The following is a 55023-nucleotide window of genomic DNA, read 5'->3' as shown; positions in this document are numbered from 1 at the left end:
TTGTTCAGCTATTTCGCAAGCACATAGAGAAAAATCTATTTAAGAAAGCAGACTCAAAAAAAACAAAAAAAGACTAGACGCAAAATTCATCCACGAATACTGTCTTTGCCATCTCAGAGACGAGTATTTAACGATACCAGAGCCAAGGTTTCGGTGCCTCGTAAGTCTTCCTTGTCCGATTTCTCAACGCATCTAATAATGGCACTCCGCGCTCCACAGCAAGATCAATAGAATGCAAAGCCAAGCGCAACTGTCCAAGTAATACTACGTCTGTCATGACAGCATGCCCTTGCCCTACTATCTTGACAGATACACGAAATGCTCGAATTTGCTGGTATGTATATACCATGTCCTCTACCATTTCACTTTCGAGCAATCCCAACTTATCGACAATGGAGTCGAATAAAGGATCTGTCGGGGTATCTATCTCAGGAAATGGGAAACGCTCTGCCTTATCCTCAATACGCTTTATTCTCCCCTGCAATCCCTCACGCAGCGCCGGAACTGCTTTAAAATGCGAGCTCAACTCTCCGGCCAAGGATGCCGCAACCGCAGTTCCATCCCGAAAACGACGAAAATCTTCTGCTACAAAATTCGTGATGTATCCAACTATCAATGCACCTGAAACAGCGATCAATGCCGCAAGAATAGCGCCCATGATTTCCCCTGTTTTAAACGTTATATGCCGCGCGTCATTCCTCAACATCGCCATGTCTTATCTTCTCCATACTTTGAAGATACGATTTCAGTATTCCGGCACTTTCGTAGACTCGATAGGGATTACGAGTAGCAGCCTCCTGTTGATGAGATTCATTGATTAGGCACCACGAACACGCGTCGGTCCCCATCTTGATTGGCTCATTACATCTCTGGCAGAACGCCGAACTTTTAACCAATCTCTCGTCGTCGAATAGATAAGGAATTTTCTGAATATTAGAGAAATATGGTGTCGCAGAACTTCTACCTACCTTCATTTCATAGTAGTCACACCCAATTTTTTCCGCGCGCGCTCGCAAGGTTTCAATCGTCTGTTTAGAAGCGCGCGGACCGCAAATAAGTGCAGTGATGCAGTTATGTGGGACTTCAATCAGGATAAGGTCATCAGATTGCTGTGTCTCTGCCGGATTAGCAATCATCCTCCGCTCGACTTCATAGCTCCAGCACGAATTCTTCGTAAAGTACGCTGCGCTAAACAGTGCTTGGTGGAAGAAATACATATGCCGACCCTTGCCAGTACCAAAAGCGTGAAGCAGGTGGTCAATTACCGACTCTTTCGCGCTATCTCTATAGTCCATGTCCCCAAACGAACTATCGGGAAAACACTCCGCAAGTTTTTCCTCATCTAGCTCTATGGCAAATCCCTGCAGGCTCTGAGCGTAATGTGCCCACATTGGAATCACTGACGGTGAACGGGAAAAGCAAGTCGTTGGCCATTGCGGAACTTCGTCCACTGCCTCAGCATAAAAGGCGAGAACGTCCGGCTCCTGGTCGAAGTCGATGGTCATGAAGAGTTCGTATGGGTCATTAAAATCCCGTGGATATGAACACTTCAATGAAATCTTGTCGCCGCTCGAGAATATCTTGTCGATATAACTTGATCCAACGTATTTATAAAGTTTTTTCGTCATGACCTCGAATTTTCCACGTTGCCATTCAAAGAGCCGACGTTATAGCCATGTGGTTGCCAAACTGGCTGTTGACCTACTTGTGGAACTCCCTCCAATATCTGAGCAGCGTATAAATGCCTTAAGCTGCCTCAACAGCCTCATCCCACCTGCGTACAAGTCTGGCTAAGTGCTTGAAATAAAACTGAGATTGCCGCAAATATTGCGGCTCTACTATTCCACTTAGACTGCAATCTAATAGACAAGATCAAATTGTGCATATCTACATCACCTTCGCCCGTACCCATCGTAAGAACTGCAACACCTGGCTTCTTGCGCGATTTAATACGGCTCGAAATAACCCAAAACACTGCGGACAAAATACCAGTTACAACGGACAAATGTGACAAAATAACCATTACTCATCAACTCCTTTATTAGGATAATCCATTCAATGCTGGCACAGCCAGGAACACCCCCGCTAACTCATGACAAGACGAGACGGTGCAACCAGGTTTCCAGCTCAGGAACTACCAAACTCAAGGTTTCGGTGCCAAGTAATTCTGCTTTGTCCAATTCCTCAACGCGTCCAACAATGGAGCCCCGGGCCCCAAAGCAAGGTCCATTGAATCCAAGCCAAGTCTAGATTTTCAGCCAATTGCAATGCCTGCATCACAGCTCTTGAACACATTGCCAGCAATTACAGCCCCGCCAAGATTTGTTGCCAGAGGTCCGGCGTCAAGGAGGAAACGATTCGGCAAATACATGTGGACTTGGACATCTAATTCAGCTTCTTGAACACCTCGGCGTTGGACCCGCGCAATAAGTCGCCCCGAAGAGCGCTCCGTCACCGAGTAAGTTTCGTGACCAGTGTCTATGCCGTAATTTGCCTGGTCGCCTTGAGCAACGATTCCCTTTTTGAAAGTCGCAACTCGCTGCCCCATCGAATCGAAGACCTCAAAATCGATACCGAGCATGCCATCGTCTTCATTACGACGAACACGAAAGATTGGCGTTCCTTGATAAACAATCAGGTTTGGCGTATCGATATAAGTATTACCGCCAAGACGAATTGAAAATTCTTTTTCGACTTTCCACATACGACTCCCTTTCAGTTGACTGAGGCCTGACAGTATTTCAATAGATAATAATATCGTTATATCAACAACAATACTGACACACAGTATGCGCCGTTTCCAGTCTTTATAAACAACTTGACACTTGAGTCGACAATGCTGCTGTCGATGGTTCACTAAAGTAGATGGGAACCTAGCGGTCAGTGGGGGACCAATTACTACGTGCTGATAAACCCTGCTTGCGAAGAGCTATTCAAATTGTCGAGTCGTGCAAACGAAGCGATGGAAAAACGTTAGTCTCAAATAATTCTATGGCTAGCAATAACGGTCCTTAACGAGAATTTCTCATGTTCGTTACTGATAAACGGCGATGAATCGATGAAGTTATCCCAAGTCGTTCCGGTAATTTTACTTTTAAGAAAATGGTTCGCAGTAGTGCACTCTCGGGGAGCCAAGATTCTAAGGGGCCACATGCAAATGTGGCCCCTTTTCTTTTGTCTTTTTAGACGCCTTGTCAGACAGCACCTAACAAACTCCCCTTGCCCGTTGAAAATCAAGGTTTTCCGAGCAACCCACGCTCTTCGATGGCGAGGTCCCGAACCGATTCAATTGTATTGCCGCCGCTGGCGGCGGCGCGTGCCTGGACTGCCAAGCTTGTTGCATTGTCGCCGGTGAGCGCGCGGAGAAAGGCGAGCAGATCACGCTTTTCACCCGTGCTCAGATGCAGCGGTTTCAGCAAGGCATCTTTACCGGGATTGTCCTTGCCGCCGCGCTCATAAAATTCGATTACCTGTTCCAGTGTCGCCAGCGAGCCATCGTGCATGTAGGGCGCGGTGAGTGCAATGTTGCGCAAGGTCGGCGTGCGATAGGAGCCGCGGTCGGCGGCGTTGTGCGTGACTTCGTAGCGGCCGGCGTCGCTTGACGCAGCTTCGGAGATGCTTTGCAAAGTGCGCTCATCCATTGTCACACGCAAGCCCGGAGCAAGCTGGACGGCACGCATCGCCATCGCTTTCTCCGTGCCAGCCAGCCAGCCGACTCCTGTGTTGTGAAAGCGGCCGTCGGTAAACAGCGCGTTGTTCTTGTCCATGCTGTGGCAGGCGATGCAGTTGGCTTTGCCGGAAAAAATGCAGAAGCCGGCCTGTTCATTGCTGTTCATTGCAGTTTTGACCTGGCCGTAGTGCCAGCGATCGAAGCGGGAATCACCCGACAGCAGCGTGCGTTCATAGCCAGCGAGGGCGGCGCCTATGGTTTCCCGGTCGGCTTCCCGTCCGTTGAATGCGAATTCGAACATATGCCGATAATCCGGCAAGGCTTTGATCTTTCCGATCACATGATCGGCGGACGGATTCGCCATTTCATTTGTTGCCAGCAACGGCCCCCAGGCCTGGTTTTCCAGGCTATTTTCCCGCCCGTCATGGAACAGGCGCTGCACATAAGCGACATTCAAAAGGGTAGGCGCATTGCGGCGCAGGCTTTGCCCCTCGAAGCCGATGGGGGTCGCCAGTTCATTCGAAGTAAATCCTTGTTCAGGCACGTGACACATGGCGCAAGACATGGTGTCGTTGTACGACAGGCGCCGGTCCATGAACAGTTTGCGGCCCAGCTCGACCTGCGCCGGAGACGGCACAGCGGCATGCGGCACAGTCAGCGGCGGCAAGCCGAGCGTGCCGTCCGCCGCAGGCGCTGCACCGCTTTCATCGGCGCGCCGGCATGCGGTCAAGGCGCTTGCCAGCAGGCAGAGCGCCAGCAGCGGGAGTTTCATCGGACTTTGATGCCCTGCTCCATCAGCAAGGTCTTGATGTCGTTGAACATCATGTCATGCTGCAAGAAGGCCGGGCTGTATATTTCGCGAACCTGGCCGCGCGCATCGATCAGAAATACCTTGAGCATATGGCGCAGCAGCGGAATCCGCTGGCCGTCCGGCTGCGCCGAGGCGACTGAAACATCTTGTCCGAAGCCGTCCAGCAAGGGCAGCAAGTCGCTGCGCATGCGACTGGTCAGGAAATGCCACGGCACGCCCCGTGCATCGCGCGCATCTTTGCCGCCATAGTTGCGCATCGCCTCCGGAGTATCGTATTGCGGATCGAAACTCATGCTGACAAAGCGTACCTTGTCGCGCATGCCTGGACTGTCTTCGATGGATTTTTTCAGGTTGTGGAAGGTGGCATATGCCAGGGGACAGCCGCGGGCATCCGTGCAGTAGGTGTAGATGAAAGAGAACAGTGTGACCCTGCCGGTGACGTAGCGCGACAGCCTTTGCTGACTGCCGTCGCTGTCGAGCACCAATCCCTCGGGCGCGTTCATGATCCGTTGCAGCCGGTAAGTGCCGGCTAGAGGCGCCGCAAAGCCGGCGCGCTCCACTGCCTGCGCGCGGGTTGAGCAAAGCGACAGGGCGAGCGCGACCGCCAGCAGGGCCGTTGCCGGCAAGCGGCAGCGCTGCGGGACGGCGCGGAGGCCGCTGCTTTTGCGGGATAGGCGATGCGAAGAAATACCGAAACTCAAGAAACGTCCTGAGACGACCTGGCGCCGAACTTGATATGGTGCGCCCGGCCCAGCTTCAATTTGTAGAAATCGAGCTTCCATTGTTCCTGCAGCTGCTTGCCGTTCCAGCTATACAGCTTCAGGAACTGTTCGTCGTCGGCGCCCTTCTTGTCCCAGTTGGCCAGCAGGGAACTGCTGATGTAGACGCGCTTGCCATCCCAGCTCTGCGACACCATGTTCGCTTGCGCCCCGGTATGCTTGGCATAGATTTCCTTCGGCGCTTCCGGATTGCGAAGGTCGAAGTAGCGCGTCATGCCATCCATGAAGGTGTTGACCCACAGGCCTTTGCCGTCGGCGCTGATCGAGATGTCGACCGGCAGCGGCATCTTGGCCGGGTCGCCGATGTTCCCCACGTCCCTGGCTTGCCATTCGCCGCGCGCATCTTTCTTCACCAGCCACAGCTTCGAGGTCAGCGCGGTCGCGGTAATCGCCCAGTTGTCGCCCTCCTTCAGCGACCAGCGCACCTCCAGCGGGGCGCCCGGCACCTGCATGATTTTTTCCGGCCGCATGGTTTTCAGGTTCCACATCACCATGGTGTTGCCGAAGTGTTTTATGGCTGACCGGTCCTTGAGCAATTTGCCGAAATCCATCATGTAGTTGTTCCAGCCGGTAAAGCTGGATGTCAGCAGCGCGTTCATGGCGGGATTGATGCCGATATCGTAGCCGTAGCCATCGCCGCCCTGCGTGGTCGGCATGTTGTACTTGCTCAGGAATTCACCTTTGTTGTTGTACAGCGCCATGCCGGTAGCTCCGCCATGGTCCTTGGTGTTGGAGAGCGCGCCGACCAGCATGCGGCCCGGCAACGCATAGAAGGTATGCGGCCCCGCCAGTCCCGATTTGTCGGCAAAGTCGCTGATGGTCTTGACCAGTTTCGGCCGGGCCGGATCGCTGTGGATGTCGAAGACGTAGATCTGGTTGTCGTCCAGGCCGCCGGCCCACAGGAAGCGCCGGTCGTCGGTAAAGCCGGTATGGTGGGCTTCGCCGCGCGCGCCGACAGAGATGCTGGCTATCACTTTGCCGTAGTTTTTAGACATTGGATTGACGTCCACCGTCACCAGTTTGTCGAAGCCGTCTCCCATACCGCGCACGCCGAGCGTCCAGACATAGGCAAAGTCTTCCTGACCCTTGATCAGATTGGACATGTAGGGAGAGTTGCAGGTTTCATCGGCCGCAACCGGCTGGCTGGCGAATGCGCCGCATACAAGAATCGCCGCGCAACTCAAGGTCGCCGCGAGGGAGTATTTCCTGAAATAGTTGTTAGCCATTGCCTGCCTTTGAAATCAATGAATGGGGCCGATCTCCTGGATCAAAATCGAGGCAATAGTATCTCGTATCATATTGTCATCGTAGCTGTCAGAGCTGACAGGATGCGGCGCCGTTTTTCAAACGGCGCATCAAAAGCTTCCATCGGTCCGGACGTCGATCGCATCTTGGCCGTGCCGATATTTATTCCAGCCAAAGTAACCGCGGAGCTAGCCTCGGCTACGCTCCGATATCCACGACCGCACATCGGCTGCCATGCCGATCGAAATCGAGCACAAAATATCAAAACCCCGGATTTAAATACTTTTATCATTCGTCCATTAAGGAGAAATGATGAATTATCTCGATCAAATCCAGCGCGGCATCGACCATATCGAAGCCAATCTTGAGCAGCCGATTTCCATCAGTGCCGTTGCGCGCGAAACCGGGCTGAGCCAATGGCATTTTCAACGCATCTTCAAGGGATTGACGGGCGACACCGTCAAGGACTACATCCGCTCGAGAAGGCTCGGGAAAGCACTTGAGCAACTCTTGAACAGCGACAAAAAAATCATCGACATTGCAATGGAAGCGGATTTTGAAAGCCAGGAAAGCTTTACGCGGGCGTTTAAATCCGCGTTTGACACTACGCCGGCCGAATATCGCAAAGCAGGAAAGAGACGCCCATTTCCGCAGAAGGTAAAGTTCGACCAAGACTACCTTGAACATATCAGCAAGAGGATGAATACCGTCCCTGAAATTTATGCGCAAAAGGAAATGCATCTTGTGGGGCTAAGGACAAGCTTCTTTGGCACCGATTCGGAGAAAAACAATATCGGTGAAAAACTCCCGCCTCTGTGGCAGCAATTCCTTCCACGGCTATCCGAAATCAAGAACACGGTTGGCGGCACATGTTACGGCATCGTCAGGCAGATAACAGAGAACAGCGATGAGCTGGAATATTTTTGTGCGATTGAAGTGACGACGCTCACGGATATCCCGGACGGAATGCTGGCGATTGAAATCCCGGCATGCGCCTATGCCAAATTTACGCACAATGGCGCCGTCGGCTTGATCGACAACACCATCAACTACATTTATTCGACCTGGCTGCCGCGCAGCGGAAGAAGACACTCCAATACGGCCGATCTGGAGTTCTATGGCGCGGGCTATAACCCCAGCTCGGATGAATCGGTCATGCACTATGCCATCCCAATCAATTGATCACGACAGGAGCAGCCAACATGAATGCAGATCTTGAAAAGACGTGGGAAAAATATACCTCTGCCTGGAAAATGACAAGCAAGGCGGAAAGGCTGGCGACATTTTCAGAGGTGCTTGCCGATAACGCCGTTTACACAGACCCGCTGGTGCAAGCGGCATCGTGGGATGAGCTCATCGATTACATGGAGAATTTGCATCAGCAGATTCCCGGCGCCCATTTCGTCACGACCTCTTTCATGTCGCACCATCAAAAAAGCATCGCTAACTGGGAAATGAAAACGCAGGAGAACATCACGGTGGGGACCGGGATCAGTTACGGTGAGTATGATGATCAAGGAAGGCTGGTCAGCATGAACGGTTTTTTTGAGAGTAATTCTTGAACTTTAAAAACGAGGATTGTTAGACAGCGTTAGACCGCACCAGTATAGGAAGGAATTTTACAGCCAACTTTGCAGTGGATCCTTATTGCGCATCAGATTTGGTAATCAGCTGGATCTTAGGTCCGTCCATGACGGAAACGAGAAAATGATTTTTCTCTTCCAGTTTCCTCCGATACTCGGTCTGGCGATAGACAGTGAGTCCTATCTTTCGGCTTAATTTTTCTTCCACCTCGACCAGTTTCGGATAAAGGTCCGCACTGCCAATCCCATCGGCGAGCACAAACAAATCGACGTCGCTGAAAGCCGTATCCTCGTTTTTGGCAACTGAGCCATAGATGAAAGCAGACTCGATATGACTCTCAAACGGCAGCAGCATTTCCTTCAGGACCTGTTCCACGCCCTCGGTCTTGCGGATGATCGCGCTTAATTCCGCGTAAATTGGAGAGTCCGTGTTGGGCTTGTAGAGGATCACTTTGCCGAGCTCTTGCCTGATTAAGAGCCCCGCCTCCGTCAATCTTCCCAACTCGCGCTGAGCCGAGGCGGAGCCAAGTCCGGTATGACTCATGAGCGCGCGGAGATGCACTCCATCTGGGCGTGCAAATACGCTGACCAGGATGGCCTTGGTTGCCTTGGAGAAAAGTGCTTCGCTGATTTTACTCATGAGCCATATTTTAGCTCAATTGAGCCAAAATATGGCACGAATAATTTGATAGAGCAGAGGACTCTTGATCCCGCGGGCGCTTGTTGGAGCAAGCCGCCACGAGCCCCAACTGTCAGAATTTCTCCATGTGTCATTGCAAGACCTGAGCCCAGCTTTTTCAGCTTTCTTGTTAACTAGGTCGCCCGCTCTTCAAGCGAGACGAAACCATCTTCGTCAGCCTTGGCAAATATCTTTTCGTAGTTCTTGATCGTTGAGTGCGAGGCATCCGTTGGATGGCCATGGGTTTCAGTAACAACCAGCACCGTCGCACCAGCCGCCTCACCAGCAGCAATGCCGACCGGCGCATCTTCAAATATCAGACAGCTGCCGGCATCCACCCCCAGTTTCTGGGCCGCCAGCAGATAGCAATCCGGACTGGGTTTCCCGACAGCGACATCTTCAGCCGTCACAAGCACAGCCGGAACAGGAATGCCCGCCGCTTTCATGCGCCGGAGCGCCAGGTCCCTGGGAGCTGAGGTCGCAACGCCCCACACATTCGCCGGCAGCGATCTCAAAAAATCCGCCGCGCCAGGTATCTCGACAATGCCCTCGACATCGGTAATTTCCGCATCGGTGATCTTCAAGGCCTCCGCTTCAGGATCTATTCCCGGAAGTCCCAATCGGGTGATGGTGTCAACCGCGCGCGAGCCGTGCATGGTGGGCAGGAAGGATGCCAGCTCGAGGCCATGGCGCACCGCCCATGCACCCCAGATGCGTTCTGCCGCGGCTATCGAGTTGATGATGGTGCCATCCATATCGAAAAGAAAGGCACTGTATCGGCCTTCGGGTAACGACGAGCCACGACCTGCCATTTTCTGTTTCCTTCGCGCGCGAACTGGGGGTCTCCATTATCTCCGATATCAACGAGAAGCGCGCCAGGCGTCAAAGCCGGCCTCTTTTTTTATCTCGTGCGTTCTCAGGTTTTCGTCAGGACGACGTGGACCGCATGCGGCGTGGGAACGTACTCTGTGCACTGAAATCCGAGTTTCGGCATGTCGATGCCGGCCAGAAGATTTTCTCCACATCCGAGCAAGACCGGCGAAATGGCAAGGTGCAGTTCGTCGACGAGTCCTGCGCGCAGATATTGCCGGATCGTGGCGACGCCGCCGCCGATCCGGACATCGCGGCCGCCGGCAGCTTCGGTGGCGCGCTGGAGCGCAACGTGGATATCGTCGGTAACGAAGTGGAACACGGTGCCGCCCTCCATCGTGATCGACGGCCGGGCATGGTGGGTCAGCACGAAGACCTGGGTATGGTAAGGCGGATTGTCGCCCCACCATCCTTTCCAGGCATCGTCTGGCCAGGCGCCCCTGACGGGGCCGAACATGTTGCGCCCCATGATCCAGGCGCCGATGTTGTCGAAACTGCGCACGGCAAAGTCGTCATCCACGCCGGTCGCGCCGCCTTCGTTTCCGAACATTTTTTGAAACGTCCGCGTGGAGAAAGCCCATTGGTGCAACCCCATGCCGCCGACGCCGAGGGGATTGTCGAGATTCTGGCCAGGGCCTGCGCCGTAGCCGTCAAGGGATAGGGAGAAAGCGCGGACATAGAGTTTGGACATGGCTGCCGATCCTTTCAATTGACGCCGATGGCCCGATGTTGCCTGGACGCTGGCATTTGCAACTGCAGAGAACTTTCAAAGCAATAATATAGCACCACCGATTGCGCATATGCGAATGCGGCTTGGGATACACTGGACTCGGGTTGAAGCACCACCACAAGACATCGCTGACAGGATAAAAAATGAATGAACCGATCGAATACGAATATGTCGGATTCTGGCTGAGGGTCTGGGCCAGCCTGATTGACACGGTCCTGATGCTGGTCGTGATCTTCCCGATACTGTTCGCCATTTACGGACGCGAACAGCTGGCGTCCGGCGTGACGCTGAGCGGGCCGGCGAACATCCTGGTTTCCTACATACTGCCGGCGGCCGTGGTCATCGCGTTCTGGCAGGCGCGGCAGGCAACACCGGGGAAAATGGCGATAGGCGCCCGCATCGTCGACGCCAAGACAGGAGGCAAGCCGAGCTTCAAGCAGGAAGCGATCCGCTACCTGGGCTACTTCGTCTCGACCTTCCCTCTTTGTCTCGGGCTGATCTGGGTCGGGATCGACAAGCGCAAGCAGGGATGGCATGACAAGCTTGCCGGGACCGTTGTGGTACGACGGAAACATGGCGGCGCGGAGCCGGTCAGGTTTGGCGATTGATTCCGGCGCCGTGTTATCGCGCCACCCGAGGAAAACGCCGGCGCCAGCACCTCAGCCAAGACGAGGAAAAGTAAGAAAACGGAACTTCAGAACCCGTGGTTCCAGGCGCGGTTAGCGCGTTTCACGGCTGGAAACACGCGGTAGCCGCCTTTCCGGTAGTAGCGATACAGCTTTAAAAACGTTCTCATGTCGGCACTCTTGTAAAAAGTTGCGATTCGATCGCTTATTCATCACGGCAAACCCTGCAATAACGATTTTCCACAAGCCATGTGACAAAAGGATGACAAATCCGAAGTAGGCGCCGCCATCCGTCTCTTGTTGTAAAAACCCGTCAGTTCCGGTCAGGTACTGCGCCAACCTGCCTGTATTGGCGTTGGATCGACGGACAGGGCGGCAGCAATGCCCTGCCCGCTTACGTCATTATTTGCCGATCTGCTTGCTGACGCCGTTTTCCTGCTGGTTCAAGACCGCTTGTTCCGGCTTGGTGATGTGGCCGCCGTTTTGCTTGGCCATGTCGCGTTCTTCCTGGCGGATGGCATGGTCTTCCTTGTGCAGGTTCTTGGCTTGTGCCTTGCTGATTTCGCCTTCCTTGACTTCGTTCTTGATGCGCTGGTTCTGGTTATGCAGGCGATTGTTGACCTGCTCGCGGCGCGGGTGGTTCTTTTGCCAGGTGGTGTCGGCCATTGCGCTGCCGGCGGCGCTGGAAAATACAGCGACCAATGCGGTGAGAACAACTACTTTTCCTGAGCGATTGAGCTTGAACATGATGTATCCCCCTAAGTTGGCGTATGGATGTCAGATTAACTGCGGCTGCGTTTGATTAACGCCGGCTCGCAGCACGCCGCCTACAATACGAAATGTTTTTTCCGTAACCGGATGTAAACGCAGGCAGGCAGTCGTCATGCCCGCGCATCGATGCCGGGAAAAGCAAAAAGACAGGACCAGCCTGTCTTTTTGCTAAACGTGCATCGATTACTTAGGTGCGGCAGGTGCGGCTTCTTTCGCATCCACCTTGGCTTCAGTAGCGCTTGCCTTGGCCTTGGTTTTCGCTTTTACAGCCTTGTGGTGTGCCTTTACCTTGGTTTCCTTCGCATCGGCTTTAGCGTCCGCCACTTTGGCATCCGCCTTGGCAGCGGTTTTTGCTTCCATTGCATTGGCCTTGACGTCAGCTTTCTTTTCCTTGACATCGGCTTTGGCTGCCTGGGTGGCGGCTGCGGCCGGGGCTGCCGGCGCGGCTGGCGCGGCGGTCTGGGCGAAAACGGAAGTAGCAAACAAACCAGCGATCAGAGTAGCGATTAATTTATTCATTTGGGCACCTTTAGGTTACGTTGACTTCCTCATATTTCCTGAGGTCTTAAGCTACAAACGCGGGCCGCAAGGATGCTGTTGACCAGTGTTACATACCATTACAACTCGACATATGCCCACTCACCTTCTCGCTTACTGGATCTTCTGTTCACTGACTGTATGGCCGGGCCGGTGCAACACATTCATGGGGTCGCTATCGTCGATGCTGAAGCGCAGGCGGCCGGCGTCGATGCGTACTCGCAGGTGCCGATACCTGGCGAGATAATGGATTCCTACGATTGCTGCGGCAAGCCCCGCAGCGGCGCCGACGCCGAGCGCCCAGCGCGGGCCGAAGGTATCGGCTACCCAGCCCACCACGGGCGCGCCGACGGCCGTTCCGCCCAATGCCAAAGCGAGCAGGATCGCCATCACACGTCCACGCATGGCGGGTTCGGTCGACAGTTGCACCATGCTGTTCGCCGTGGTGTTGAAAGTTTGCGCGGATATGCCGATCAGAATCAGCACCAGGCCAAACAGCCAGTAGCTGGGCATGAAGGCTGCCAGCGCGCAGCCAAAGCCGAAGACGGCGGCGCCGGCCAGCAGGATCGCGATGCGCGGTTGCGCTCGCCTGGCCGAGAGCAGCGCGCCGGCGACCGAGCCGACCGCCATGATTGCCGTCAGCAGCCCGTAGCGGTCCGCCCCTGCATGGAACACGGTGACCGACATGGTGGAAATGAAGATCGGGAAGTTGAGCCCGAAGGTGCCGACCAGGAACAGCATGAGAAGCACGGCTTTGATGTCGGGCCGGCGCCAGACGTAGCGGAATCCTTGCAACAGGCTGCCGCGCGTGTGCGGCGCCCTGCTCCGCAGATGCAGCTGATCGGCGCGCAGCATGCCCAGCGCGCCGATGACGGCGGCGAACGAAGCGGCGTTGATCAGGAATACCCAGCCGGAACCGACGCCGGCGATGAGCAGGCCGGCGACCGCCGGCCCTATCATGCGTGCGGCGTTGAACGAGGCCGAATTCAGCGCCACCGCATTCGACAGTTCGGTTTCAGCCACCAGTTCCGAGACAAACGTCTGGCGCGCAGGCGAGTCGAACGCGGTGACGCAGCCGAGCAGGAATGCAAACAGGTAGACCTGCCACAGCTGGACCAGGCCGCTGACGGTAAGGATGCCCAGCCCCAGCGCCAGCGCACCCATCGCCGCCTGGGTAGCGATCAGGAGTTTGCGCCGGTCCAGGTGGTCGGCGGCAAAACCGGTCACCGGCAGCAACAGGAGATGGGGACCGAACTGCAGCGCCATGACGATGCCGACCGCGGTCGCATTCTTGTGGGTCAGCTGGGTCAGCACCAGCCAGTCCTGGGCGGTGCGCTGCATCCAGGTCCCGACATTGGATACCAGTGCGCCGCCGGCCCAGATCCGGTAGTTGAAATTGTTCAGCGAACGAAAGGTGCCTTGCGTCAGGGCGCTCATGCTTCTCCGGGCGAATTGCCGCCGTTGAAGCGTCCGAACCTGCGCGCCATGATCACGCCGGCGAGCAGCATGCCCAATCCCATGGCAATTGCATGGGCGGTGGAGCGCAAATCAAAATCGCCGACACGGCAGACAAGCAGGTAGGCAATCGCCAGGTTGAGAAAGCCCCACAGCACATTCACCGTGGAAGAAGACAATCCCTCGCCGGGCGGTTTGGCAAACGGGCTTTGGAACGGGCGCCCCATCACGCCGCACACCAGGTGCGGAACACAATTTGTGAGGAAAATGCCGCCGAAGAAATAAGAGACGCCGTGCAGCCATTCCATGGTCAGGCGCTCCGTTTATCAAGGAGATCGATGATCTCCCGGGTGCTGCCGCTTTCTCCCAGCCGCGGGAAAATCCGCGTGGTGCTGTTGATGTGGGCGTCGAGGTTGGTGTCGGTCATGGCGTCGACCGCGAGGGTGACGTGGAATCCGTGTTCATACGCCTGGCGCGCGGTCGACTCGACCCCGATGCTGGTGGAGACGCCGGCGATCACTACTTGCGTCACGCCCAGCTGCTTCAGGTGCGCATCGAGGCCGCTGCCGGTGAAGGCGCCCCAGGTGCGCTTGGTCACTGTATGGTCTTGCGGCTGCTGGTTCAGCTCAGGGACGATATCGGCCCAGCCGGCGGGAAGGTCGCCCAGGCTGCGGCCCTGATCGGTGCGGCCCGGCGCGCCGCCGGTGACGTTGACCAGCACCACCGGCAAATCGTGGCTGCGGAATGCACCTGCCAGCGCGGCGGCCCGCTGTACTACTTCGCTGGCTGGATGGACGGTAGGATAAGCGACGATGCCGTTCTGCAGGTCGACAAGGATGAGCGCGGTCTTCGGATCAAGCGTGGTGACTGCCATGGTGTTCTCCTTCTGGTTACGAATCGATGAGGCGCTTGAGCAGTTCGACGCCGGTTGCGAGCTGTTTTTGCTCTGCTTGCGTGAGCTTGCTGCGGATCGCCCGGAACAGCCAGTCGTCCTTCGCCGCGCGCGCGGCCTTGATCTTTTTCCGGCAGTCAGCGGTGAGCGACAGGATGGTCTGCCGGCCGTCGTTCGGATCCGGCATACCGCTCACCAGCCCGGCTGTCTTCAGCACGGCCAGCGTCTCGCCCATCGATTGCGGACGCATGCCCTGGGCGCGCGCGATGCTGGTCACGGTCGCCGGGCCTTCGCTTTCCAGCCAGACCAGGACTTGCAGCTGGGTCAGGCTGAAATCTCCCAGGTGCGACTGTTCACGCAGGCGCTGGCGCAGCTGGCCGATCAATACACGGATCTCTCCAGCTACGGCCAATGCGCGCGCAGCTTCGGGATCGCCTGCTCGTTCACTCATGCTTATGCCTTTATGGATAAGAAGGAAAACTACAAAGGTTACCTTCACATATGGATAATAGTCTCGCGCCCGGACGAAGTCAAGGATGGAGATGTGTGACGGAGCCCAGGGATGAAAATCAGCCGCTGGCGGCAGAAAGGTGTTCGAGCAGTTCCCGCGCATACTGCGGCAAGGCATCGGCATCGCGCGCACAGACGGCCAGCTGCCGGGTTGCCCAGGCGTCCGTCAACCGCACCGGCTGGATCGCCATCGAACGCTGGCAGCGCCGTGCCGCTGTCTCCGGCACGATGGCCAGGCCGACGCCGGACGCCACCATGTGGCAGATTGCTTCCAGGGTGCGTACACGTACCCGGAATGAAAGCGGGCTGCCGGCCCGCATGGCATGCTCATCGAGATAGTTTTGCAAGGGATTGCCGGCGCTCAGTCCGACGAACTGGCGGCCGGCCGCATGCTGGAAGGCGATGCGCTTGAGTTTTACCAGCGAATCGTCGCGCGGCGCCACCAGCACCAGGCGGTCGGTGGCGAAGGGAAACAGCTGCAGGCTGCCGTGGTCGGCGGTGGTCGAAATGATACCGATGTCGGCGGTGCCGAGCGACACTGCCTTGACGATGTCGGTGCTGGGCCGTTCTTTCAGGTCGATATCGATATTGGGGCGCGCGGCCAGGAACGGCGCCAGCGCCTTGGGCAAGAATTCGGTCATGGCGACCGTGTTGACCCACAGCCGGACATGGGCTTTGAGTCCCTTTGAATACTCCCCCAGTTCGCCCCTCAGCTGCTCCATTTGCGCCAGCACCAGCCGCGCATGGTGGGCCAGCGTATCGCCGGCCGGGGTCGGCTCGACGCCGCGCTGGCGCCGCTCCAGCAGCGGCAAGCCGATCAGCTCCTCCATGCCGCGCAGGCGCGCGCTGGCCGAGGGCAGCGACATGTTGGCCAGCGCCGCGCCATGGGTAATGCTGCCGGTTTCCAGAACCAGGAGAAACAGGCGGAGATCGGTCAGGTCGAAACGCATAAGCACGATGCTAGCAGCCTTCCAGCCTTAGACATAGCCTAAGGCTGGATACGATTCTTACGCATTGTGCGGCAGCGCCGGATCGAGAAAAATGCCACTGTCGCGTTTCTAGATCTCCGCCATGCTCCACTTTGACCTGCCACGATTGTCTGCCGTTTGCCTCATCTTCCTTGTCGCCGGGACAGTCAAGGGCGTGACCGGCATGGGATTGCCGACCGTCGCCATGGGACTGCTGGGAATCGCCATGCCGCCGGCAGCGGCAGCCTCGCTCCTGATCCTGCCGTCTTTCGTCACCAACATCTGGCAGCTGCTGACCGGCCCCGGATTCCTGGCGCTGGCCCGGCGGCTGTGGACCATGGTGGCCGGCATCACCGCCGGCACCGTTGCCGGCGCCTGGCTGATGACCAACGACAGCGCCGGCTGGACTGCAATAGCGCTCGGCGTCGTACTGGTGGTCTATGCACTGTTCGGGCTGGCTGCGCGCCAGCTGTCGTTTCCTGCGCGAATGGAACGACCTCTGTCGCCGCTGGTCGGTGTCGTCACTGGATTGATTACCGGCGGCACCGGCGTGTTCGTGATTCCGGCCGTGCCCTATATCCAGGCGCTGGGGCTGGACAAGGAGGAGCTGGTGCAGGCGCTGGGCCTGTCGTTCACCGTGTCGACCATCGCGCTGGCCATCGGCTTGCAGCGGCAAGGCGCCTTCCAGCTGGACGATATCGGAATCTCCGGCCTTGCGGTGCTGCCTGCATTGCTGGGGATGTGGCTGGGCCAGCATATCCGCCGGCGTGTCAGTCCTGCGACTTTCCGGCGCTGGTTTTTCATGTGCCTTGCCGTGCTCGGGCTGCAGCTGGCGCTGCGTCCGATCTTTTAGGCCATTGCTCAAAAGGAGGGAAATCATGCTCGCCGCCTTGCTTGAAACCGCAGGCACGCTCGGCATGCTGGCGAGTATCGCCGCGCATCTGCTATTCCTGCGACATGGCGCAGCTGGCTGCTGCCGCCGTTTTATCCCATGCCGCGCCCGCCGTCCTTGGCGGTCGCCATTTCAAACAGGTCGAATACGTCGCCGTAAAGGAAGGATTTTTTTACCGGCTGGCCGTACTCCGAAGGATTGTCGTAAGTCAGGATTTTCTGTTCGCAGTCATGCTTGGTCCGGGCAATGATGGCATCGGTCTTGTCGCCGTTCAGGCTTGCAGCTACCCAGTAAGTCAGCTTCATCTTTTCTCCCTGCCTCGATTCGGATTGATTGCGTCTTACAGTGACATATTTTTCGCGGTTTGTCTCGGGCGCTGAAACGGAAAAGAGGAATCTCCCGGGATGGGAAGATTCCTCTTCTGAATTGATCAAGGACTTTAAGCAGGCTGCTGAGGGTCATCGCCCGCCTTGCTTTCCTCTTCCTTGTTCTCGAGATGTTCGGTCACCGCTTCGACACCCTTGTAACCGGCAATGGCGGCTATGCCTTCGGTCAGTATGGATGCATTCGGATCCAGCTTCTTCACACCCTCGACTGCGACCACCGCGCCAATGACTTCTTCCAGGATACCCATGATTTATTCCTTAAGACATGTTCAGAAAAAACGACGCATGAAAATGCAAGAGACAGGATGATCCTGTCTCTTGCATTGTGCGCTACTTGGATTACTTAGGTGCGGCTACCGTGGTATCGGCCTTGGCTGCAGCCGGATCTGCCTTCACCTTGCCTGTGGCTTTGAAAGGCGTGTGATGGGTTTTTGCCTTAGCGGTCTTTTCGGTGGCGGCTGCCTTGGATTCGGTCTTGGCAACGGCCTTGGTTTCAACCTTAGGGGCCTTCACATCCGCCTTCACGTCTGCTTTTGCAGCCGGTGCGGTTACGCTTGCTGCTGCCGATGCAGCAGGCGCTGCAGGAGTTGCCGGGGCAGCTGCCTGGGCGAAAACAGAAGTAGCAAACAAGCCAGCGACCAGGGTTGCGAGTAATTTGTTCATGTGTGCACCTTTACATTATCTTGGTTACCTCAGGAAAATCCCGAGGGCTTGAGCAGATAACGAGGGCGATGCAGGTGCTGTTGACTACCCTTACAAACGATTACAATTCGACATACGGATTCAGGAGGCCTGGCGACGCAACGCCAGCAGCAGCGAGCCGAACGAAATGAAGGCGGTCCCCACCACCCGGTTCACCCATTTGGCGAACTGCGGCCTCACCAGCAGGTGCCTGGCGCGGGATGCCACTACGGCGTAGCTCAGGTGGGTGCTGTACGACAAGCTCATGAAGATGGCCATGAGGACCAGGAACTGCGGCAGCAGAGCCGCCTGGGCGTCGATGAACTGCGGGAACAGCGCCGTGAAAAACAATACTGCCTTGGGATTGGTCGCCGCCGTCAGGAAGGCTTCGCCATACAGCTTGCGAGGAGGCGGAGCAATCCCGGCCTGCCCTGCTTCCGATTCATAAGCGAGTCCGCCCGAGCCGGCGAACAGGTGCCGGATGCCGATATAAAACAGGTAGAGCGCGCCGCAAACCTTGACTGCCAAAAACAGCATGGCCGACGACTTGAGCAACACGCCAAGGCCAAGGATCGCCGCGGTGGACAGGCAGAACACGCCGGAAATATTGCCGAGGCCGGACCACATCACCGAGCGCGGACCATAGGTGGCGCCGTTGCGCAGGGACAGCAGGATCGACGGCCCGGGACTGAGGATGGACAGCGCCGCGAAGGCGGTATAGGTGAGGATAGTCTGCGTATGCATCGCGCGCCGGAGCCTTTCAAGCGATTTGTCGTATGGCCCCGCCCTGCCAGCCGGGATCTGTCTAGCCGCACAAGTATACGCGGAATCGCAACCAGGATGTTTCCATAGACCAAGCGGCTACCATTGCCGCTCCTTGCCGCCCTGACCATATGCTGACATCGGCCCATATCGCCAGCATCAAGATGTTGTGTCCGTAACGATCATTTACCGGCAGTGTCGACATCCAGCATTGACATAGCTATACCCGAGGGGCAATATATAAATTAACAATCAGTAACCAAATAAAATTAACAATTAAAAACATTTTCTCAAAAAAAATTTAGAGGAATTATCAAAAAAGCAGCAATTTGGTTTGGCGGTTTCCAGGCATCAGCGCGTCCATAAGGGGTATCCCCATAAAACTAACGCGCTAGGAAACAAAGGGAGGATCACGCTCTATGTTTTGGCGCGAGAACACTATGGGTGTCTACAGGCTAGACAAAAAAAACGAAATTGCGTTGAGCCTGGCCACGGACGCTGCTGACGCCCAAATGGTTAGCCGGATGCGACTGGTCCTGGCTGTGTCCGGCCTGCTGGCGATTTTTATCGACCCGTCAGGCTTAAGCGGCGTTGACCGTTCTACCTGGCTCATCTTTTCCGGGTATGTCTTCCACTGCATTGTCCTTTACATTTTTGCCCTGCTTAACAAGTCATTTTCACAGAGCAAGCTGATTCACTGGATGGATGTCTGCTGGTATGCACTGATCGTCCTGTTCACAGGCGGCATCAGCAGCTTTTTTTCCCTGTTCTTCTTTTTCGCCATTCTCACTGCGTCTTTCCGCTGGGGTTTCGAGGAAGGTGCGCGAATCACCATCGCCTCAGCGGTATTGCTTGCCGCATGCGGCTTGACGCTGGAGGCACAGCAAGACCTTCCCCGCTTATTGTTGCGCACCACCTTCTTGCTGACATTCGGCTACATGAGCGCACGCTGGGGGGAATCGAAACTGGAACTGAAGCGCCGGATTGCACTGCTGCGCGATGTCAGCCGGCTGTCGAATCCGCGTTTTGGGGTCGATCACACCATTACCTCTGTCCTGAAAAAGACATTGGTTTTTTTCAGGGGCAACAGCTGTATTCTGGTGACCCTGGACAAGGATTCCGCGACCTATTCCTTGCGGACGATAAAGGAAGGCGACGCAGAGCAATCAATCAACGCCGTGGAAGTCCGCGCAGAAGCGGCGTCCCGGCTCATGGTTTTTTCGCAAGACCAGATCGTTGCCTACTCCCGCCCCATTGGGCCTGCCATGTTCGTCCTCGGGGGATCCCAGGTATATGAAAGTGCGAGCGGCAAATGGACCAATCGCGAAGAACAGGCCAGCCAGAACATGGCCGAGCTGCTGGAGACAGATTCCTTTATCAGTGTTCCTTTGTCATTGAGAAAAGGCAACGGCCGCATTTATGTCATCTCGCGGAAAAATAGATTCAACAAAGCGGACGCCCTGTTTTTGAGCCATGTCGCTGAACAGGCGTTTCCTGTTCTCGATAACATCGAACTTCTCGATCGGATGGCCTCGGAGGCGGTTTCGCAAGAACGGAAAAAGATTGCACTGGATATCCACGATACCGCCATCCAGCCATACATCGGACTGAAAATGGGATTGAGCGCGTTACGGCACAAAGCTGCCCCAGACAATCCTCTGATCGACGATCTCGATAAATTGATCAGCATGGCGGCACAGGTGATAGGCGACCTGCGGCGCTATGCCGGCACCTTTAAAACCGCATCGGGAAAGACTGAGCCGATATTCCTGGCCATTCTGCGCCAGCAGGCGGCGCAAGTCAGGGAATTCTACGGAATCGATATCGCAGTCAGCATGGAAGGCGAACTTAACGTCAGCGACCGCCTGACTGCAGAGGTATTGCAGGTGGTGCGCGAGGGATTGAGCAACATCTGCAAACACACCGATGCCCAGCGCGGACTGGTCAAACTCCAGTGCGCAGACGGCTGGCTCAAGATCCAGATCGAAAATGAAGGCATCGGCACCCAGTCTATCGATTTCATGCCGCGTTCGATTACAGAGCGGGCTAGCGCACTGGGCGGGACGGCCCAGGTGAAGCAAGGCGTTGGCGGCGGCACCGCTGTATTGATCGAAATACCCGTTTAAAAAGGTGGCACCATGAAGCCGGCGGACGAAACCATTCGCGTAATGCTCATCGACGATCACCAGACGATGCTGTGGGGATTGGGTAAATTGATCGACGGTGAAAAACCGAAGATGGAAGTGGTCGGAACCGCAAGAACCTGCGAAGAAGCGCTTGCGAAAATCGACCAGCTGATTCCGGATGTCGTTTTGCTGGACCTTGACCTGGATGGGAAAAACGGCCTGGATATCCTCCCCGCCCTGCTGTCGAACCTGGTGTCGCGCGTCCTGATCTTAACCGGCGAACGCAAACAGGCGACACTGGATATAGCGGTTTTGCGCGGCGCCCGCGGGATATTGCGCAAAGACGCATCGGCGGAACAAGTGCTGAAGGCGATCGAAAAAACCCATCAAGGCGAATTGTGGCTGGACCGTGAAACGCTGGGCAGGGTATTCGGCGAACTCATGGTGCCGGCCGGGACGCCAAAGCAGGACATCGACACGAAAAAGAAAGCGACCCTGACAGCCAAGGAGCAAAAAATCATTCACACGATAGTCGAGGGAAGCGGCGCTTCGAACAAAGCGCTTTCGCAACGGCTATACATATCCGAGCACACCTTGTGCAACCACCTGACATCGATCTACCACAAGCTGGGCGTGAGCAATCGCCTTGAGTTGTACGTTTATGCAATCAAGCACCAGCTGGGGAGCCCGCATTCCTGATTGCAGCTCAATGGATTCCCCCGCTTAGCATTGGCATGATGGTCCTGATGATCTGAATCACGGCCGGTCCCATGATGACCATGATAATCGATGGGAATATGAAGACCACCAAAGGGAACAGCATTTTTGTCGGAACCTTGGCAGCCATTTCCTCGGCCCGCACCTGCCTCTTGTGCCGCAGGTCGTCGGAAAATACCCGCAGGGATTCGCCGATGCTTGTGCCGAACTTGTCTGCTTGCGTCAGCATGGTAGCGAATATGCTTATTTCCTCGACACCCGTGCGCAGCGCCAGGTTACGCAAGGATTTCTCGCGTGTTCCGCCCGCCCTCATTTCCAGATTGGTCAAGTGCAGTTCTTCTGCCAGGGCGACGCTTTTGATCCTGATTTCGTCAGCTACCTTGGTGAGGCCGGCATCCAGCCCTAAACCTGCCTCGATGCAAACCAGCATCAGGTCCGTGGCGTCGGGAAAACTTTCGAAAATTTCGCGCCTGCGCATTTTTATTTTCCAATGCAACAGGGCGTTAGGCAGGTAACAACCGATCATGGCTGCCAGCATCAGGTACAGCAGGAACGTCAAGCCCTGAAAGTGAGTCATTGTGCTCAGCGCCAGGTATGCCAACCCGGCAAAGAGCAGCGGCAGCAAGGTCTTGATGCCAAAATAAACCAGCCGCGCATCGTTATGCCGGATTCCGGCATTGAAAAACTTGAGCCGCAGCGGCGATTCCTCCCAGTTACCAGTGGGTGAAGACAGATTGGCAAAGGGGCCGACCAGATTCACCATGGTTTCCGTCCATTGCTGCTTCTCGGCCGGATCGGACATTGCCTGCAGCCGCTGCTCCGCTCTGGTTGGCGCCAGCCACAGGAACAATCCTGCCAGCCCCAGCGTTACAGCGAAGAAGACGAGTACGGAAAGTATGAGCATTTCGTTCTCCCTTATACCCGGATTCTGATTATTTTTCTTAAGACCAGAATGCCGAGAACCATCAAGACCAGCATGTATTTAATGATTGCAATGCCGATAGGATCGTGCCACAACGGCTTCATGAAATCCGGGTTCAGGAAACTCATGGCGGCCCCCAGTGCGAAGGGCATGAGCCCCAGGATCCAGGCCGACAGCCGCCCCTCGGACGACAGCACCCTCACCTTCGAAAGCAGTTTCAGGCGTTCACGAATCAGGCGGCTCAGATTGCCGAGCACATCGGTCAGGTTGCCGCCTGAATCGCGCTGGATCAGCACCGCCACCACGAAGTAACGCAGGTCGGTAATCGGTATGCGCTCGCTCAGGTTAGTCAATGCCTGTTGCAGCGATACGCCGAAATTGACTTCATCGTGGACGATGCGGAATTCGCCGGCAATCGGCTCAGCCATTTCGTCTCCGACCATTTGCAGGCCGGACGAAAACGCATGCCCGGAACGCAATGCCCTGGTGATCAGATCAAGCACATCTGGCAGCTGTTGCTCAATCCTGGCCAGGCGCCGGCTCCGTTTATGACGCACATACAGCAGCGGCAAAGCTGCCAGCGCAATGCCAAGCGCGGCGCCCAGCAGGAGCGATTGATGAACCAGAAAAGTCATCGCCAGGCAACCCGCCACTGCCAATGCCACGCACGACAGCAGCAGTTTGGATACGGTCCAGTCGAGCCCCGCCTGGAGGATGAACCGGTCCAGTCTGCGGGCCCTGGGAAGGCTCAGCAAGATGCGCTCGAATAACGGTATTTCGCTCAGCATCCGTTGTTTCAACAGCTGCGACTGCTTGGTTTTATCAAGGGAAGCGGACAGTGCCTGCAGCCGCTTCGAAATCTTCTTGGCTTCCGGGCCTCTGTATGATTTCCACATCATAAAGAAGCCTTCCAGAAGCAGGACCACCGCAACGAAAACAAGCACTGAAAAAACCAGGAAGGTGTTACCACCAATTGATTGCAGCATGATTTTCACTCCTTCAGTGGTAATGTTTAGCGGGATCGAACATTGTGTCCGGCAACACCACGCCAAACGAACGCAGGCGTTCAGTAAACTTCGGCCTCACGCCTGTTGCATGGAAATAGCCCTGGACATCGCCATCGATGCCAATCCCGGTTTGCTTGAAGGCGAATATCTCTTGCATGGTGATAATGTCGCCCTCCATTCCGGTCAGTTCCTGGATGCTGGTGATTTTCCGTTTGCCGTCGGTCAACCTGATAGCTTGGATCATGACCGTAATGGCTGAAGCAATTTGCTGCCGGGAAGCCTTGTGCGGCAAGTTGAGATTTGCCATGCCCACCATGTTTTCGAGCCGGGACAGCGCATCCCGCGGCGTATTGGCATGGATGGTCGTGAGCGATCCTTCATGGCCGGTGTTCATCGCCTGCAGCATGTCGGCTGCCTCGGGGCCGCGCACTTCGCCAATCACGATCCGGTCGGGCCGCATGCGCAGTGCGTTGCGCACCAATGCGCGCTGGGTAATCTCACCCTTGCCCTCGATATTCATCGGCCGCGTTTCCATGCGCACGACATGCGGCTGCTGCATCTGCAACTCGGCCGCGTCCTCGATTGTGACGATGCGCTCAGATACCGGAATGTAGCCGGACAGGATGTTCAGCAATGTCGTCTTGCCGGAACCGGTGCCGCCGGAGATGATCATGTTGACCTTGGCCTTGCTCAAGCCTTCCAGCATGAACGCCATGTCCGCAGTCAAGCTCTTGTACTCCTCGACCAGATTGCTCATCTTGAGGGGGATATGCGCGAAGCGGCGAATCGACATCATCGGCCCATCCAGCGCTACCGGCGGAATCACTGCGTTGACCCGGGATCCGTCCGGCAGCCTGGCGTCCACCATGGGGCTGGATTCATCTATCCGCCGGCCTACCAGCGACACGATTTTGTCGATGATGCGCAACAGGTGCTTCTCATCGGTAAAAGTGACATTGGTCAGTTCCAGCTTGCCCCTGCGCTCCACATATATCTGGTCGTAGGAGTTGACCAGGATATCGGACACGGTCGGATCGGCCATCAGCAATTCAAGCGGGCCGAAGCCCAGCATTTCGTGCTGGATGTCGCGGATCAGCGAGCGCCGTTCGATGTCGTTGACCACCGCTTGCTCTTCCTTCAGCAGGCGTTCGATCATCGTGGTGATTTCCTGGCGCAGCATTTCGGGAGCCAGGGTCTCCAGCGCAGCCAGATCAAACTTGTCCAGCAGCTTGAGATGCATCCGCCCCTTCAATATCTTGTATGCGTCGCTCGCGACTTGCCCCTGCGGATGCTCGACAGGCTCTATCCTGACGGCGTTGAGTTTTTCTCGAAAAGACATTTTCGTATGCTCCGGTTAGAGTTGCTGGCCTGCACTTGGGTCCGGCTGGAAATGGGTGGCTCTATTATTGCTCTGCCCTTGCACCATTTATGCCCGCCTGAACAAGCGTCCTAAAAATCCCCGATTTTCATCTTCCCTGGGGCTCAGCGACAGCGCGAACGCCGCCAGATTCTTGGTCACCGCATTGGAACGCGCCATGTCGATCATCGGGTCGCCGTGGTTGATCGATGCATTGACCTCTTTATACGAATTGGGGACGGTGTGCAGCGTCACCGGCCCTAAAGAACGCTGCATGCGATCGATGCCGATTTCATTGCTCTTCTCGAAGCGGTTGATGATCAGTTCGACCTTGTTCATCGGATAGCCCAAGGATTTGAATATCGTCAGCAGCTTGCTGGCATTCCGCAGGTAGGGCAGCCCCGCCTGCAATACCGGGAAAATCCGGTCAGCCCGATCCAGCGCCTTGATCGCAAGCCCGTCCAAGGTGCGGCCGACATCGAGCAATATGAAGTCGTACTGCGCTACCGCCAGGTTGAGGATGGCGTCGATATGTTCCGGTTTGAGCTCCATCGCTTGCGAAGGCTCTTCCGGCGCCGCCAGTATGCTGTAGTTCGGCGCCACCTTAACCGTGCTGGCCGTCAGGAACGACGCATCCAGCCGGCCGATGTCACGCGCCACATCGGCCAGGGTCGAGGCCGGCTCGCCGTCATGCACGAACGACAGCGCTTCGCCGAATTGCAGGTTCAGGTCGATCAGCAGCACAGACTTGGTTTGCGCCAGCTGGCAGCCGAGATTGGTCGCCAGGAACGTGGCGCCGCTGCCGCCCTTGCACGGCATGAACGCCAGTATCCTGCCCAGTGTCCTGGCAGGGCCGCCGATGCGTTTGGCCGCGATGCGGCTTACAGCGGCTTCCAGCGCAGCGGGGGTCACCGGCGACGGCAGCACTTCGCGCACGCCGGCGCGCATCGAATTGATCAGGAATTCCGGCGTGTGGGTAGCGCACAACAGAATCACCGCGATGCTCGGATGGTGGGTAGTAACGTATTCCACCTGGGCCAGTTCGGCCGGATCGCAGCACATGCCCTCCACCAGCATCAGGTCCGGCTGCTCCTGTTCGGCGACGATACGCATCCGGCTTTTGCCGCCTTCAATCAGCGTGGCCGAGTGCGAATACGTACCCAGGACCCGCCCCATCTCTTGCAGGTTATTGACATTGGGAGAAATCACGGCGATCTTCATTTTGTTTTCCCTGAGTGTTAGGAACAGATTGCGGCGCTGTTCGGGTCTAGCCGCATGGCTTCCCGCGGCAGATAAGTAGAAAACACAGGCATCGGGATTGCAGCCAGTGCCGCGCTGCCTGCGATGGGCGAGATCCACTGATAGTTGAGGCTGGTGATCGTTACCGTCACCCCTTCGCAAGTCGCCGCGGTGCATGCGGCAGGACTCCACGCCAGGTTGATGTCGACGATCTGCGGCAGCAGCGCCTGCATCTTCGCCAGGACTTTCGCCTTCTGGGTGGTGTCGTCGCACACCACTGCATAGCGTGCTCCGGCGCGCGTGGCCTCGGTCGCCGCACTCCAGCTATAGAGCATGCGGCTGAAGTCGGTGATTCCCAGCAGAAAAGTCAGGAAAACGATCAGCACCAGGGCGAACTCCACCACGGTGGCGCCGGATTGCGATTGCTTGTTCATGTTCATATCGAACTCCGCATGGTGGCGCTGATATTGCTGTATGTAATTTTCCCTGTCGAATCAGCGAACGCAACGCCAAACACGCTGCCATACAGGGGGACGAATTTATAGCCGCTCACGGTAACCTGCACGGTGTTGATCAGCGGGTTGGAGCCGGCGGTCTGCCAGGTCGGCGTCAGCACGTTGGCCACGCTAAGCCCCGGCGCCAAGGGCGTCCCGGTCCCGGCAACGTTCCCGTACACCACCAGGTTCTGTGCTTCGGCGACATGGGTTCCCGGCGTCTGCACCGACAGATAACGGACCGCATCCCGCACCGACTTGGTGATCGTGTTGTACTGGAATATCGCCCGGCCGAATTCCGTCGTGATGAAAGTGAGCAGCAGCAGCATCGGCAGGATCAAGGCAAATTCAACGAGCGCCGTGCCTTTCTGTCTGGTTTTCATGGTTGTCCTCTTATCTCACTAAAACCGGCACCAGCGGACCGGCCGCGCCGCCCGCCAATCCGTTGGTCGTACATGGGCTGCTGGTGCTGCCGCCATTGCCGCGAAATTCCAATTGCACGGTTACCGTGGGTCCGCTTAACGGCTGCAGCATGAACATGCAGGCGTAATCGATCACCTTGTTCGAGGCATCGACAATTGGCGCAGTTACCAGCCTTCTGCTGAAGCCGTACAAATTGTGCTGTCCCCCGGCGCCCGGCGTAGCCAAGTTCTTGAAGCTGTTCAATTTCAAGCCAGTGATGCCATCGCCGCCGTTCAGGCTGGTTCCCGTGTCGTCATAAGAAGCAAAGGCCGCGCGCTTGGCCATGAAGCTGGCTGCAGTCGGATCTGAACCCGCGGCCGGCGTTCCAGACCACGCATTTTGTGGCGATGCGTTCTTCCAATTGGCCGAGGTATATGCATAACCTGAGAAATCTGGATGGTTGACGCTAGGACCGGGATCGCTGTTCTTGTAAATGCCGAAACGATAGTTCCAGACAGTATCCACTGTAGTCTGGGCGCCTGGCGTCCCCAGTGTGTCACCTAGCTTGGTGCCGCAATATCCTGGCTCGCCCAGTTCATTTTTTGTCTCGCTGGCGCTATTGCTGCCATCCAGGTTGTACCAGCCCATTTCACCGTTGACCTGGGTGCCGTTGCCGAGCATGTTGACCCACTCGCCGATCGCGAATCCGTAATTCGGTGCTGTCCCGCCCGTCTTTGGCTTCAGCCCGATCGGGATCGGACAGGTGGTCTGGGCGCTGGCACGAGTCGCCACCGCGACTGCCAGGACATTTTGTGTATTCGTGTAGGTCGTCGCGTCGTTGGCAAAAGCGCCCATCGATTGCAGCAGCCACATGTTCAAGCCGGACTGCGTGTGCTGGCACTGCGCATATCTGGCGTTGGCGGCAGCGGCAGTGGCGCCGTAGGCGGCATCCTTGAAAGTGATATCCGCAGCGACTATCTTGCCCTGGCTGCTCCATGAGGAAGATTGGAAATTGACGTTATTCAAATTGCCGGCGGTAATGCCGGCATTGGTGGCGCGCGTCAACGCGTTGCTTTCGCCGTCGAGCTCTTGCGCTGCAGCCAGCGCGCAACTGTCCATCGCTGTCTGCAATTCTGTCTTCACGACGAACAGATGGCCAAAGTCGAGGGCAATTGCCATGAATCCCATCAAGAATAGCAGGACGAGCGATACGGTGACTATCACTGCCCCGTCCTGGCGATGACACTGACGCTGGATAGCAACACGGTCCACGATGACGCCTTTTTTAGAGTTATGACAAACAGACTTTTCGAGATTCCGTTTTTTTTTGCGGCAAAATCAGGCGCAGGTGCCGCCTGTCTTCAGGCAATTTGATACACGGGTAATAAAGTCAGAAAAGCTGGTTCCCGTGGTCAAAGCTTGAAGCGCGACGACCAGCGCTATCGATACGACAGCAATGATCAATGCGTACTCGACGACTTGGGCGCCGTCTTCCTCTTGCAAGAATCGATGCAGCATGACAATCTCCTTTTAACTGAATGGGCGAGCCGGCTATGCGGCCGGCTCGCCGGCACCAACTGAGATCAAGCGCATGTCCCGCCGGTCTTCAGGCAGTTTGTTACGCGGGTAATGAATTGCGAGAAGCCGCCTCCGGCTGCAGTCAGCGCATTCAATGCCACCACCAGCGCGATCGAGACGACAGCGATGATCAGCGCATATTCGACAACTTGAGCGCCGTCTTCGTCTTGCACGAAAGAACCGATGGATTGTTTGACCAATTTAAGATTAGCGTTCATTTCTTTACCTCTTGAGGTTAATGTTGAATTGAAATTTACTACCCTGGTACTGCACGGTTGCTACCTACTTCTTACAACGTTGCGAAAGGATGACTCCCTTTTTCGCCGGCAGCTTATCCTGCTGCCTTGATCAATAAAATCCTTGATGCATCATTCCTGCGTTACTGGGTGGCGCCAAGACTGCCGCCGATATTGATGACGTTGACCGCTGGCGGCGGCGCCTTGAAGCTGCCTTGATAGAGATTGATGGTCTCCTTGGCCGCTTTACCGTCCATACCCGCCACCTGATCGGGATTCTTGCCGGCGTCAGGATTGATGATCATCTTGAGCTTGGCCTGGCGCACGGCGTCGCCGAATTTGGTGTCGTAGTTGGGAGTGACTGTCGAGCAGCCCGCCGTCAGGACGAGCAACAGTGCGATTGCGAGCTTGTTCATGGACTTTCCTTTTATTTGATTTCAGGAGTAGCAGCGACATCTTCAGAACTGGCTGTCGGCGCCATGGCTGGAGCTGGAGCTGGAGCTGGAGCTGGAGCTGGAGCTGGAGTTTGAGCTTCGACTGGAGCTTGAACTGGAGCTTGAGCTTGAGCTTCGACTGGAGCTTGAACTGGAGCTTGAGCTTGAGCTTGAGCTTCGACTGGAGCTGGAGCTGGAGCTCGAGCTTGAGTCGGGGCCGGAGCCGGAGCCGAGCCTTCCAGGCTGCCGTTGAAATAAACCTCGCCACGGCTAGGCACGACATGATTGTCCGTCGGCAGCGTCGGCGCTTCCGCCAGCGGCTTCACCAGATGCGGCGTAATCACGAACAGCAGCTCAGTCTGGTCAGTCTGGAACTCGGAACTCCTGAACAGCGCTCCAAGCACCGGCACCTCGCCCAAGCCAGGGAAACGCTTCATGGTTTCAGTGACGTTGTTCTTGATCAGGCCGGCAATCGCGAAGCTTTGTCCATCGTTAAGCTGGACGGTGGTATCCGCCCGGCGCACCGTCAGCGACGGCAGCACCGCCGTGACGCCGCCGACGGTGGTGAACGGCGAGCCAAGCTGCGACAAGTCCGATACTTCCGAAACCATCTTCAGGTTGATCCGGCTGCCGTTCAGCACGGTGGGCATGAACTTCACGCCGATGCCGAATTCCTTTTCTTCCAGCGTGATGGTGGCCTGGCCAGCGTTGTTGGTCTGGGACACAGGAATGAAGATCTTGCCGCCTGACAGGAAACTGGCCTGCTGGCCGCTGATCGCCATGATGTTCGGTTCAGCCAGCACCCGCACCAGGCCGTCATTCTTTTGCCCGTCGATGTTTACCGAGGTCCGGCCGATCCTCAGCGCCTGCAGCAAGGCATTGCCTCCGCTCAGGAAATTGGATAGCAGGGAATAGGTATTGCCTCCGCCATTGCTGGGACGGGTCAGGCTGACGTTCGACCCGAGCCTGTCGAGCAGCGTCTTGCTGACTTCGGCGATCTTCACTTCCAGCATGACCTGCTGCGGGGCCGTGACGCGCAGCATGTTAACCACCTTCTTGCCGTCGCCGTAAGCATTGGCCAGGTTTATCGCTTCGTCGAGCTTGATGGCGTCGCTGACCTGGCCGGTCAGCACCAGCGAGTTTTCCGCGCCGCGCACCTTGATCCCGGTTTCTTCAGGCATCAATTCGCCTAGCTTGGCTTGCAAGGTGCCCGGATCGACGGTAACGATGATGTCCTTGATGACGCAGCGTCCATCCGAACTCTGCAAAACCACATTCATCGATCCTGACTTCCGTCCCAGGAAAAACAGTTCGGTAGGACTGAGCAGCGTGATATCTACATCTGCCACGCCGTCCGAAGCCGCTTGCGCCGGGGCTGGAGGTGCATTCGCAGGCCCCGGCGGCACGGTCTTGTCGTTGGTTGCAGGCGGCCGGCCGGCACGGTTCGACGATTGGCCGCCGACCAGCATGCGCGCGGCGGGAACATTCAGCCGGATGACGCTTGACTTGCCAAGCGTGACGTAAGTAACAGGGTCAACCGTCACGGATCCGCAAGGCCTCAGGCCAGAAGAGCCTAGAGTTTGATTGGCGAAAGGTGCGCTGGCCGCGAGTGCTCCATCGGACAAGGCCAGCGCCGCGAAGAAGATCACATTTCTGTAGTTGTTGTTCACTTGAACTGCTCCCTAGATTGTTTTAATTAAAAACAGTTGAGCGTCCGGCTGCCGTTTTGAATTACCTCGACACACTGCGATTGCGAGGCTGACGCCACCATCGGTTTGCTGCGCATCACCCTGGGCTTTACAGCTGCAACCTTGGCTGGCGCTGCTTCCGGTTCTACACGCTCTCCAAACAGCTGGTTCTTGGTAATGCCTACGGTTGTTACCGTGTTCTTGTCCACCTGGTTGCGCAGCACTAGCGATAGCGTGCCGACGCTGCGCGCCAGGTCCAGCTTCTCTGAATCCTCCAGCGTCAACTCCAGCGTCACCGCACTGACTACCCGAGGTTTGGTATCGTCGCGGCCAGCTTCCTGCGCCACCGCCAGCACCAGTACATGCTCGAGCACGGTCTTGCTGATCTGCTTGCCTTCTTCGCCCTTGTTCTTGTCCTGCTGCGCATTCACCATGACGTCTACATAGTTGCCGGGAAGCGCGAAACCAGCCACGCCGACCACATCGTTGACCCTGACCGTCATGGCCCGCTTGCCCTCCGCAATCACGGCGGAAAGTCCCCCTTGCGTGCCTGCCGGCGCCAGCTTGCCGTCGAGGATCGCTTCGCCCCGCAGCACGCCGACTTTCACCACCCGGTCCTGCAAGTCCTTGACTTCTTTGAAGGCGCCGGCCGGCACCGAGCCGCTGGGCCAGTCGACGGTCGACAGCATTTGCACATTGATCCTGCTTCCCAGTTCGATATCTGACGCGGCCACCACGACTTTGTTGGAGGCGACGCCGCCTTGCTTCGATACCCACCCAGCCGCATATACAGCGGCTCCCAGACCGATCGCCGAGGCCAGCACGAGCAATCCGATTGCTTTGACGTTTTTCATTTTCGATTCCAGTCAAGTTTGTTTTGCAAGCTACAAATAACCTAGTTGCCGTGCCACCAGATAGCCGGTGGTGCCTATGCCGATGCTGACGCCGTACGGCAATTTCCCCACCGACTTGCTTGCGTCTATGTGGGCGTCCGGCCTGAAACCTCCAATTGCCGACAGCATCATGATTTGCACCATATTCTTTACATTGCCTAGCATCCGCCCCAGCGCTCTGTTAAACAGGGCAAACCCCAGGGCAGCGATGCCGCCGACAATGAAAGTGGATATGACCGCAAAAAATATCCCCGGAACGCCGAGGAATGCCCCGACCATCGCTATCAGTTTTACGTCGCCTGCCCCCATCGCCTTGAGCGCGTACAGCGGCAGCATCATGAGCAAGCCAAGCAGCAGGCCGTCGAACGCCCATAGAAGGCCGGCGTGCGTCGACATCGGAACTGCCGTGTTGTAAATCAGACCGAACGCCGTGCCGCTTGCAGTCAGCCAGTTCGGAATCCGATAGACCCGCCAATCGCTCGCAGCAGCCACTATCAGCAATGCAATCAAGACTCCCGTACGGGGATCGGTGACGAGCATGCCGAGAAGTTCGAGTAATGAATAAAATGCTTGCATGATCTATCTCTGCCATTCAAATGAAACGTGATCGGTAATGAGCTGCGGCATGCGTCCAACGCGATTTCTCATGTGCTCTTCACCAGAGCGAGCAACGCAAGCGTGCAGACCACGATAACAAGCGCTCCGATGAGCGCGAACTCTATGAGCGACGCACCGTCCTCTTCCTTGAAGAAACTCATGAGGGCATGCGATGGATCGTCGGTTAATCGCATACTCTTCTCCGTAGTGGTTTCTCATGATTCGACTCTGCCGGTTTCGATCGGACTGCAATGCTCGCGTCCTTGCAATGAGTATAGGCAGGCAGAAAAAAACGTATATGACCGATGGGTCCCTATTTGAGTAGGACCGACTGTCTCTCTGAATCAGGGATGGGCAGGACAAAACAACTAGGAAGGAGCGGGGGGAAAATCTAACTTGTTGTCGATAACGGACAAAAAGAAACGGACCTTGTCAAAGCCCGCCATTTTGCTTGTCGAAAGCAGACATTTTTTTTGTCATGGATGCTGCTGCCAGGCTCTCAGGCCGCAGCAAAAAAATTGCCACAAGGGAAGGAATGGAGAAGCAGCCACGCCTGTCTTTCGCGGGAGGTCCAGAGAGAAGCGGCTCGCGAAAGCGCCGGGAAGATGGCCCGCCCATTCCGCGGCCGCCGTCTTTGGCCGCGGCTATTTCAAGCGAGCCGAATGCGCCGCTGCAAAGGAAGGATTTTTACTGGCCGGCCCGACCTCGACTGCACGGGCCGCGACACGCCATCCGGCGTCAGCATGAGCGCCGGGATATGACTCTAACGGCTAGACCGTGTGCTGACATCGACCCACACCGCCAGCATCAGGATGCTGCCCTTGACGATCATTTGCCAGTAGGTGTCGACATCCAGCATCGACATGCCGTTGTCCAGGCTGGCCATCACCAGCGCCCCGATCAGCGCGCCGTATACCGTGCCGGAACCGCCGCGCATGGAAGTGCCGCCGATGAAGCAGGCCGCGATCGCATCGAGCTCGCCCATGTTGCCGGCCGAAGGCGAACCCGCCGCCAGGCGTGCGGTATTGACCAGGCCCGCCAGCGCGCACATCACGCCCATGATGCCGAATATCCACAGCTTCACCGCCTGCACATTGACGCCGGACAGCCGGGTCGCCTCCATGTTGCTGCCGACCGAATAGATGCGGCGGCCGAACACGGTCTGGGTGGTGATGTAGCTGAACAGTCCGAGCAGCGCCAGCAACAGCAGCACCGGCACCGGAATCCCGTCGTAGGTATTCAAGGTCGAGACAAATCCCAGCAGCACCAGGCCGATCAGCAGCACGCGCAGCGCGTCGCGCCACAGCGGCGGCACCGGCAGCGCATGCTGCATGCGGTTGCGGCGCTGCCGCCAGGTGAGCGCCAGCGCCAGTGCAAACAGGCCGATGCCGAGCACGATGCCGAGCTGCGGCGCCAGGTAGCCCTGGCCCAGGTAGACCAGGTCGCTGGAAACCGGCGCGATGGTCAAGCCGCCGGTGACGCCCAGCAAAATCCCGCGGAACGCCAGCATGCCGCCAAGGCCGACGATGAACGAAGGAATCCGCATGTAAGCCGTCAGGTAGCCGTTGAACAAGCCCAGCGCCAGGCCCAGCAGCAAGACCAGGCACAGGTTGAGCGGCAGCGGCAAATGGTGGGTAACGTTGAGCACGGCAGCGACGCCGCCCAGCAAGCCGAGCATGGAGCCGACCGAGAGGTCGATTTCGCCGGCAATAATCACCAGCACCATGCCGCAGGCCAGGATGCCGGTGATCGACATCTGGCGCAGCAGGTTGGACAGGTTGCGCGGCGTCACAAAACCGCCTTCGGTCTTCCAGCTGAAGAATGCCCAGATGAGGGCAATCGCAATCAGCAAGGCCATGATCTTGTATTGCCGGAACAGCTGCTTGATGTTGATGGTGCTCATATCAGTTTCCCGTTATTCCCTGTTTCAGATGCGGCGGCGACCAGCTGCTGCGACGCCAGGTACTGCGACGACTGGTCGATCGCCGCCGCCAGCACGGTTTCCTGGCTCAGGCCGCGATTGACGAAGTTGCCGCGCAGCTTGCCCTCGCCGATGACCAGCACGCGGTCCGATACGCCCAGCACTTCCGCCAGTTCGGACGACACCATGATGATCGCCACGCCCTGCCGCGCCAGGTCCGCCATTAGCCGGTAGATCTCGGCCTTGGCGCCGACGTCGACGCCGCGCGTCGGTTCGTCCAGGATCAGGACCTTGGGCCGCGCCAGCAGCATTTTCGCCAGCACCGCCTTTTGCTGGTTGCCGCCGGACAGGCTGGTGATCGGCAGGAACGGGCTGGATGTCTTGAGCTGGAGGCGGCTGATTTCAGCCTGCACGGTTTTCAGTTCGGCTTCGGCGTCAATGCGGGTGTGGCGCGAAAAATCCTTGAGCACCGCCAAGGTGATGTTCTGGCCGACGCCGAGATCGGGCACGATGCCGTGCTGCTTGCGATCTTCCGGCACCATGCACAGCCCAAGCCGGATCGCTTTCAGCGGCGTGCCGGTATCGACCTTCACGCCTTCCAGCCAGACCTCGGCCTGGCTGCGCCCGGGATAGGCGCCGAACAAGGCCGACACCAGCTCGGTGCGGCCGGCGCCGACCAGCCCGGCGATGCCGAGGATCTCGCCGCGCCGCAATGAGAAGGAAATGTCGTCGACCCGCTTGCGCTGCGGATTGTCGGCGTCATGGCAGGTCACATTGCGCGCCTCGAATATCACTTCGCCGATTTCATGTTCCTGGTCCGGGTACATGGCGCTGATTTCGCGGCCCACCATCTGCTTGATGATCTGGTCGACGTTCATGTCCTGCATCGGCGTGGTGGCGATATGCTTGCCGTCGCGGATCACGGCGATGGTGTCGCACACGGCGGCCACTTCGTCCAGCTTGTGCGAGATATACACGCAGGCCACGCCCTTGGCTTTCAGGTCGCGGATGATATCCAGCAGCACCGCGATCTCGGACGCCGTCAGCGATGATGACGGTTCGTCCAGGATCAGCAGCCTGGCTTTCTTGTTGAGCGCCTTGGCGATTTCCACCAGCTGCTGGTGGCCGCCGCCGTAGTTCATCACCGGCAGCGCTACATTAATATCCGGCATTTTCAGCTCGCGCATGAGTTCCGCGGCGCGGCGGTACATGGCTGGATAGTTCATGCGCCCGCCCGGCAAGGTCAGTTCGTGTCCCATGAAGATGTTTTCCGCAACCGACAGTTCCTGCACCAGCATCAACTCCTGATGGATGATGATGATGCCTGCAGCTTCCGTATCGCGCATCGACTGCGATTGCAGCGGCCGGTCCTCCCACAGGATTTCGCCCTGCCAGCTGCCATGCGGATAAACGCCGGATAGCACTTTCATCAGGGTCGATTTGCCGGCGCCGTTTTCGCCGCACAGGCCAAGGCATTCGCCTGCCTTGACCTTGATGTCTATGCCATCCAGCGCACGCACCGCGCCGAATTCCTTGACGATGCCGCGCATTTCCAGCAAATAGTCGGACATGCTTGCTCCCGCAATGATTGAAGGGAAAACGGCGACGCGGCGGACCAAAGCCGCCGCGGCCGTTTCAGTTCATGCGGCAGCTTACTTGCTGCTGATCTGGGCTTCGGTATAGAAACCGTCGTCCACCAGCAGCTTGACGTTGGCGCTGGTCAGCGGCGTCGGTTTCAGCAGGATCGTATCGACTTTCTTGACGCCGTTTTCATACTGGGCGTTGTAGGAAGGTTTTTCGTTGCGCGCCAGCTGCACCGACAGCTTGGCCGCTTCGGAGGCGATCAGCTTGAGCGGCTTGTAGACCGTCATGGCCTGGGTGCCCGCGATCACGCGCTTGACTGCGGCCAGGTCGGCGTCCTGTCCCGAGACCGGCACCTTGCCCGCCATCTTTTGCGAAGCCAGCGCCTGGATCGCGCCGCCGGCGGTGCCGTCGTTGGAAGCGACGATAGCGTCGATCTTGTTATTGTTGGCAGTCAGGGCGTTCTCCACGATGGACAGGGCTTCGGTGGCGCTCCAGTCCTTGACCCATTGCTGGCCGACGATCTTGATGTCGCCCTTGTCGATGGACGGCTTCAGCACTTTCAGCTGGCCTTCGCGCAGCATCTTGGCGTTGTTGTCGGTGGGCGATCCTCCCAGCAGGTAGTAGTTCCCCTTTGGCTGCGCCTTGAGCACGCCTTCGGCCTGCATCTCGCCGACCTTTTCATTGTTGAAAGAAATATAGGCATCGATATCGGCGTTCAGGATCAGGCGGTCATACGACACCACCTTGATGCCGGCCTTCTTGGCTTCCTTGACGGTATTGGTCAGTACGGTAGCGTTGAACGGCACGATGACGATGACATCCACGCCGCGCGAGATCAGGTTCTCGATCTGGGCGATCTGCCGCTGTTCGCTGGCGTCGGCCGATTGCACAAACACCTTGGCGCCCAGCTTGTCAGCCGCCGCGACAAAAAAATCGCGGTCCCTGGCCCAGCGCTCTACCCGCAAGTCGTCGATCGAAAAACCGATCTTGGGATTCTTGGAATCGGCCATGGCGGCCGTGCTGCCCAGTGCCAATACCGCTATCGACATCACTGCCAACAGACTCTTTCTCTTGATCTTGTTCATTGCTGTGTCTCCTGTCATTGGTTTTGATTTAACTGCTGATCACGCATTAACCTCGCCCTGCCAACTTCAACTTCTGCAACACTCGATATCACCCGGAATCACCCCTAATCACCCATATATGGCGCGGTTGACCAGGTTCTCCAGCATTTCCTGGCGACCGCTGACCGCCTGCGGATTGATCTGCCTGGCAAACGCATGCTCGGCGATGTCGCTCAAGCTGAGCTTTCCGGCCAGCACATCCTGCCCGAAAGCACCATCCCACCCTGCATAACGCTCGGCCTTGAAATTCGCCAGCAGGTCGTTCTCGACCATGCCGGCGGCGCGCTCCAGCGCCAGCGCCAGCACATCCATGGCGCCGACGTGGCCGTGGAACAAATCGACTTCGTCCAGGCTCTGGCGCCTCACCTTGGAATCGAAGTTGAAACCGCCGGTGGTGAAGCCGCCGGCTTTCAGGATTTCGTAAGTGGCCAGCGTCATCTCTTCGACGCTGTTGGGAAACTGGTCGGTATCCCAGCCGTTTTGCGGATCGCCGCGGTTGGCGTCGACGCTGCCGAGGATGCCGAGCGCAGCGGCAGTGGCGATTTCATGATGGAAGCTGTGCCCGGCCAAGGTCGCGTGGTTGGCTTCGATATTCACCTTGATCTCTTGCTCCAGGCCGTACTGCTTGAGGAAGCCATGCACGGTGGCGCTGTCGTAGTCGTACTGGTGCTTGGTCGGTTCCTGCGGTTTCGGTTCGATCAGCAGCGTGCCCTTGAAACCGATCTTGTGCTTATGCTCCACCACCAGGCGCATGAAACGGCCCAGCTGTTCGCGTTCGCGCTTGAGGTCGGTATTGAGCAAGGTTTCATAACCTTCGCGGCCGCCCCACAGCACATAGTTGGCGCCGCCCAGGCGCTGGGTGGCGTTCATGGCGGTGCAGACCTGCGCGGCGGCGTAGGCAAACAGTTCGGGATTGGGATTGCTGGCGGCGCCGGAGGCAAAGCGCGGATGGCTGAAGCAGTTGGCGGTGCCCCACAGCAGGCGCACCCCGGTCTGTTCCTGCTTGCGCTCCAGCACGTCCAGCATCTGCGCGAAGTTGTTGCGGTATTCGGCCAGGCTGGTCCCTTCCGGCGCGACGTCGGTGTCGTGGAAGGTGTAGTAGTCGACGCCCAGCTTGCTGAAGAATTCAAAAGCGGCATCGGCCTTCTTGTGCGCCATTTCCATGGCGTCGCCGCCTTCTTGCCAGGGACGGCGGAAGGTGCCGGCGCCGAACACGTCGGACCCGGGCCAGACGAAAGTGTGCCAGTAGCAGGCCGCCATGCGCAGGTGGGCGCGCATCGGCTTGCCCAGTACCAGCTTGTCGGCGTCGTAGTGGCGGAAAGCCAGCGGCGTCTGCGCCTGCTTGCCCTCGAAGCGGATCGGTGTCACGGAAGGGAAATAACTCATGCTTGCTCCTGTAGGGTGGTGGTGCGGTGTTGATGTGGGCCCATACTAGAACCGCTCCCGGCGCGCCACAATTACGAAATCCACCAGATGCCCTAGCGATTCTTTCTATTGCAGGTGCACATAACGGCATTTGGCCTGACGCTGGCGGCGCGCTTCGCTACAATCGAGGCCAACGGACTGGAATCGGTCCGCGGCAATGACAAATTGACAAACCGGGTTGCATGGCGCTCCCAGGAGACTGCAAGATGACAAGAACCGTGCACCGCATCGCCCTGCTGTTCAACGGCAACAAGATCTTCGACCGCGACATCATCGCCGGCATCGGCGAATACCTGAGCAGCACGCGCGCCTCGTGGGATCTGTTCCTGGAGGAGGATTTCCGCTGCCGCCTGCAAGGCATAGAGCGTTGGCAGGGCCACGGCATCATCGCCGACTTCGACGATCCGGCTGCCTGCGAAGCCTTGTCGCGGGTCAGCCTGCCGGTAGTCGCAGTGGGCGGTTCGTATGCCGATCAAGCCGACTATCCCGGCGACACGCCGTATGTCGCCACCGACAATTTCAAGCTGGTCAAGCTGGCCTACGATCACCTGATCGAAGCCGGCCTGCAGCGCTTTGCCTGCTTCAGCCTGCCGCAAGCCGACGTCAACCGCTGGGCCCAGGAACGCGAGAAGGCGTTTGCAAGCCTGATGCAGCGCGACGGCATGCAGGGCGAAATATACCGCGGCGTCGGCACCAGCGCGCCTTCCTGGGACACTGCGGTGGAGCAGCAGATCGCCTGGCTGCAGACGCTGCCCAAGCCGATCGGCATCATCGCCGTCACCGACGCTCGCGCGCGCCAGCTGCTGCAGGCTTGCCTGTGCGCCGGCATCGCGGTGCCGGAACAGGTAGCGCTGATCGGCATCGACAACGATCCGCTGGCGCGCATCCTGACCCGGGTGCCGCTCAGTTCGGTGATCCAGGGCACGCGCGAAATGGGCCGCACCGCCGCCCACCTGCTGCACCAGATGCTGCATGGCGGACGCCTGGCCGGCACCCGCATCCTGGTGCCGCCGGCCGGCATCAACGTGCTGGCATCGAGCCGCCACGAAGCGCCCAGCCATCCGCACGTGATGCAAGCCATGCACTTCATCCGCCAGTACGCCTGCCAAGGCATCAAGACCGAACAAGTGGCCGATTATGTCGGCGTCTCGCGCTCTTCGCTGGAATGGTATTTCCGCCGCGAGCTGGGACGCAGCGTGCACGACGAGATCCTGCGCTTCAAGCTGGGCGTGGCGAAGGACATGCTGCAGCACGAAGCCCACAGCATCGCCGAGATTGCCGTCAGCTGCGGCTTCACCTCGGTGCAATACATGCACGCGGTATTCAAGCGCGAACTGGGCTGCACTCCGCGCGAATACCAGGACCGGCTGGCGCAGGCCGGGCAATCGCCGCCAACCGCAAACACCATCAACTGACCGAAGCCGACACCGATGACACCGACCTCCATCACCAGCACAGCCGCCGACCATGGCGTCACCCTGTACACGCTGCGCAACGCGCACGACATGCGGATCCTGATCAGCGACCACGGCGCGACCCTGGTCTCCTGGTGGGCGCCGGACCGCTACGGCCGGGTAGCCGACATCCTGCTCGGCTATCCCGATGAAAGCGGCTACCAGGCAAATCCATCTTACTTCGGCAGCCTGGTCGGCCGCTGGGGAAACCGCATCGCCAAGGGCCGCTTCACCGTGGACGGCGCCGAGTACCTGGTCGACCGCAACAACGGCGACAACCACCTGCATGGCGGCGACACCGGCTTCCACCTGGCGCAGTGGCGCGCCGAACCGGGCCCGGACGGCTTGCGGCTGACGCTGGAATCGCCGGATGGCGACGGCGGCTATCCCGGCAACGTGCAGGTTTCGGTGCTGTACAGCCTGGACGACAGCGGCCGCCTGAGCATCGACTACAGCGCCGCCAGCGACGCGCCGACGCCGCTCAACCTGACCTCGCACGGCTACTTCAACCTCAACGGCGGCGGCAGCGATATCTACGATCACATCTTGTCGATCGCGGCTGACCGGTACCTGCAGATCGACGCCCAGCTGATCCCCACCGATGCTGCCGATGTCGCCGGCAGCGCCTTCGATTTCCGCCAGCCGGCGCCGATCGGGCCGCGCCTGGCCTGGCCCGACACCCAGCTCAAGCTGGCCGGCGGCTTCGACCATTGCTACTGCCTGAGGCCGCAGGACGGCGCCGCTCCTGCGCCGGGCCAGGGCCGCAACGCGCAGCCGCTGCGGGAAGTCGCAACCGTCTACGATCCCGGCTCCGGCCGCCAGCTGTCGGTCTCGACCACCGAGAACGGTTTGCAGTTCTACAGCGGGAATTTCCTGGCAGGCATACAAGGCCGCAACGCCCAGCCTTATGCGATACACGACGGCTTCTGCCTGGAGACGCAAGCCTATCCCAACCAGATCAACGGCCCAGATGCCGAAGCCGTGATCCTGCGGCCCGGCCAGGTGTATCGCCAGACCACGATTTACCAAATCTCGGTGCGCTGACAAGCGGCGGCGGAAAAGCGTAGAATAAAGCCCGCCCGCACTGGCTCACCAGCCGGCCTGCGGGCGATCAGGCGCGATGCACATATTGGAAAGAGAGACACATGACAAAACAAAACGGAGCGGAACCGCTCATCAGCGAGATCGAGTATTACATGATGATTGTCGAGTTCGACATGTTATGGAACCGCAATACCACCGCGCAAGAACAGCAGCGAATGGAACACATGATCCGGCTGATCGACGCATTTGAAGCAGGACACACATTCCTCGCACCGCAAATGCAAGTTCGGACCGGACTGGAGAGCCGGAATAAAGAAGGGCCTACAACAATGTAGGCCCTTTTCTTTTGTAGCCCGCTTTTTCTTTATGTCCCGCTATCCCTCTCCTGCCGTCACCTTCACCGCACTCTCATTCGTCCTCTTCCGCAGCCTGTTCCTGTTCAACGAAAGCGGCAAGCCGTCCAATCAGGTGGCAGCCATTGCCGGATCGCTCACGCCATGCGCGCCGGTTTCCATGCGGCCTGCGAAGCGCCGGCTGAAACCGCCGGCCGGCACCGTCGCCGTCAGGTCATACCAGTTGCCCTGGCCGCCGATCGGCCAATGCTGGTCGAGCTGCATGCGGGCCGGCACATGGAAAGTCCAGGGGCCGGCCTGGCGGTAGGCATTCGGCTTGACAGTGACGATGCAGGCCCCTTCTCCTCGGTTCGCCATCGTCAGGCAGATGCGCTTGGTGAAGATATCGTAGCTGAGCTTGACTTCAGGTTCGGCCGAACCATCCACTGAAAGTACCGCGAGATTGCCCTGGAAAGCGCGATGGAAGCCGTTCGGCCCCAGCACCCACAGATCGTAGGCGCCGCGGTCGGCCTCCAGGTCCCAGCTGTCTTGCCATTCCCTGCCGGCTTCCAGCGCATAGCGGCGCGGCACCCGATCCAGGTGCAGACGGTCGTAGACATGGAACACCGCGGCAGCCCGGCCGGTATTGCGGAAAGCCAGGTTGATCTTGTTGTGCCTGGCATCGACCCGGGCGCTGGCATGCAGCTCGTAAGGCAATGCGCGCGAAGGCCGGACGCCTGCCGCCTGCATCGGAAACACCTGGCTGCCTTCGGCCGGCAAGGCGACCTGCTGCAGTTTTTCCTGCTGGGCGCGCACCGCGTCAGCTTCCGCCCGGGTGCGTTTCGGCAGCGTCGGCAAGACTTCATGGTTCGGATTGACGAAGTTGAAAGCCGACAGCAAATCGCCGCAGACCGCGCGCCGGAATGGCGTGATGTTCTCTTCCTTGACGTGGAAGCGGGCTTCCAGGAAACGCAGCACCGAGGTGTGGTCGAACACCTGCGAATTGACCCAGCCGCCGCGGCTCCATGGCGAGATCACATACATCGGCACGCGCGGGCCGGGACCGTAGGGACGGTTTTGGTAGGTAGCCGATGCCGCCGCGGAAAAATATTCGCCGTCGGTGGAAACCGACGAATGGCCGGCCAGCTCGCCGCCTTCGTAGCCAGGCGCGCATGGCGGCGGCACGTGGTCGAAAAAACCGTCGTTCTCGTCGAAATTGACCAGCAACACGGTCTTGCTCCATACCGCCGGATTGGCGGTCAAGGCATTCAGCACTTCCTGGATATACCAGGCGCCCTGCACCGGGCTGGATGGCCCAGGATGTTCGCTGTAGTCTGCCGGGGCGACGATCCAGGATACCTGCGGCAACGTGCCGGCGCCGATATCTTCGCGCAAGGCAGCCAGGAAGCCGCCGTCCGGCATGGTGTTGGCCACTCCCTTGAGCAGCGGGTCGATGCTGTCGTCGCTAGGCAGGTAGGCTGGATAAGGAGCGCCGTCGACGGCGTTGCCGCGCTTTTCGTTGGCCTGGCGATAGGCAACGAAACCTGCCAGCGGATTGTCGGTGAAATTGTCCGGCATGTTCTCGTAGACCTTCCACGACACGCCTTCTTTTTGCAGGCGTTCCGGGTAGGTCTTCCAGCTGTAGCTGGCAGCGCTGGTAGAGGCTTCCAGATGATCCTGGCTGTTATCGATGACCGGGCCGCCGTTCTTGCCTTTGGGATCGATGTTGCCGGTCCAGTGGAATACCCGGTTAGGGTTGGTGCCGCCGTGGAACGAGCAATGGTAGGCGTCGCACACCGTAAACGCGTTCGCCAGCGCGAACTGGAAATCCAGCTCGGCCGAGGTGTAATAACCCATCGACTGGGTCTGCTTGTAGGTCGGCCAGTTCGCCATGCGGCCGAGGTCCCAGGCATCCTGTGCGTTATCGTAGAAGTGGCTGGTGCCGTTGACGCGCTGGGCGTTGCCGATCTTGCTGTCGAGGTGATAAGGCAGGATCACGCGCGATTGTTTGGTGGTCTTGTCGGTGTACGTCTGCTGCATCACATTGCGCTTGCCGGCCAGCGGGATCGGGAAACGGTCGCCGAAACCGCGCACGCCGTTGAGCGTGCCGAAGTAGTGGTCGAAGGAGCGGTTTTCCTGCATCAGGATCACCACATGTTCGACGTCGCGGATGGTGCCGGTCTTGTTGTTGGCGGGGATCGCCAGCGCCCTGCGGATGGCTTCCGGGAAAGCGGCATTGGCGCTGACGGAATAGGCCGTGGCGGCGAGCGCGGTGCCGGCGGTGCGCAGGAAATGGCGGCGGTTCTTCTTGGTCATGATGGTCCTGTTCTTTCCTTATTGGGATAGGCGTCGCTTGGGAAGGGAATGTGCAGCAGGGAGACGGTGCGAGAGCGGATTGCTGGAACACGGGGCTGGTGACGCCATCGACAGTTGGTTGATTCCGGCCATGTAGTTACCGCCACGCATCTTTTGAATGTATCGAAGTATTGCGGCGAAATATTTCAGGCGTATGAAGGTTCGATGACCGTTCTGTAACGATTGGAGACGCCAGTAATCCTGGCTATTGATGGCCTGTATGGATGGCCTGCGTTGCTTACTTCCTGCACTTTCGGTAAGCTGCTTGGCAATACGGCGGGGCAGCGGCTTGCAGAGTCGCCCCGTGGATAACCGGAGCATTTTGCCGTGCCATGAAAATTTCATTGATCTCTGACCTGCACCTGTCCGTGCACCCGATGCCGGCGCCGGCAACCGATGCCGACGTCGTGGTGCTGGCCGGCGACATCTGGCGGCCTGTGGAAGCCATGCAGTGGGCCAGGCAATTTTCCGTGCCGACGATCTTCGTGCCTGGCAATCATGAGTTTTACGGGAGCGACCTGGTCAGCGCCATGCGCGACCTCAGGAGCGCAGCGCAAGGCAGCCAGGTGCACATATTGCAGAAGCAGGCGCTGCTGCTGGATGGCGTGCGCTTCCTTGGCTGCACCCTGTGGACGGACTTCCGTTTCTTCAGCAGCGCCGAACAGCGCCAGCTGGGCCTGCAGCAGGCAACCGAACTGGTCAGGGATTTTTCACGGATACGCGTGGCGCCGGATTTTCCCGACACGTTTACGCCGGCCCTGTCGCAAATGCTGTTCGACGACACGGTTGCCTGGCTGGAGCAGCAGTTCGCGCAGCCGCATGACGGCCCGACCATCGTCGTCAGCCATCACGCCCCTGGCCCGCAAAGCGTGCATCAACGCTTTGCGGGATCGGCGCTGAATGCCTGTTTCACGTCCGAGCTGGAACAACGCATCCTGGCGTGGCAGCCGGCGTTCTGGCTGCATGGGCACATGCATGACAGCTCGGATTACCGAATCGGGGCGACCCGGGTGCTGTGCAATCCGCGCGGTTACGCACGCGGCGGCAACGCGGAAAACGCCAGTTTCGATCCCGGCCTGACATTTTCCGTTTGAACCTGTCTTACCTGGCGACTTCGATCACGACTTTGCCGAAGTGGCCAGCCTGTTCCAGGTATGCATAAGCTTCGCGCGCCTGCTGGAACGGGAACACCTTGTCTACCACCGGCTGTATCGCCGCCACTTCAACGAACCGGTTGAGGTCCTCCAGCATCGCGCGGCTGCCGACGAAGATGCCAGACAAGCGCTTGGCGCCGCCGATCAAAGCGAACGGATCGAGCTCGCCGCCGAAACCGCTGACGCCGCCGATGATGGCAATCGTACCGCCCATCCTGGTGCTGCGGATGGAGCGCGCCAGCGTGCCCTGGCCACCGACTTCCAGCACCAGGTCGACCCCGGCGCCGCCGGTAAGCCGCAGCACTTCATCTTGCCATTCGGGTGTGTTGCGGTAATTGATGATGGCGCTGGCGCCCAGGGCGCGGGCGCGTTCCAGCTTGGCGTCGCTGGACGAGGTAATGATGGTGCGCAACCCGGCCGCCTTGGCCAGCTGCAGCGCCCAGACCGAGACGCCGCCGGTGCCCAGCAGCAGCACGCTGTCGCCGGCCCTGAGCCGGCCCTCGACGAACAAGGCGTTCCAGGCGGTGACGCCGGCGCAGGGCAAGGTCGCGGCCTGGATATAGTCCAGGTACGACGGAATCGCTACCCAGGACTCTTCATGCAGCACCACCTCGTCGGCCAGCACGCCATCCGTCACCGCGCCGAGCGCGCGGGCGGTGTTGCGCGGAGTCGGCGCGCCGCTGATCCAGTCCGGGAAAAAAGACCCGGTAACACGGTCGCCGACGCTGAAGCGGTTCACTGCCGCCCCCACTTCGATCACTTCGCCGGCGCCGTCGGAGCCCGGGATCACGGGCTTGTCGCCAGTGCTGAGATATGTGCCGTCGGCGATCATCAGGTCGCGATAATTGAGCGATACCGCATGCATGCGCACCCGCACCTCATGCGCTGCCAGCGGCGCGCTGTCGCGCTGCACCCGTTCCAGTCCCGCAATCTTTTGCCCTGCCTGAATCTGATAAGCCTGCATGGAAATCTCCTGTTCGTTTCACACATCATCTGTGCCTGGCCGCCGCAATGTCAGCGGCGGGATTGGCTGTTATGATATAGGTTCTTATTTTTCCTCAGTGGCGGCATTTTTTACTATGTATGTAGCGTATATGGATACAATAAAATGAGCGACCGTTTGCATGGCATCAGTGCTTTCGTCGAGGCGGTGGAAGCCGGCAGTTTTGCGCTGGCGGCGGAACGCATGCGCCTGACCCGCTCGGCGGTAGGCAAGAGCATTGCGCGGCTAGAGCAGCGCCTGGGAGTGCGCCTGTTTCAACGGACCACGCGCAGCCAGAGCCTGACCGAAGACGGCCAGGCTTATTACGAACGCTGCGTGCGCGCGCTGGCGGAACTGGACGCCGGCGCATCGGCGCTGGACAGCGGCAAGAGCGAAGCCATCGGGCGCTTGCGCGTCAGCGTGCCGGTGCTGTTCGGCCGCCACTGCGTGGCCCCGGTGCTGCTGGCCCTGGCGCGGCGCCATCCGCGGCTGGCGATCGAAATCTCGTTCAGCGACCGGGTGGAAGACCTGGTGGAAGAAAAATACGACCTGGCGATCCGCATCGGCAGCCTGCCCGACAGCGCCACCCTGGTAGCGCGCCAGCTGGCTACGCAAGACATGTCGATCTGCGCCGCGCCGTCATACCTGGCTGCTCACGGCAAGCCGGGCAGCGTGGCGGAGATGAGCCGGCATGTCGGAATTGCCTACGGCCGCGCCGGCCGCCTGGAGCCCTGGCGCGTGCGCGACAGCGCCGGCCAGGTGCACAAGCCGCAAGTGAACATCCGCCTGGTGTTCGACGACCTGCAAGCCATCACCGATGCCGCGGTGGCCGGCGCCGGACTGGCCTGGCTGCCTTGCTGGCTGATGTCGAAACATGCCGCCGCCGGCGAACTGGAGCTGGTGATCGACAGCGAAAGCGTGCTGCCTACCGAGATCTATGTGGTATGGCCGCAGTCGCGCTATCTGCCGACCAAGACCCGCGTGGCGATCGACGCCCTGGTGGCGGAGATCCCGCCGATGGTCGGTCAGATGCAACGGCCGAAAAAAAAACCGAGTGAAAAATACCCTAGCGTCCCAGCACCCCGAACTGCCAGGCAAAAAACACCAGCAGTCCAACCATGATGGTCAGCAGCTGGCGCCGTGTGCCGGCGCACACCAGGACCGCTGCAATGGCGGCGATCAGCTGCGGATTGCGCCAGCTCAATTCAAGACCCTGGCCGTGCGGCGCCAGCACCATCGGCACGATGATCGCCGTCAGCACGGTGACCGGCACAAAGGCCAGCGCTTCCTTGAGCCAGATCGGAAAGGCGGCGCGCTCGCCCAGCATGAAGATCGCCGCCTTGATGAATACCGTGATCAGCGCCATGCCGATGATCATCCAAGTGTAGTACATCATGCCTTGCTCCTTGCCGCGCGGCGCAGCGCCTGCCAGTGCGACAGCGCCAGGCCGACGCCGACGCCGGCCAGGATCGCCGCCAGCAATCCCAGCTTGTAAGGCAGGTCACGCAGGAACCAGGCGAATGCGCCTGCGGCCAGCGCGGCAGCCAGCTGCGGCAAGCGAAACAGCTGCGGCACCACGATCGCGATGAAAGTCGCCACCATCGCAAAATCCAGCCCCAGGGTCTGCAATTGCGGGAATGCCGTGCCGAACAGCAAACCGAGCAGTGTCCACAACTGCCAGTTGCCGTACATCGACAAGCCCGATCCCAGGAAATACCAGTGCCCGCGGGGCGTATGGGCGTGCTTCAGGTAGTAGGCATTCATCACGGCGAAGGTTTCATCGGTCAGCAGGAAGCCCAGCAGGAAACGCCAGCGCGCCGGCAAGTGGCTGACGTGCGGCAGCAAGGTCGCCGCGTACAGCATGTGGCGCAGGTTGACGATGAAGGTGGCCATCCAGATCACCAGCAGGCCGACCTGCCCTGCCGCCAGGCCGACCGCGATGAACTGGCTGGAGCCGGCGAACACGCCGAGCGACATCAGCTGGCCTTGCCAGGGCGCCAGCGGCCCGGCGGCGACCAGCGCGCCGAAAATCACGCCGAACGGCGCCGCGCCAACCATCATCGGTATGGTGTCGCGGGCGCCGGCGGCAAAACTGGACAGGGAGGTGGGATGCGGCATAATCTATTCCTTTGCGATGCCGGAATAGTAATGTCAAGCGCCGCTTTGCGCTAGTGGACCGTCATATTGGCGCCCTGCGCATGCGCGCATCAATCTCTACCGTAGGAGTGTTCTTTGAAGACCATCGGCCTTATCGGCGGCATGAGCTGGGAATCGACCGTGCCCTATTACCGTCAAATCAATGAAACCGTCAAGCAGCAGCTGGGCGGGCTGCACTCGGCAAAAATCATTCTCTACAGCGTCGATTTCCACGAGATAGAACGCCTGCAGCATGCCGGCGACTGGGACGCCGCCGGCGCCAGGATGGCTGAAGCGGCGCAGGCGCTGGAACGGGCCGGCGCCGATTTCCTGGTCCTGTGCACTAACACCATGCACAAGGTCGCGGCCGCTATCGAAGCCGCGGCCGGCATCCCCTTGTTCCATATCGCCGATCCCACTGCCGACGAAATCAAGCAGGCAGGCTTGTCAACGATAGGTTTGATCGGCACCCGTTTCACCATGGAGCAGGCGTTCTACAAAGACCGCCTGCGTGAACGCCACGGCTTGCAGATATTGACGCCCGGGCAGGAAGACCGCGATACGGTCCATCGCATCATCTACGACGAGCTTTGCGTGGGCCAGGTGAAGGAAGCGTCGCGCGCGGAATACCGCAGGGTGATTGCGAGCCTGGTCGCGCAAGGAGCGCAGGCGGTCATCCTGGGTTGCACCGAGATCTCGCTGCTGGTCGGCGCCCAGGATTCGGCAGTACCCTTGTTCGACACCACCAGCATCCATGCGCGCAAGGCCGCGGACTGGGCGCTCGCCGCAACATGACGCCTGCAGCGCCATCGGCCGCGGCGCGATGGCGGAGAGCGCTGTCTATTTAGGCATGGGATCGGCTGCCATGGCTTTGTCGCGAGCCTTGGTCGATTCCTGTTTCTCTTCTTTCAGATCCGATTTCGCCTCCGCTTTTTCTACTTTCATGTTTGCCTTTGCGGTTTTTTTCTTGGCCTTGTATTCTGCCTTCGCTTCACTATCGGCTTGCCGTTTTTGCACCAGCGGGTCGGTCAAGGCGGCGCGGGTATCGACGCTGGTGGTCGCTGCGGGTGCGGCACCTTCGGCGGGCGCCGTGGTTTGTGCCTGGGCCAGGTTGACGCACAGCAGCGCCGCAATAGGCAGCACGAGGATATGAATGTTTTTCATGTCGAGTCCTTTATAAAGATGGTGAATCAAGGTTAATTGCAAATCCGGATCAGTTTTGTGCGCTAGGCAACTTAGCGCGTCACCCCTGAAAATAGCCGGCATCCCTTGCTGCATGCGGCTTTTCGGTCGATTGACTGTTGTCTGGCGGATACCGGCCCTTACTGAAACACCGATTCAAACTTTACATTCGCGGAATTTTGCACAAAGATATAAACGTCAGCAGTTCATTTTTCATTTTTTGACGGTGGCGGTTTTGACATGCTGCTCCCGTCCGATGGAGAGAATATGTTACTTAAGCACACACTTATCGTTACAGCAATTGCCATGATCGCGGTCAGCGGATGTAAAAAAACGGATGACCCTAATGCTCCTGCAACAGCCACTCCACCGGCGACGCAGCAGGCAATGCCGCCAGCCGCTCCGGCAGCCCCCGCCCCGTCGGCCCCCGACGCTGCACCGGCCGCACCGGCTGCATCGGGCGCCAGTTCTTCCAGCGGCAGCTAGCAGACCGCGGTTGGCGCCACAGGGCGTCAACCGCATTTTTTTGTGACAGGACGCCTCTCCAGCGTCGATTCCTGTGTCAGCGCATTCCTACAGCAGAAGAAGACAAGCGCTGATTTCGCAAACTCCGCTCCAATGCAATCATCAATACACAGCAGTACAAACCACATCCTCAAAGGAGATGGCGATGGCTTACGTATTGAACAATTGCGGCACTCTGAAAACGAGTGCGAAAAATAGCGCCGCGGTACTGTCGGTCCTTCGGAGAGAAAACATGGCCGAGCTGATCCAGCCCGGCACGCAACACCTCACCTCGCTCCGCATTGCCGGCCTGTACGGCCACAATCCTTTGCAGAACCACATACTCGACGCCCTGCCGCCAGAAGATTTCCGGCGCCTGCTGCCGCACCTGGAATTTGTCGCGATGCCGTTCGGCATGACGGTATGCGAAGCGGATAGCCAGATACGGCATATTTATTTTCTCACCAGCAGCATCGTTTCTCTGGTCCACGACATGAAAGACGGCAGCTCGGCCGAGACTGCGGTGATCGGCAATGAGGGAGTGCTGGGAGTCACCCTGTTCATGGGCGGCGGCAAGAGCCTGAACCGGGCCACCGTGAAAAGCGCGGGTTATGGCTTTCGCCTGAAGGCCAGCATCCTGGCGGAAGAGTTCGCCCGCGGCGGCGCCTTGCAGCAACTGTTGCTGCACTATACGCAGACGCTGCTTGCGCAAATGTCGCAAACCGCCGTGTGCAACCGCCATCACAGCGTGCCGCAGCAATTGTGCCGTTGCCTGCTGCTGACGCTAGACCGCTTGCCTGGCAACGAAATCAGCGTCACGCAAAGCGCGATTGCCGCGATGCTGGGCGTGCGGCGCGAATCGATCGCCGAGGCAGCCGGCAAGCTGCAGGAAGAAGGCCTGATCCAATATGCGCGCGGGCACCTGACAGTGCTGGACCGGGATGGCCTGGAAGCAAGGGCTTGCGAATGCTACGCGGACCTGAAGCACGATCATCGCGATACGCTCAGCGAGAAAAAAGCCTCATAGGATATCGCCCTGCATTCAGTCCGCAGCGGCTGCGGTGGACGGCCAGCCGCTGCTGTCGGGATGCAGTCAGTCGGCCGACGGCTCTGGTGGATTGCCCGCCACCGCACCAACGTCCGGCGCCGGGCGCATGTCCAGTACCTTGGTCAAAAAGCCCCAGCGATCGGCCACCTCTTCAATCTGCTTCGAAGTCGGCTTGCCGGCGCCATGCCCGGCCTTGGTGTCGATGCGTATCAGCACCGGCGCCGCGCCTGCCTGGTCAGCCTGTTCGGTGGCCGCAAACTTGAAGCTGTGCGCCGGCACCACGCGGTCGTCATGGTCGGCGGTGGTCACCAGCGTGGCCGGATAGCAGGTGCCTGGCTTCAGGTTGTGCAGCGGCGAATAGGCATACAAGGCTTTGAATTCATCGGCGTTGTCGGAAGAGCCGTAATCCGAAGTCCAGCCCCAGCCGATGGTGAATTTATGGAAGCGCAGCATGTCCATCACGCCGACGGCCGGGATCGCCGCGGCAAACAGCTCCGGCCGTTGCACCATGGTGGCGCCGACCAGCAGCCCGCCGTTGCTGCCGCCGCCGATCGCCAGTTTCTGCGGCGAGGTATATTTATTGGCGATCAGCCACTGCGCCGCGCCGATGAAATCGTCGAACACGTTTTGCTTCTGCAGCTTGGTGCCGGCTTCATGCCATGCCTTGCCGTACTCGCCGCCGCCGCGCAGGTTCGGCACGGCGTACACGCCGCCCATTTCCATCCAGGCCAGGTTGGGCACCGAGAACGCCGGCGTCAGTGAAATGTTGAAGCCGCCATAACCGTACAGATAAGTCGGGTTGCTGCCATCGAGCTTCAGGCCCTTTTTCGATACGATGAACATCGGTACCCGGGTGCCATCCTTGCTGCTGTAGAAAACCTGGCGCGTCTCGAACGCGCTCGGATCGAAATCGACCTTCGGCTGCCGGTACAGGCTGCTCTTCCCGCTCGCCAGGTCATACCGGTAAATGGACGCTGGCGTGGTAAAGCCGGTAAACGAATAGAAGGTTTCCTTGTCATGGCGCTTGCCGCCGAAACCGCTGGCAGAACCTATTCCCGGCAAAGCCACTTCCCGCACCAGCTTGCCGTCCAGCGTGAATACCTTGACCTGGCTGCGCGCATCTTTCAGGTAGTCCAGCACCAGGCGCTGGCCGACCACGTTCGCGCCTTGCAAGGTTTGCTCGGCCTCCGGCACGATCACCTGCCATTTTTCAACCTCGGGGTGGCGCGTGTCGATCGCGATAATGCGGCCCTTTGGCGCGTCCTTGTTGGAGTTGAACAGGAACACCGGGCCATCGTTGTCGATGAAATCGTAAGAAGCATCGAAACCGTCAAGCAGCGGTAGCATCTTTGCGTCTTTTTTGCCCAGCTCCTTGTAGTACACGCGATTCTTTTGTTCCGTGCCTTGCGAAATGCTGACGACCAGGTATTTGCCGTCATCGGTGACGTGGCCGGCGAAACCCCATTCCTTTTGATCCGGCCGGTCGTAGACCAGGACATCGTTGTCCTGGGAAGTGCCGATTTTATGGAAATACAGCTTCTGGAAATAATTCACGTCGGCCAACTTGGTCGCTTCTTTCGGCGCATCGTAGCGGCTGTAGAAAAAGCCCGAGCTGTCGTGGGCCCAGGATGCGCCAGAGAATTTTACCCACTGCAAATGATCGGCGGTGTCTTTGCCGCTTTCGATGTCGCGCACCTTCCATTCGTTCCAGTCGGAGCCGGAGGCAGCGGTGCCGTAGGCCAGGTATTTGCCGTTCGGGCTGACCGCAATGCCGGCCAGCGCCACCGTGCCGTCCGCCGCCAGCTTGTTGGGATCGAGCAGCAGGCGCGGCTCTTCATCGAGTTGTTTGACGGTGTATAGCACCGCCTGGTTTTGCAGGCCGTCGTTACGGCTGTAAAAATAACGGCCGCCTTCCTTGAAGGGCACGCTGAAGCGTTCGAAATTCCACAGCTTGGTCAGCCGTTCGCGGATCGCCGCGCGTGCAGGAATTTTTTCAAGGAAGCCTTGCGTCAGTGTGTTTTGCGCCTCTATCCACGTCTTGGTGTCGTCGCTGTTGCCGTTTTCCAGCCAGCGGTAAGGGTCGGCTACCTTGACGCCGTGATAGTCGTCTACCTGGTCGATTTTCTTGCTGACCGGATAAGCCAGGGCCTGGTTGCCCGCCGGGCATTGCTGGGCGATGCCGCCGCCGCTGGTGAGGATGGCGGATAGGGCCAATGCGTGTTTTAGGTACATGTTTTGTCCGTTGTGATTTGGGTGAAATCAGATGAGCAAAGCTGAAAAAATACGCCGGCGGCTGGTGGCTGCGGCGTAAGGGAAACACAATATCATCGATTGCATGCGATGTCTGTTTGCCACGTTGCTTGTTGCTTTTTCGAAAGTAAATATGCTATCGTGCATTTCTAAAATGTAACATCATGTAGCGCGCAGCCATCACGTCGAGCGGGCTACCAACTCCAACATCCAGAGACAAAGAAACCAGCCATGAAAACACTATTTGCCTGTGCATTTATCCTGCCCGTCCTGTCTGCATGCGCAGTCGACGCCGGCAACCAGAACGTCGCCGACAACCAGGAAAACGTTTACACCACCGGCAGCAACCTGCCGTCCAGGCAAAACAAGAAGTCGAATGTAGAAACGCTCTCGCCTGAGCAGGCTAGCGGGCTGTTTGGTACAGGTACGACACACGCACCCAGGAATTAAGTACGCCTTTTTTACGGCATGATTGACAGCGGTTAACTGAAAACGTCTCACCGAAAGGTGAGACGTTTTCTATTCAGCGCCGCATTGCGTCAGATTAATTGATCGGATGGTTTGCCTGCATCACCCACAAGCGCGCCAAATCGGCAACGCCATCTGTACCTTGAACCGACTTGAAGGCCTGGATCGCCTTGTCTTTCTGTCCGGCCAGCTGGTAAGCAATGCCCAGGTGCAGCTTGGCGTCCTCTGGACGCTTGAGGCCGCCCTTCTTCACGCCGTTCTCCATCAGCGCCAAGCCTTTGTCAAACTGGCCGGCGGTGACCAGCGCATACCCGAGGTTGAGCTGGCCGGTGCCTTCCTTGCTGGCGTTTACCGAGGCTTCGGTTTGCGCTAATGTTCTCTGGTCGTCGGCCATTCCTTTGCTGGCCTGGTCGCGCAGGCGCTTTTGCTTGGCGGCGTCAGGACCGCTGCCCAGAACACCCGACTGAAAACCCTGGTCCAGAGTTTTCTTCGCTTCTGCCGGGAATCCCGCCAGCAGCGCCAGTTGCGCCACGTCGGTGAATTCGGCGCTGGTCTGCAACTGCGCTGTCGCGGCTTTCAAGCGGTACAAGTCCAGCGTCAGATGGTCAGAGAAGCCCGGCTTGGCCTGGATACGGCTGAGTAAGTCGAGCCAGTATTCTTTCTTCGGATAGTAGCTGTTGAGCTTTTCCAGCGAGCTCAGGTATGCCTGTTTGTCGTTGCTCTTGAGCGCACAGCTGACCAGCAGTTTCAAGGTGATCTCGGTCGGCGTACGGCCTGCGCTTTCATCGGCCGCGATGTCTTTCTGCAGCTCGCTGGTGGCGCGCGGAATGTCGTTGCTCAGGTAGTAGGACTGGATCAGCAAGGTGCGGGTTTGCGGATCGTTGCCGTTTTCCTTCAGCGAGCGCGATAGCCATTCGATGGCTTTGGGATATTTTTCCGCGTCGTAGTACAAACTGCCCAACGCCTGCACGATCTTGGCTTTTTCCGCCGGCTCCAGGCGTCCGGACGCAATCACTGCTTCGAACGATTTGCCTGCCAGGTCGGTATCGCCGGCGCGCGCGGCAGCAGCCCCGCGCAGGCGGTCGATGGCATATATTTCATACGGTGTCTTGTCGGCGACAGCATCGGTTTCAGCGATCTTGGCCAGCGCTTCCTTGAATTTTTCTTCTTTAAGAAGTGCCTGCGCTGCCTGCAGCGGCGTGCCGATTTCCGGGCGCACCGTCTCGGCTTTGGCGCTGGCGTCCGCGGCATGCGCCAGCGGAGCAAAGCCGGCCATGGGAAGTGCCGTGGTCAGGCCCACGGCTGCCAACAACACGAAAATTGGTGCGAAACGCAATTTGGACATAGCTATTCTTTCAATCGAAAAAACGAAAATAGGCAGGGGTATGACCCTGCCTATTTTCTGGTGCAAAAACAAATGCTATTGATTACTCCATGAACTGCTCGTTGCCGACGATGCCGATCTTGGTGACGCCCAGCCGCTGCGCCGACGCCATCACGGCGGCCACCGACTTGTACTCCAC

General features: G+C 58.4%; 60 protein-coding genes and 1 pseudogene (1 of these 61 only partly in view). 15 read left to right on the top strand and 46 right to left on the bottom strand.

The annotated features are described in order from the left end of the window. Nucleotides 1-77 carry the end of a hypothetical protein gene (locus V8G57_RS15475; RefSeq protein ID WP_342830110.1) on the top strand. 127 nt of this gene lie to the left of the window's left edge, so only the last 77 of its 204 coding nucleotides appear in the window; its start codon lies beyond the left edge, outside the window; it ends in the stop codon at nucleotides 75-77. 50 nt (nucleotides 78-127) lie between these two features. On the opposite strand, the gene V8G57_RS15470 is transcribed toward V8G57_RS15475, so the two are convergent. From V8G57_RS15470 to mtoX, 6 genes are all read right to left on the bottom strand, one after another. Continuing rightward, on the bottom strand, nucleotides 128-658 hold the full coding sequence (locus tag V8G57_RS15470; protein WP_342830109.1) for a hypothetical protein: 531 nt from the start codon (nucleotides 656-658) through the stop codon (nucleotides 128-130). A 34-nt stretch (nucleotides 659-692) separates the two neighbouring features. Further along, a complete protein-coding gene (locus V8G57_RS15465) occupies nucleotides 693-1628 on the bottom strand; it encodes a DUF2971 domain-containing protein (RefSeq protein ID WP_342830108.1) in 936 nt (311 codons plus the stop codon). Nucleotides 1629-2254: 626 nt separating this feature from the next. Next, the gene (locus V8G57_RS15460; RefSeq protein ID WP_342830107.1) at nucleotides 2255-2704 is read right to left on the bottom strand and encodes a hypothetical protein; all 450 of its coding nucleotides are present in this window, start codon (nucleotides 2702-2704) and stop codon (nucleotides 2255-2257) included. A gap of 529 nt (nucleotides 2705-3233) precedes the next feature. Beyond that, nucleotides 3234-4442, bottom strand: coding sequence for a cytochrome-c peroxidase (locus V8G57_RS15455; RefSeq protein WP_342830106.1), 1209 nt, complete (start codon nucleotides 4440-4442; stop codon nucleotides 3234-3236). Continuing rightward, a complete protein-coding gene (locus tag V8G57_RS15450) occupies nucleotides 4439-5182 on the bottom strand; it encodes an SCO family protein (protein WP_342830104.1) in 744 nt (247 codons plus the stop codon). The genes V8G57_RS15455 and V8G57_RS15450 overlap by 4 nt, the downstream gene beginning before the upstream one ends. After that, on the bottom strand, nucleotides 5179-6486 hold the full coding sequence (gene mtoX / locus V8G57_RS15445) for a methanethiol oxidase (RefSeq protein ID WP_342830103.1): 1308 nt from the start codon (nucleotides 6484-6486) through the stop codon (nucleotides 5179-5181). The genes V8G57_RS15450 and mtoX overlap by 4 nt, the downstream gene beginning before the upstream one ends. A gap of 328 nt (nucleotides 6487-6814) precedes the next feature. Here mtoX and V8G57_RS15440 point away from each other — a divergent pair, with 328 nt between their 5' ends. Both V8G57_RS15440 and V8G57_RS15435 read left to right on the top strand, forming a co-directional pair. Further along, complete coding sequence (locus V8G57_RS15440; RefSeq protein ID WP_342830102.1) at nucleotides 6815-7687, top strand: helix-turn-helix domain-containing protein; 873 nt, start codon at nucleotides 6815-6817, stop codon at nucleotides 7685-7687. 20 nt (nucleotides 7688-7707) lie between these two features. Next, nucleotides 7708-8067 carry a nuclear transport factor 2 family protein gene (locus tag V8G57_RS15435; protein WP_342830100.1) on the top strand — a complete coding sequence of 120 codons (360 nt, stop codon included), beginning with the start codon at nucleotides 7708-7710 and terminating at the stop codon, nucleotides 8065-8067. An 82-nt stretch (nucleotides 8068-8149) separates the two neighbouring features. Here the strand turns inward: V8G57_RS15435 and V8G57_RS15430 are convergent, their stop codons facing one another. The 3 genes from V8G57_RS15430 to V8G57_RS15420 form a co-directional block, all read right to left on the bottom strand. Next, a complete protein-coding gene (locus V8G57_RS15430; protein ID WP_342830099.1) occupies nucleotides 8150-8728 on the bottom strand; it encodes a nucleotidyltransferase family protein in 579 nt (192 codons plus the stop codon). 173 nt (nucleotides 8729-8901) lie between these two features. Then, nucleotides 8902-9579: an HAD-IA family hydrolase gene (locus V8G57_RS15425; protein ID WP_342830098.1), complete on the bottom strand. Its 678-nt coding sequence runs from the start codon at nucleotides 9577-9579 to the stop codon at nucleotides 8902-8904. A gap of 104 nt (nucleotides 9580-9683) precedes the next feature. Further along, the gene (locus tag V8G57_RS15420) at nucleotides 9684-10328 is read right to left on the bottom strand and encodes a dihydrofolate reductase family protein (protein ID WP_342830097.1); all 645 of its coding nucleotides are present in this window, start codon (nucleotides 10326-10328) and stop codon (nucleotides 9684-9686) included. 182 nt (nucleotides 10329-10510) lie between these two features. Here V8G57_RS15420 and V8G57_RS15415 point away from each other — a divergent pair, with 182 nt between their 5' ends. Beyond that, nucleotides 10511-10975, top strand: a complete 465-nt coding sequence (locus V8G57_RS15415; RefSeq protein ID WP_092398099.1) for an RDD family protein — start codon at nucleotides 10511-10513, stop codon at nucleotides 10973-10975. Nucleotides 10976-11395: 420 nt separating this feature from the next. On the opposite strand, the gene V8G57_RS15410 is transcribed toward V8G57_RS15415, so the two are convergent. The 7 genes from V8G57_RS15410 to V8G57_RS15380 form a co-directional block, all read right to left on the bottom strand. Next, nucleotides 11396-11740 carry a hypothetical protein gene (locus V8G57_RS15410; protein ID WP_342830096.1) on the bottom strand — a complete coding sequence of 115 codons (345 nt, stop codon included), beginning with the start codon at nucleotides 11738-11740 and terminating at the stop codon, nucleotides 11396-11398. Between the two features lie 207 nt (nucleotides 11741-11947). After that, complete coding sequence (locus tag V8G57_RS15405; RefSeq protein WP_342830095.1) at nucleotides 11948-12283, bottom strand: hypothetical protein; 336 nt, start codon at nucleotides 12281-12283, stop codon at nucleotides 11948-11950. A 132-nt stretch (nucleotides 12284-12415) separates the two neighbouring features. Then, nucleotides 12416-13738, bottom strand: coding sequence for an MFS transporter (locus tag V8G57_RS15400; RefSeq protein WP_092398094.1), 1323 nt, complete (start codon nucleotides 13736-13738; stop codon nucleotides 12416-12418). Then, nucleotides 13735-14064, bottom strand: a complete 330-nt coding sequence (locus V8G57_RS15395; protein WP_342830094.1) for a hypothetical protein — start codon at nucleotides 14062-14064, stop codon at nucleotides 13735-13737. The genes V8G57_RS15400 and V8G57_RS15395 overlap by 4 nt, the downstream gene beginning before the upstream one ends. Before the next feature lie 2 nt (nucleotides 14065-14066). After that, nucleotides 14067-14630 (bottom strand): isochorismatase family protein, encoded by a 564-nt coding sequence (locus V8G57_RS15390; RefSeq protein ID WP_342830093.1) that lies wholly within the window; start codon nucleotides 14628-14630, stop codon nucleotides 14067-14069. Nucleotides 14631-14646: 16 nt separating this feature from the next. Beyond that, nucleotides 14647-15099, bottom strand: a complete 453-nt coding sequence (locus V8G57_RS15385) for a MarR family winged helix-turn-helix transcriptional regulator (protein ID WP_342830092.1) — start codon at nucleotides 15097-15099, stop codon at nucleotides 14647-14649. A gap of 118 nt (nucleotides 15100-15217) precedes the next feature. Continuing rightward, nucleotides 15218-16108 (bottom strand): LysR family transcriptional regulator, encoded by an 891-nt coding sequence (locus V8G57_RS15380; RefSeq protein WP_342830091.1) that lies wholly within the window; start codon nucleotides 16106-16108, stop codon nucleotides 15218-15220. 121 nt (nucleotides 16109-16229) lie between these two features. Between V8G57_RS15380 and V8G57_RS15375 the strand changes: the two genes are divergently transcribed. Further along, a complete protein-coding gene (locus V8G57_RS15375) occupies nucleotides 16230-16979 on the top strand; it encodes a sulfite exporter TauE/SafE family protein (protein ID WP_342830090.1) in 750 nt (249 codons plus the stop codon). A 131-nt stretch (nucleotides 16980-17110) separates the two neighbouring features. Here V8G57_RS15375 and V8G57_RS15370 read toward each other — a convergent pair whose 3' ends face one another. The 4 genes from V8G57_RS15370 to V8G57_RS15355 form a co-directional block, all read right to left on the bottom strand. Beyond that, nucleotides 17111-17323, bottom strand: coding sequence for a hypothetical protein (locus V8G57_RS15370; RefSeq protein WP_342830089.1), 213 nt, complete (start codon nucleotides 17321-17323; stop codon nucleotides 17111-17113). A 134-nt stretch (nucleotides 17324-17457) separates the two neighbouring features. Then, nucleotides 17458-17652 (bottom strand): hypothetical protein, encoded by a 195-nt coding sequence (locus tag V8G57_RS15365; protein WP_092398082.1) that lies wholly within the window; start codon nucleotides 17650-17652, stop codon nucleotides 17458-17460. A 91-nt stretch (nucleotides 17653-17743) separates the two neighbouring features. After that, a complete protein-coding gene (locus tag V8G57_RS15360; RefSeq protein ID WP_092398080.1) occupies nucleotides 17744-18067 on the bottom strand; it encodes a hypothetical protein in 324 nt (107 codons plus the stop codon). Between the two features lie 120 nt (nucleotides 18068-18187). Beyond that, nucleotides 18188-18829: a LysE family translocator gene (locus V8G57_RS15355; RefSeq protein ID WP_092398078.1), complete on the bottom strand. Its 642-nt coding sequence runs from the start codon at nucleotides 18827-18829 to the stop codon at nucleotides 18188-18190. A 437-nt stretch (nucleotides 18830-19266) separates the two neighbouring features. Between V8G57_RS15355 and V8G57_RS15350 the strand changes: the two genes are divergently transcribed. Beyond that, a complete protein-coding gene (locus tag V8G57_RS15350) occupies nucleotides 19267-20973 on the top strand; it encodes a sensor histidine kinase (RefSeq protein WP_254785083.1) in 1707 nt (568 codons plus the stop codon). 12 nt (nucleotides 20974-20985) lie between these two features. After that, complete coding sequence (locus V8G57_RS15345) at nucleotides 20986-21672, top strand: response regulator (protein WP_342830088.1); 687 nt, start codon at nucleotides 20986-20988, stop codon at nucleotides 21670-21672. A 7-nt stretch (nucleotides 21673-21679) separates the two neighbouring features. On the opposite strand, the gene V8G57_RS15340 is transcribed toward V8G57_RS15345, so the two are convergent. From V8G57_RS15340 to xylA, 18 genes are all read right to left on the bottom strand, one after another. Then, nucleotides 21680-22594 (bottom strand): type II secretion system F family protein, encoded by a 915-nt coding sequence (locus V8G57_RS15340; RefSeq protein WP_092398074.1) that lies wholly within the window; start codon nucleotides 22592-22594, stop codon nucleotides 21680-21682. 11 nt (nucleotides 22595-22605) lie between these two features. Next, nucleotides 22606-23598: a type II secretion system F family protein gene (locus V8G57_RS15335; RefSeq protein WP_092398072.1), complete on the bottom strand. Its 993-nt coding sequence runs from the start codon at nucleotides 23596-23598 to the stop codon at nucleotides 22606-22608. 13 nt (nucleotides 23599-23611) lie between these two features. Beyond that, nucleotides 23612-24958 (bottom strand): TadA family conjugal transfer-associated ATPase, encoded by a 1347-nt coding sequence (locus V8G57_RS15330; RefSeq protein ID WP_342830087.1) that lies wholly within the window; start codon nucleotides 24956-24958, stop codon nucleotides 23612-23614. A gap of 87 nt (nucleotides 24959-25045) precedes the next feature. Continuing rightward, nucleotides 25046-26197: a CpaE/TadZ family protein gene (locus V8G57_RS15325; RefSeq protein ID WP_342830086.1), complete on the bottom strand. Its 1152-nt coding sequence runs from the start codon at nucleotides 26195-26197 to the stop codon at nucleotides 25046-25048. Between the two features lie 17 nt (nucleotides 26198-26214). Beyond that, nucleotides 26215-26649 carry a TadE/TadG family type IV pilus assembly protein gene (locus V8G57_RS15320; protein ID WP_092398299.1) on the bottom strand — a complete coding sequence of 145 codons (435 nt, stop codon included), beginning with the start codon at nucleotides 26647-26649 and terminating at the stop codon, nucleotides 26215-26217. 2 nt (nucleotides 26650-26651) lie between these two features. Continuing rightward, nucleotides 26652-27092, bottom strand: coding sequence for a TadE/TadG family type IV pilus assembly protein (locus V8G57_RS15315; protein ID WP_342830085.1), 441 nt, complete (start codon nucleotides 27090-27092; stop codon nucleotides 26652-26654). A gap of 10 nt (nucleotides 27093-27102) precedes the next feature. After that, entirely contained in the window at nucleotides 27103-28335 is a 1233-nt protein-coding gene (locus tag V8G57_RS15310; RefSeq protein ID WP_342830084.1) for a Tad domain-containing protein, read from the bottom strand. 114 nt (nucleotides 28336-28449) lie between these two features. After that, complete coding sequence (locus tag V8G57_RS15305) at nucleotides 28450-28629, bottom strand: Flp family type IVb pilin (protein ID WP_092398064.1); 180 nt, start codon at nucleotides 28627-28629, stop codon at nucleotides 28450-28452. A 65-nt stretch (nucleotides 28630-28694) separates the two neighbouring features. Next, on the bottom strand, nucleotides 28695-28907 hold the full coding sequence (locus tag V8G57_RS15300; RefSeq protein WP_092398062.1) for a Flp family type IVb pilin: 213 nt from the start codon (nucleotides 28905-28907) through the stop codon (nucleotides 28695-28697). 161 nt (nucleotides 28908-29068) lie between these two features. After that, nucleotides 29069-29341 carry a hypothetical protein gene (locus tag V8G57_RS15295; protein ID WP_342830083.1) on the bottom strand — a complete coding sequence of 91 codons (273 nt, stop codon included), beginning with the start codon at nucleotides 29339-29341 and terminating at the stop codon, nucleotides 29069-29071. Nucleotides 29342-29352: 11 nt separating this feature from the next. Then, nucleotides 29353-30903 carry a type II and III secretion system protein family protein gene (locus V8G57_RS15290; protein WP_425458285.1) on the bottom strand — a complete coding sequence of 517 codons (1551 nt, stop codon included), beginning with the start codon at nucleotides 30901-30903 and terminating at the stop codon, nucleotides 29353-29355. Nucleotides 30904-31055: 152 nt separating this feature from the next. Continuing rightward, on the bottom strand, nucleotides 31056-31901 hold the full coding sequence (gene cpaB, locus V8G57_RS15285; protein WP_092398056.1) for a Flp pilus assembly protein CpaB: 846 nt from the start codon (nucleotides 31899-31901) through the stop codon (nucleotides 31056-31058). 30 nt (nucleotides 31902-31931) lie between these two features. Next, nucleotides 31932-32516 (bottom strand): A24 family peptidase, encoded by a 585-nt coding sequence (locus V8G57_RS15280; protein WP_342830081.1) that lies wholly within the window; start codon nucleotides 32514-32516, stop codon nucleotides 31932-31934. 68 nt (nucleotides 32517-32584) lie between these two features. Then, on the bottom strand, nucleotides 32585-32731 hold the full coding sequence (locus V8G57_RS15275) for a Flp family type IVb pilin (RefSeq protein WP_342830080.1): 147 nt from the start codon (nucleotides 32729-32731) through the stop codon (nucleotides 32585-32587). A gap of 569 nt (nucleotides 32732-33300) precedes the next feature. After that, a complete protein-coding gene (locus V8G57_RS15270; RefSeq protein WP_092398052.1) occupies nucleotides 33301-34440 on the bottom strand; it encodes a sugar ABC transporter permease in 1140 nt (379 codons plus the stop codon). Continuing rightward, on the bottom strand, nucleotides 34437-36029 hold the full coding sequence (gene xylG / locus V8G57_RS15265) for a D-xylose ABC transporter ATP-binding protein (RefSeq protein WP_342830079.1): 1593 nt from the start codon (nucleotides 36027-36029) through the stop codon (nucleotides 34437-34439). Before xylG ends, V8G57_RS15270 begins: the two co-directional genes overlap by 4 nt. 81 nt (nucleotides 36030-36110) lie before the next feature. Then, nucleotides 36111-37091, bottom strand: a complete 981-nt coding sequence (gene xylF, locus V8G57_RS15260; RefSeq protein WP_425458291.1) for a D-xylose ABC transporter substrate-binding protein — start codon at nucleotides 37089-37091, stop codon at nucleotides 36111-36113. A gap of 144 nt (nucleotides 37092-37235) precedes the next feature. Beyond that, nucleotides 37236-38552 carry a xylose isomerase gene (gene xylA / locus V8G57_RS15255; RefSeq protein WP_342830077.1) on the bottom strand — a complete coding sequence of 439 codons (1317 nt, stop codon included), beginning with the start codon at nucleotides 38550-38552 and terminating at the stop codon, nucleotides 37236-37238. 245 nt (nucleotides 38553-38797) lie between these two features. On the opposite strand from xylA, the gene V8G57_RS15250 reads away from it, so the two are divergent. From V8G57_RS15250 to V8G57_RS15240, 3 genes are all read left to right on the top strand, one after another. After that, nucleotides 38798-40006 (top strand): XylR family transcriptional regulator, encoded by a 1209-nt coding sequence (locus V8G57_RS15250; protein WP_342830076.1) that lies wholly within the window; start codon nucleotides 38798-38800, stop codon nucleotides 40004-40006. Between the two features lie 15 nt (nucleotides 40007-40021). Continuing rightward, complete coding sequence (locus V8G57_RS15245; protein WP_092398042.1) at nucleotides 40022-41089, top strand: aldose epimerase family protein; 1068 nt, start codon at nucleotides 40022-40024, stop codon at nucleotides 41087-41089. 101 nt (nucleotides 41090-41190) lie between these two features. Beyond that, entirely contained in the window at nucleotides 41191-41424 is a 234-nt protein-coding gene (locus tag V8G57_RS15240; RefSeq protein WP_092398040.1) for a hypothetical protein, read from the top strand. A gap of 129 nt (nucleotides 41425-41553) precedes the next feature. Here the strand turns inward: V8G57_RS15240 and V8G57_RS15235 are convergent, their stop codons facing one another. Continuing rightward, nucleotides 41554-43737 (bottom strand): phosphocholine-specific phospholipase C, encoded by a 2184-nt coding sequence (locus V8G57_RS15235; RefSeq protein ID WP_342830075.1) that lies wholly within the window; start codon nucleotides 43735-43737, stop codon nucleotides 41554-41556. Nucleotides 43738-44108: 371 nt separating this feature from the next. On the opposite strand from V8G57_RS15235, the gene V8G57_RS15230 reads away from it, so the two are divergent. Further along, nucleotides 44109-44870: a metallophosphoesterase gene (locus V8G57_RS15230; protein ID WP_092398036.1), complete on the top strand. Its 762-nt coding sequence runs from the start codon at nucleotides 44109-44111 to the stop codon at nucleotides 44868-44870. Between the two features lie 7 nt (nucleotides 44871-44877). On the opposite strand, the gene V8G57_RS15225 is transcribed toward V8G57_RS15230, so the two are convergent. After that, a complete protein-coding gene (locus tag V8G57_RS15225; RefSeq protein WP_342830074.1) occupies nucleotides 44878-45894 on the bottom strand; it encodes a zinc-dependent alcohol dehydrogenase family protein in 1017 nt (338 codons plus the stop codon). Nucleotides 45895-46038: 144 nt separating this feature from the next. Here V8G57_RS15225 and V8G57_RS15220 point away from each other — a divergent pair, with 144 nt between their 5' ends. Further along, on the top strand, nucleotides 46039-47034 hold the full coding sequence (locus V8G57_RS15220) for a LysR family transcriptional regulator (RefSeq protein ID WP_342830073.1): 996 nt from the start codon (nucleotides 46039-46041) through the stop codon (nucleotides 47032-47034). Here the strand turns inward: V8G57_RS15220 and V8G57_RS15215 are convergent. Both V8G57_RS15215 and V8G57_RS15210 read right to left on the bottom strand, forming a co-directional pair. Further along, nucleotides 46979-47305, bottom strand: coding sequence for an AzlD domain-containing protein (locus V8G57_RS15215; protein ID WP_092398295.1), 327 nt, complete (start codon nucleotides 47303-47305; stop codon nucleotides 46979-46981). The two genes, V8G57_RS15220 and V8G57_RS15215, sit on opposite strands and share 56 nt — an antisense overlap. Next, a complete protein-coding gene (locus tag V8G57_RS15210) occupies nucleotides 47305-48030 on the bottom strand; it encodes an AzlC family ABC transporter permease (protein WP_342830072.1) in 726 nt (241 codons plus the stop codon). The genes V8G57_RS15215 and V8G57_RS15210 overlap by 1 nt, the downstream gene beginning before the upstream one ends. Nucleotides 48031-48144: 114 nt before the next feature. Between V8G57_RS15210 and V8G57_RS15205 the strand changes: the two genes are divergently transcribed. Then, the gene (locus V8G57_RS15205; protein ID WP_092398028.1) at nucleotides 48145-48843 is read left to right on the top strand and encodes an aspartate/glutamate racemase family protein; all 699 of its coding nucleotides are present in this window, start codon (nucleotides 48145-48147) and stop codon (nucleotides 48841-48843) included. A 45-nt stretch (nucleotides 48844-48888) separates the two neighbouring features. Here V8G57_RS15205 and V8G57_RS15200 read toward each other — a convergent pair whose 3' ends face one another. Continuing rightward, nucleotides 48889-49326, bottom strand: a complete 438-nt coding sequence (locus V8G57_RS15200; protein ID WP_342830071.1) for a hypothetical protein — start codon at nucleotides 49324-49326, stop codon at nucleotides 48889-48891. Nucleotides 49327-49894: 568 nt separating this feature from the next. Here V8G57_RS15200 and V8G57_RS15195 point away from each other — a divergent pair. Beyond that, nucleotides 49895-50761, top strand: a complete 867-nt coding sequence (locus V8G57_RS15195) for a Crp/Fnr family transcriptional regulator (RefSeq protein ID WP_425458284.1) — start codon at nucleotides 49895-49897, stop codon at nucleotides 50759-50761. Nucleotides 50762-50827: 66 nt separating this feature from the next. Here V8G57_RS15195 and V8G57_RS15190 read toward each other — a convergent pair whose 3' ends face one another. Continuing rightward, on the bottom strand, nucleotides 50828-53014 hold the full coding sequence (locus tag V8G57_RS15190; RefSeq protein WP_342830069.1) for a prolyl oligopeptidase family serine peptidase: 2187 nt from the start codon (nucleotides 53012-53014) through the stop codon (nucleotides 50828-50830). A 249-nt stretch (nucleotides 53015-53263) separates the two neighbouring features. On the opposite strand from V8G57_RS15190, the gene V8G57_RS15185 reads away from it, so the two are divergent. After that, entirely contained in the window at nucleotides 53264-53482 is a 219-nt protein-coding gene (locus V8G57_RS15185; protein WP_092398022.1) for a hypothetical protein, read from the top strand. A gap of 94 nt (nucleotides 53483-53576) precedes the next feature. On the opposite strand, the gene V8G57_RS15180 is transcribed toward V8G57_RS15185, so the two are convergent. Further along, a complete protein-coding gene (locus V8G57_RS15180; protein WP_342830068.1) occupies nucleotides 53577-54845 on the bottom strand; it encodes a tetratricopeptide repeat protein in 1269 nt (422 codons plus the stop codon). 82 nt (nucleotides 54846-54927) lie between these two features. Beyond that, nucleotides 54928-55023: pseudogene (locus V8G57_RS15175) on the bottom strand (biopolymer transporter ExbD); the annotation flags it as partial.

Source organism: Collimonas rhizosphaerae (genome assembly GCF_038896935.1).
GTDB lineage: Bacteria > Pseudomonadota > Gammaproteobacteria > Burkholderiales > Burkholderiaceae_D > Collimonas > Collimonas rhizosphaerae.
This window is presented reverse-complemented; position numbering and strand designations above follow the sequence as displayed.

Excerpts from the sequence above, each read along its gene's own strand:
- V8G57_RS15280 (WP_342830081.1), bottom strand. The coding sequence starts at position 32,516 with ATGCAAGCATTTTATTCATTACTCGAACTTCTCGGCATGCTCGTCACC.
- V8G57_RS15190 (WP_342830069.1), bottom strand. The coding sequence starts at position 53,014 with ATGTACCTAAAACACGCATTGGCCCTATCCGCCATCCTCACCAGCGGC.
- V8G57_RS15390 (WP_342830093.1), bottom strand. The coding sequence starts at position 14,630 with ATGGCAGTCACCACGCTTGATCCGAAGACCGCGCTCATCCTTGTCGAC.
- V8G57_RS15455 (WP_342830106.1), bottom strand. The coding sequence starts at position 4,442 with ATGAAACTCCCGCTGCTGGCGCTCTGCCTGCTGGCAAGCGCCTTGACC.
- V8G57_RS15395 (WP_342830094.1), bottom strand. The coding sequence starts at position 14,064 with ATGGAATGGCTGCACGGCGTCTCTTATTTCTTCGGCGGCATTTTCCTC.
- V8G57_RS15420 (WP_342830097.1), bottom strand. The coding sequence starts at position 10,328 with ATGTCCAAACTCTATGTCCGCGCTTTCTCCCTATCCCTTGACGGCTAC.
- V8G57_RS15185 (WP_092398022.1), top strand. The coding sequence starts at position 53,264 with ATGAAAACACTATTTGCCTGTGCATTTATCCTGCCCGTCCTGTCTGCA.
- V8G57_RS15415 (WP_092398099.1), top strand. The coding sequence starts at position 10,511 with ATGAATGAACCGATCGAATACGAATATGTCGGATTCTGGCTGAGGGTC.
- V8G57_RS15225 (WP_342830074.1), bottom strand. The coding sequence starts at position 45,894 with ATGCAGGCTTATCAGATTCAGGCAGGGCAAAAGATTGCGGGACTGGAA.
- V8G57_RS15330 (WP_342830087.1), bottom strand. The coding sequence starts at position 24,958 with ATGTCTTTTCGAGAAAAACTCAACGCCGTCAGGATAGAGCCTGTCGAG.
- V8G57_RS15295 (WP_342830083.1), bottom strand. The coding sequence starts at position 29,341 with ATGAACAAGCTCGCAATCGCACTGTTGCTCGTCCTGACGGCGGGCTGC.
- V8G57_RS15470 (WP_342830109.1), bottom strand. The coding sequence starts at position 658 with ATGGGCGCTATTCTTGCGGCATTGATCGCTGTTTCAGGTGCATTGATA.
- V8G57_RS15465 (WP_342830108.1), bottom strand. The coding sequence starts at position 1,628 with ATGACGAAAAAACTTTATAAATACGTTGGATCAAGTTATATCGACAAG.
- V8G57_RS15245 (WP_092398042.1), top strand. The coding sequence starts at position 40,022 with ATGACACCGACCTCCATCACCAGCACAGCCGCCGACCATGGCGTCACC.
- V8G57_RS15250 (WP_342830076.1), top strand. The coding sequence starts at position 38,798 with ATGACAAGAACCGTGCACCGCATCGCCCTGCTGTTCAACGGCAACAAG.
- V8G57_RS15300 (WP_092398062.1), bottom strand. The coding sequence starts at position 28,907 with ATGAACGCTAATCTTAAATTGGTCAAACAATCCATCGGTTCTTTCGTG.
- V8G57_RS15210 (WP_342830072.1), bottom strand. The coding sequence starts at position 48,030 with ATGCCGCATCCCACCTCCCTGTCCAGTTTTGCCGCCGGCGCCCGCGAC.
- V8G57_RS15400 (WP_092398094.1), bottom strand. The coding sequence starts at position 13,738 with ATGAGCGCCCTGACGCAAGGCACCTTTCGTTCGCTGAACAATTTCAAC.
- V8G57_RS15215 (WP_092398295.1), bottom strand. The coding sequence starts at position 47,305 with ATGTACTACACTTGGATGATCATCGGCATGGCGCTGATCACGGTATTC.
- V8G57_RS15410 (WP_342830096.1), bottom strand. The coding sequence starts at position 11,740 with ATGTTCAAGCTCAATCGCTCAGGAAAAGTAGTTGTTCTCACCGCATTG.
- mtoX (WP_342830103.1), bottom strand. The coding sequence starts at position 6,486 with ATGGCTAACAACTATTTCAGGAAATACTCCCTCGCGGCGACCTTGAGT.
- V8G57_RS15350 (WP_254785083.1), top strand. The coding sequence starts at position 19,267 with ATGTTTTGGCGCGAGAACACTATGGGTGTCTACAGGCTAGACAAAAAA.
- V8G57_RS15345 (WP_342830088.1), top strand. The coding sequence starts at position 20,986 with ATGAAGCCGGCGGACGAAACCATTCGCGTAATGCTCATCGACGATCAC.
- V8G57_RS15370 (WP_342830089.1), bottom strand. The coding sequence starts at position 17,323 with ATGAAGCTGACTTACTGGGTAGCTGCAAGCCTGAACGGCGACAAGACC.
- V8G57_RS15240 (WP_092398040.1), top strand. The coding sequence starts at position 41,191 with ATGACAAAACAAAACGGAGCGGAACCGCTCATCAGCGAGATCGAGTAT.
- V8G57_RS15460 (WP_342830107.1), bottom strand. The coding sequence starts at position 2,704 with ATGTGGAAAGTCGAAAAAGAATTTTCAATTCGTCTTGGCGGTAATACT.
- V8G57_RS15335 (WP_092398072.1), bottom strand. The coding sequence starts at position 23,598 with ATGCTGCAATCAATTGGTGGTAACACCTTCCTGGTTTTTTCAGTGCTT.
- V8G57_RS15220 (WP_342830073.1), top strand. The coding sequence starts at position 46,039 with ATGAGCGACCGTTTGCATGGCATCAGTGCTTTCGTCGAGGCGGTGGAA.
- V8G57_RS15360 (WP_092398080.1), bottom strand. The coding sequence starts at position 18,067 with ATGAACAAATTACTCGCAACCCTGGTCGCTGGCTTGTTTGCTACTTCT.
- V8G57_RS15435 (WP_342830100.1), top strand. The coding sequence starts at position 7,708 with ATGAATGCAGATCTTGAAAAGACGTGGGAAAAATATACCTCTGCCTGG.
- V8G57_RS15430 (WP_342830099.1), bottom strand. The coding sequence starts at position 8,728 with ATGAGTAAAATCAGCGAAGCACTTTTCTCCAAGGCAACCAAGGCCATC.
- V8G57_RS15270 (WP_092398052.1), bottom strand. The coding sequence starts at position 34,440 with ATGAGCACCATCAACATCAAGCAGCTGTTCCGGCAATACAAGATCATG.
- V8G57_RS15425 (WP_342830098.1), bottom strand. The coding sequence starts at position 9,579 with ATGGCAGGTCGTGGCTCGTCGTTACCCGAAGGCCGATACAGTGCCTTT.
- V8G57_RS15340 (WP_092398074.1), bottom strand. The coding sequence starts at position 22,594 with ATGCTCATACTTTCCGTACTCGTCTTCTTCGCTGTAACGCTGGGGCTG.
- cpaB (WP_092398056.1), bottom strand. The coding sequence starts at position 31,901 with ATGAAAAACGTCAAAGCAATCGGATTGCTCGTGCTGGCCTCGGCGATC.
- V8G57_RS15305 (WP_092398064.1), bottom strand. The coding sequence starts at position 28,629 with ATGCTGCATCGATTCTTGCAAGAGGAAGACGGCGCCCAAGTCGTCGAG.
- xylA (WP_342830077.1), bottom strand. The coding sequence starts at position 38,552 with ATGAGTTATTTCCCTTCCGTGACACCGATCCGCTTCGAGGGCAAGCAG.
- V8G57_RS15440 (WP_342830102.1), top strand. The coding sequence starts at position 6,815 with ATGATGAATTATCTCGATCAAATCCAGCGCGGCATCGACCATATCGAA.
- V8G57_RS15405 (WP_342830095.1), bottom strand. The coding sequence starts at position 12,283 with ATGAATAAATTAATCGCTACTCTGATCGCTGGTTTGTTTGCTACTTCC.
- V8G57_RS15325 (WP_342830086.1), bottom strand. The coding sequence starts at position 26,197 with ATGAAGATCGCCGTGATTTCTCCCAATGTCAATAACCTGCAAGAGATG.
- V8G57_RS15200 (WP_342830071.1), bottom strand. The coding sequence starts at position 49,326 with ATGCAGCAAGGGATGCCGGCTATTTTCAGGGGTGACGCGCTAAGTTGC.
- V8G57_RS15275 (WP_342830080.1), bottom strand. The coding sequence starts at position 32,731 with ATGCGATTAACCGACGATCCATCGCATGCCCTCATGAGTTTCTTCAAG.
- V8G57_RS15320 (WP_092398299.1), bottom strand. The coding sequence starts at position 26,649 with ATGAACAAGCAATCGCAATCCGGCGCCACCGTGGTGGAGTTCGCCCTG.
- V8G57_RS15180 (WP_342830068.1), bottom strand. The coding sequence starts at position 54,845 with ATGTCCAAATTGCGTTTCGCACCAATTTTCGTGTTGTTGGCAGCCGTG.
- V8G57_RS15385 (WP_342830092.1), bottom strand. The coding sequence starts at position 15,099 with ATGAGTGAACGAGCAGGCGATCCCGAAGCTGCGCGCGCATTGGCCGTA.
- V8G57_RS15355 (WP_092398078.1), bottom strand. The coding sequence starts at position 18,829 with ATGCATACGCAGACTATCCTCACCTATACCGCCTTCGCGGCGCTGTCC.
- xylG (WP_342830079.1), bottom strand. The coding sequence starts at position 36,029 with ATGTCCGACTATTTGCTGGAAATGCGCGGCATCGTCAAGGAATTCGGC.
- V8G57_RS15315 (WP_342830085.1), bottom strand. The coding sequence starts at position 27,092 with ATGAAAACCAGACAGAAAGGCACGGCGCTCGTTGAATTTGCCTTGATC.
- xylF (WP_425458291.1), bottom strand. The coding sequence starts at position 37,091 with ATGTCGATAGCGGTATTGGCACTGGGCAGCACGGCCGCCATGGCCGAT.
- V8G57_RS15380 (WP_342830091.1), bottom strand. The coding sequence starts at position 16,108 with ATGCGTTTCGACCTGACCGATCTCCGCCTGTTTCTCCTGGTTCTGGAA.
- V8G57_RS15365 (WP_092398082.1), bottom strand. The coding sequence starts at position 17,652 with ATGGGTATCCTGGAAGAAGTCATTGGCGCGGTGGTCGCAGTCGAGGGT.
- V8G57_RS15235 (WP_342830075.1), bottom strand. The coding sequence starts at position 43,737 with ATGACCAAGAAGAACCGCCGCCATTTCCTGCGCACCGCCGGCACCGCG.
- V8G57_RS15375 (WP_342830090.1), top strand. The coding sequence starts at position 16,230 with ATGCTCCACTTTGACCTGCCACGATTGTCTGCCGTTTGCCTCATCTTC.
- V8G57_RS15230 (WP_092398036.1), top strand. The coding sequence starts at position 44,109 with ATGAAAATTTCATTGATCTCTGACCTGCACCTGTCCGTGCACCCGATG.
- V8G57_RS15195 (WP_425458284.1), top strand. The coding sequence starts at position 49,895 with ATGGCGATGGCTTACGTATTGAACAATTGCGGCACTCTGAAAACGAGT.